Here is a 54,656-nt window from a genome sequence, read left to right as displayed (position 1 = left end):
TGGAGCCGGAGTAACGACCGACGCCACCGCCGTGGCAGGCCATAGCGGCCTTGGCCATCTGGTTGACGGACCGGCTGGAAAGCCGGAGGTCAGCCGCCTCGCCGCGCAGGTGGCGGGAGTTCTTGGCTACGCCGGACGACTTGGATCGCAGCATCGCGTTGGTTTTCGGCGAACGATAGCCGGAAATGAGCATGTAGGGCTCGGAACAGTCGAGAAGCCGATGCGCCGCCGTACAGATGTCGATGGTGCGGGCGTCGATGTTCTTGACGTCGTTCGTGCGCCAATCGCGCATGAAGTAGTTGATTTCCTTGATTGCATCGGCGAGGTACTGGCCTTCAATCCAGTAGATCATGTCGATGCGTTCCCCGGTCCTGCCGGAGTACATGCGGAGGCGTCTGATGTCGCCCGCGCCGCGCAGGAAGCCTGCTGCGTTGGAGTAGGTGGGCGCAGCTGCGAGTGTCGTTGCTGCGAAGGCGCCGAGAATACCCCGGCGCGTGAAGCTGCCCGTTGTCGAATCTGCCATGATGAGCGCCTGTCCCTGGTCGCTGTTACCTGTGTACGCACACCTCGTTGGGTGTGCACTGCCATCTATCCCCAGATGTCGGAACCTGTATGGCACGAATCGCATAGTGGAGAAAGTGCGATTTATGACGAATTTTATCCTTCAAGAGGGAAGTGGCAAAATCTCGCGCAGTGCTGGGAAGGTGTGGCGCAAATGCGCGGATCGGGCGCCCGGAACACATCGGAGCCCGTCTGCCACGTTTGTGAGTTTACAGGGTTATGACATTGTTAGACAAGTTTAAATCAAGGGCGGACAGAAGATATGAGGGTCAAGGAATGAAAGTTGCGAAGGTCGGGCTGCGTGCCCTTTTGCTGGCCGGTGTGATGGCTGCCGCCTTGCCCGCGGTCGGCACGGCAGAGGAATTGTCCTTCAAGGTGACGGCCTACAAGCAGGCCGTTGCAGAACACGTCGGGCAGAATGAAAGCATCGCCGCCTTCTACCGTGCCCGCGGGTTCGAGCCGATCTGGACCGGCCCCTCCGAGGAGGATCGCGCCCGTCGCGTGGCGCTGCTGGAAGCCTTCGCCATGGCTGACGTGCACGGCTTGCCGACCCGTCTTTATAATGAGCACACCCTGCGCGCCCAGCTGGCCGCCGCCACATCCGGCCGCGACCGTGGCCTCCTGGAGGTGGAACTGTCGAAGCTGTTCATCAGCTTCGCCAACGATCTGCAGACCGGGGTGCTGGACGATCCGGGCGCCGTGGTGTCCGACATCAAGCGCGAGGTCCCGCGTCGCGCGCCCGAGGAACTGCTGTCGCGTCTGACGACAGAACGTCCCGATGCCGTGTTCCGCAGCCTCGTGCCGCCGACCGCCGAATACTCGCGCCTGATGCGCGCCAAGCTGATGCTTGAACAGCGCATCCGTCACGGCGGCTGGGGGCCCATCGTGCAGGCGTCGAGCCTCGAGCCGGGGCAGAGCGGGCCCGACGTGGTCGCCCTGCGCAACCGTCTTGTCGCGATGAACTATCTCAAGCCGTCGCTGACCACCCGCTACGACGAGAACATGACCGCCGCCGTGCGCGCGGTGCAGGAGGATCACGGGCTCGAGGTCGACGGCGTGGCCGGTGCATCGACCATGAAGGCGATCAACGCCGCGCCCGAAGAGCGGCTGAAGTCGATCATGGTCGCCATGGAGCGTGAGCGCTGGCTGAACTTCCCCGAGGGGCGGGGCAAGCGGCACGTCCTCGTGAACCTCGTGGATTTCCATGCCCAGATCATCGACGACGACAAGGTGACGTTCGAGACGCGCTCGGTCATCGGGCAGAACCAGTCGACCCATCGGACGCCGGAATTCTCCGACATGATGGAGCACATGGTCATCAACCCGTTCTGGTACGTGCCGCGGTCGATCATCGTGAACGAATACCTGCCGCTGCTGCGCTCCAACCCGGGCGCGGCGGGCCATCTGGAGATCATCGACGGCCGTGGCCGCGTGGTCAGCCGTGGCCAGAGCTTTGCGCAGTATTCCAGCCGCAGCTTCCCCTATTCGATGCGCCAGCGTCCGGGGCCGCGCAACGCGCTGGGGACGGTGAAGTTCATGTTCCCGAACAAGTATAACATCTACCTGCACGACACCCCGTCGCAGAGCCTGTTTTCCCGCGAGGTGCGGACCTTCTCGCACGGCTGCGTCCGTCTGAACGATCCGCATGACTTCGCCTACGTGCTGCTGTCCCGGCAGGAGCAGGATCCGGTGAACTTCTTCCAGTCGATCCTGCGGTCGGGCCAGAACACCAAGGTGCCGCTGGCGGAGCCGATCCCGGTGCATCTGGTCTATCGCACGGCCTTCACCCAGGCGAAGGGCAACGTGAACTTCCGCGACGACGTCTATGGCCGCGACGAGATCCTGTGGCGTGCGCTGCAGAACGAAGGCGTGTCGCTGATGACCCACTGGGACAGCTGAGCGACGCATACTCTATAGTGACGATGGAAGGCGCGCCCGGTGAGGCGCGCCTTTTGCATTCGCAGGTGCGGCGGGCGGGCAGGGGCGAAGCAGGGTTGAACCCCGGTGCGCCCAGCCTCTACATCTGCGACGGCGGCGCAGGCCGCGAAACGGCAGGAGCGGGCATGGCCTATACCATCCAGGAGATAGCAGCAGCGGTCGGCATGACGGCGCATGGCGACGTGTCGCTGAAGGTGGACAGCGTGGCAGAGCCGCAGTCCGCCGGGCCGGACGACATCGCGCTGGCCATGCGGCCCGAATACGCCGCGCGGATCGGCGAGGGGCGCGCGCGGGTGGCCGTGCTCTGGGACGGGGCGGACTGGCAGGGCCTTGGGCTGAAGGCGGCGCTGACCTCTCCGCGGCCGCGGTTCACGCTGTCGGGGCTGGCCGGCATGATGGACCCGGGGCAGGGCTACGGGATGGGGGTGCACCCGTTGGCGGTGATCGATCCCTCGGCCGAGATCGGCGAGGGCACGTCGGTCGGGCCGTTCTGCGTGGTCGGTGCGCGCGCACGGATCGGGGCGGGCAGCACGCTCGGCCCGCAATGTTATATCGGCGAGGACGTGACGGTGGGCGAAGGCGCCCTGCTGCACACCGGCGTCCGGCTGATGGCCCGCGTGACCGTGGGCGACAGGCTGATCGCCCACCCGGGCGTGGTGATCGGCGGCGACGGCTTCTCCTTCGTCACGCCGGAGCCGTCCGGGGTCGAGAAGGCGCGTGCCAGCCTTGGCGGCGAGGGCACCGACAGCGCGCAATCCTGGGCGCGGATCGCCTCGCTCGGCGCGGTGACGGTGGGCGACGACGTGGAGATCGGGTGCAACAGCTGCATCGACCGGGGATCGGTGCGCGACACGCAGGTGGGATCGGGCGTGAAGATCGACAACCTCGTGCAGATCGGCCACAACGTGCGCGTGGGCCGCGACAGCATGATCTGCGCGGGCGCTGCCATCGCGGGATCGACGGTGCTGGGCACGAACGTGGTGGTCGGCGGCTGCGCGGGGATTTCCGACAACCTGAAGATCGGCGACCGGGTGATCCTGGGCGGCGGGACGATGGTTCTGTCGAACGTGCCGGAGGGCCGCGTGATGCTTGGCTACCCGGCGATGAAGATGGACAGCCACGTCGAAAGCTACAAGGGCCTGAGGCGCCTGCCGCGGCTGTTCCGGGATGTCGCGGACCTCAAGAAAGCGGTTTCAAAGTTGACGGGGAATGACTAAGTCTCCGCCAACCTGAGGAAGTGGGACCAGGACTATGGACGTCAAGGACAAGGTGATCGCGATCATCGCGGAACAGGCGATGCTGGAGCCTTCGGACATCACGCTGGACAGCACGCCGGAAGGCATCGGAATCGACAGCCTCGGGCTTGTCGAAGCGATCTTCGCCATCGAGGAGACCTTCGACATCTCCATCCCGTTCAACGCCAATGAACCGGAAGCGTCGGACTTCGACATTTCTTCTGTCGGCAGCATCGTCGCCGGAATCGAGCGGCTGGTGGCCGAGAAGACGGCGTGAAACGGGTCGTCATTACCGGGGCGGGGACGGTCAACGCGCTGGGTCAGGACGTGGCCGCGACATACGAGGCCATGCGCGAGGGCCGGTGCGGCATCGGCCCGCTGGAGTTCCGCGACGTCGAGAGGCTGGCGATCCGCATCGGCGGGCAGGTGAAGGGGTTCGAGGCTGAGGCCGTCTTCAACCGCCAGCAGCTCTCGCTTTACGACCGGTTCACCCAGTTCACCCTGCTCGCCGCGCGCGAGGCGGTGCGGCAGTCGGGGCTGGAGTTCTCCGGCGAGATGGCGGATCGCTCCGGCGTGGTGCTGGGCAATTCCGGCGGCGGGCTGCTGACCCAGGACGAGAATTACCGCGCGGTCTACGAGGAGGGGAAGAACCGGGTTCATCCCTTCGTCGTGCCGAAGCTGATGAACAACGCCGCCGCCAGCCACGTGTCGATGGAGTTCAACCTGCGCGGTCCGAGCTTCACCGTCTCGACGGCCTGCGCGTCGTCGAACCACGCGATGGGGCAGGCGTTTCAGATGATCCGCTCCGGCATGTGCCACGCGATGATCACTGGTGGGTCGGAATCCATGCTGTGCTTTGGCGGTGTGAAGGCCTGGGAAGGGCTGCGGGTCATGTCGAAGGACGCCTGCCGCCCGTTCAGCGCCAACCGCTCGGGCATGGTGCAGGGCGAGGGCGCGGGCGTCTTCGTTTTCGAAGAATACGAGCATGCGCGGGCGCGCGGTGCGGAAATCCTGGGCGAGGTGCTGGGTTTCGCGATGACCTCAGACGCGGCGGATATCGTGATGCCGTCGAAACAGGGCGCGGCCCGGGCCATTTCCGGTGCGCTGCGCGACGCGCGGGTCGACCGGACCCGGGTGGGCTACATCAATGCCCATGGCACCGGCACCGCGGCCAACGACAAGACGGAATGCGCGGCGGTTGCCGATGTCTTCGGCACCCACGCGGACGACCTGATGATCTCTTCGACCAAGTCGATGCACGGCCACCTGATCGGCGGCACCGGCGCGGTGGAACTGCTGGCCTGCCTCATGGCGCTGAACGACAGCGTGATCGCGCCGACCATCGGCTACGAGGAACCGGACCCGGAGTGCGCGCTCGACGTGGTGCCGAACGAAGCGCGCGAGGCCGAGGTGGACGTGGTCCTGTCGAACGCCTTCGCCTTCGGCGGCCTGAACGCCGTGCTGGTGCTGGGCCGGGCGTGACCTTTTACCGGATTGGGCGCGCTGCCGCGCGCGCAGGTCGTCTCGTCGGCGGCCTTCGGCCTTCTCCTCGGTGATGTGCCTCCGGCGGAGGTATTTTCGCCAGGATGAAGGGGGCCGAGGAACGTATGTGTCGAGCCCCGCGTTTTCCCTTCAATCGAAACGAATTTGAAGGAGGACGACATGACCCTCGACACATTGCAGGACGTCTACGTCGATCAGCTGCAGGACCTCTACAGCGCCTGTGAACAGGCCCAGAAGGTGATGGACGATCTGACCGCGAAGGCGGAGAACGAAGAGCTGCGCGCCGCGCTGGAGCACGGCAAGAGCGGCATTTCCGACGGGCGCGCCCAACTGGCCGGCCTGATCAAGGCGCATGGTGCGGATCCCAAGGGAGAGCACTGCAAGGGCATGCAGGGGCTGGTGGCCGAGGCCCGTGCCCATGCGATCGATGCCGATTTCGGTGACGGTGCGGTGCGCGATGCGATGATCATCACGCAGTACCAGCGCATGACCCATTACGCCATCGCGGGATACGGCTGCTGCGCGGCCTTTGCCAACCGTCTGGAACATCTCGACGACGCCAAGACGCTGGGCGGGATGCTGGATGCGGCTTACTCCGGTGACCGTCACTTCTCCGGCATCGCCATGGGCGACGTGAACCGCGCCGCCGCGGAGTGACACGGGGCCCGTGTTCTCGGCGGCAGTGATCCGGGCCGGTTGATCCGGCGCGGCGCTGTTGCCGGAATGCGGAGAATTCGTTGAAAATATGCGAAAGGCCGGACGCCGTGGCAGCTGGCCTTTTTTGCGTTTCGGGGCCTTTTATCTTGGGGACCCGAGGCACGGGTGGACTGCTGAAAGCGGCGGAAGAGGCTGGATACCCTGTGTTGTTCCGCGATGGTCGTGGCTGCGCATCGTAGTTAAGGACCGGCCGGCTGCCCGTGTGGGAACAGGCCGGTCCTCCTTGATCTGCGGGTGTGTTCAATACCCGCGCCAGATCCAGCCGCCGCCGAAGATGCGGCTGTCGTCGGGCGCGTAGAAAACGCAGGCCTGCCCGGGGCTTACGCCCTCTTCCGCGACGACCAGTTCAACCTCTGCCGTGGTGTCGGACAGGGGGCGGATGACCGCATCCCGCGGGGGACGGGTGGAGCGGACCTTCACGTCGAGATGCCATTCCGCCTGCGAGGTGAAGGGCGCGTCGCCCAGCCAGTTGATCTCGCGCACGGGAATGGTCCGGGTGGCGAGCAGCTCTTTCGGGCCGACGACAACCTGCCGCGTCTCCACGTCCAGCCGGACCACGTAGAGCGGTTCGCTCAGGCCACCGATGCCGAGGCCGCGCCGCTGGCCGATCGTGTAGTGGATGACCCCCCGGTGGTCGCCCAGAACACGGCCGTCGACATGCACGATCTGGCCGGGCTCCGCCGCGCCGGGGCGCAGTTTCTCGATGACTTTCGCATAGTTGCCGTCCGGAACGAAGCAGATGTCCTGGCTGTCGGGCTTGTCCGCGACGGCGAGGCCGTACTTCGCGGCGAGTTCGCGGGTCGCGGCCTTCGACGGCAGGTGGCCCAGCGGGAATCGCAGGAAATCGAGCTGCTCCGGCGTGGTGGAGAAGAGGAAGTAGCTCTGGTCCCGACTGGCGTCGGCGGCGGAATGCAGCTCCGGCCCGCGCACGCCGGTCTTGCGCTGGATGTAGTGGCCGGTGGCCATGCAGTCGGCTTCGAGGTCCTTGGCGGTTTCCAGCAGATCCTTGAACTTCACCCGTTCGTTGCAGCGGATGCAGGGCACGGGCGTGGCGCCGCCGAGGTAGCTGTCGGCGAATTCCTCGATCACCGCTTCCTGGAAGATGTTTTCATAATCAAGGACATAGTGCGGGAACCCCATGTCCTCGGCCACGCGGCGCGCGTCGTGGATATCGATCCCGGCGCAGCAGGCGCCCTTCTTGGCGAGTGCCGCACCATGGTCATAAAGCTGAAGGGTGACACCGACCACGTCGTAGCCTTCCTCCTTCAGCTTCGCGGCCACGACGGAACTGTCGACGCCGCCGGACATGGCAACGACGACTCGCGTCTCGGACGGCGGTTTGGGCAGCCCCAGGCTGTTGAGGGGGGCGTCTTTGGGCATTGGACGATCTCCGGTGAATGGCCGGAATATAGGAAAAATCGAAATACTCTCAAGGGATGGTTTCAGGCGTCGTTAAGTCCTGTGGGGCTTTAGTCCCCGCACCCTGGTTCGGAGGTAACGGGATGTATCTCAAGAAGATCGATGGCCCGCGCGCCGTGAAACTGCCCGATGGCTCGACCATGACACGTGCCGACCTGCCGCCTGCATCGACGCGCCGCTGGGTGGCGTCGCGCAAGGCTGCCGTGGTAAAAGCTGTCCAGTACGGGCTTCTGACACAGGACCAGGCGAAGGACCGATATGCGCTGAGCGACGAGGAACTGCTTGAATGGGTGAAGGCCGCCACCCAGTTCGGAGAGGACGCGCTGAAGGTGACACGCGTCCAAAAGTATCGTTAGTGGAAAGTACGAATTGTTCTTGGGCCCGGGTATGGTAACAAGGCGTTAACCTTTTTGGCTCAGGTTATCCGCAGCCCAAGTACACCCTGGAGACTGCACATGCGCATTTTGTTGGTGGAAGACGACCCGACCACTTCGAAAAGTATCGAGTTGATGCTCAGTCACGCGAACCTGAATGTCTATTCCACCGACATGGGCGAGGAAGGCATCGATCTGGCAAAGCTCTACGATTACGACCTGATCCTTCTCGATCTGAACCTGCCAGACATGAATGGCCACGAGGTGCTGCGCCAGTTGCGCGTGGCCCGCATTGATACGCCGATCCTGATCCTGACCGGCGAGGACGACACGCAGTCGAAGATCAAGGGATTCGGTTTCGGGGCCGACGACTACATGACGAAACCCTTCCACCGGGATGAACTGGTGGCCCGCATCCATGCGATCATTCGCCGCTCCAAAGGGCATTCGCAGTCGGTGATCCGGACAGGCAAGGTGTCGGTCAACCTCGATGCCAAGACGGTGGAGGTCGCCGGAAAACCCGTTCACCTGACCGGCAAGGAATACCAGATGCTGGAACTTCTCTCGCTGCGGAAGGGCACGACCCTGACGAAGGAGATGTTCCTCAACCACCTCTACGGCGGCATGGACGAGCCGGAGTTGAAGATCATCGACGTCTTCATTTGCAAGCTGCGCAAGAAGCTGTCGGAAGCCACCGGCGACGACAACTATATCGAGACCGTCTGGGGCCGTGGCTATGTTCTGCGCGATCCCGATCCGTCCCAGGACGAACCGAAGGCCATCGCCGCAAACGGCTGAGCGGCTGGACCTCGGGTCTGACCGGCCCTATCACTCCATGGACGACAGGGCGTCCGAGGAACTGGGCATGAGCGATACAGAGGTCGGTCAGTTGACCGAAGATCAGGCGCGCGAAGAGCTTCGCGCGCTTGCCGACATTCTGGGACAGGCGAACCGCGCGTATCATGCCGAGGATGCGCCTGAGTTGTCGGACGCCGAATACGACCGCCTGAAACGCCGCAACGCGGAGATCGAGGCGCGCTTTCCCGAACTCAAGCTGGCCGATAGCCCGTCGGAGCAGGTGGGCGCGGCTCCTGCGGACGGGTTTTCCAAGGTCCGTCACGAGGTCAGGATGCTGTCGCTGGCCAACGCCTTCGACGACGAGGATATCCGCGATTTCGACGACAGCATCCGGCGTTATCTTGGGTTGGGCGCGGACGCCTCGCTGGCCTTCACCGCGGAACCGAAGATCGACGGTCTGTCGCTGGCCTTGCGCTACGAGAAGGGCAAGCTGGTGCGCGCGGCGACCCGGGGCGACGGCTCCGAAGGGGAGAACGTCACCGCCAACGCCCGGACCATCGACGATATCCCCACCGACCTGACCGGCGCGCCTGAGGTGCTGGAGGTGCGGGGCGAAGTCTACATGAGCCACGCGGATTTCGAGGCGCTGAACGAACGGCAGGCCGCGCGCGGGGGCAAGACATTTGCCAACCCGCGCAACGCCGCTGCGGGGTCTTTGCGCCAGCTGGATTCGAAGATCACCGCCGAACGGCCCCTGAAGTTCTTTGCCTATGCCTGGGGTGTCCTGTCCGATCCGCTGGCGGACACGCAGAAGGGCGCCATCGATCGGCTCAAGGCCCTGGGTTTCCAGACCAATCCGCTGACAGCGCTCTGCGACGGGCCGGAGGAGATGCTGGACCACTACCGCAAGGTCGAGGCGCAGCGCGCAACGCTTGGCTATGACATCGACGGCGTGGTCTACAAGGTGAACGATCTGGCCCTGCAGGAACGGTTGGGCTTCCGGTCCACCACACCCCGTTGGGCCATCGCCCACAAGTTCCCGGCGGAACTGGCATGGACGCGGCTCGAAGCCATAGACATCCAGGTCGGGCGCACCGGCGCGCTGTCGCCCGTCGCCCGCCTGACGCCCGTCACGGTGGGCGGTGTGGTGGTGTCGAACGCGACGCTGCACAACGAGGATTACATCGCCGGACGCGACAGTTCAGGCAACGAGATTCGCGGCGGCAAGGACATCCGCATCGGCGACTGGGTCCAGGTCTATCGCGCAGGCGATGTCATCCCGAAGGTCGCCGACGTTGACCTGACGCAACGGCCAGACGATGCGCAACCCTATGTTTTCCCGACGGAATGCCCGGAGTGTGGGTCCGACGCGATCCGCGAGGAGGGCGATGCGGTGCGGCGGTGTTCCGGCGGGCTGATCTGTCCGGCGCAGGCCGTGGAGAAGCTGAAGCACTTCGTCGGCCGGTCGGCCTTTGACATCGAGGGGCTGGGCGCCAAGCAGGTCGAACAGTTCTACGCCGATGGCTGGATCAAGGAGCCGGCAGACATCTTCACCCTGCGTGAACGCTACGGTTCGGGCATCCAGCAGTTGAAGAACCGCGAGGGCTGGGGTGAGAAATCCGCGCTCAACCTGTTCAGCGCCATCGACGAGCGGCGGCGCATCCCCCTTGGGCGGCTGATCTTTGGCCTGGGCATCCGGCACGTGGGCGAAAGCGCGTCGAATCTTCTGGCACGGCATTACGGGACGTGGGCGGCCTTCGAGGCCGCGATGAAGGACGCCGCCCCGATGGAGGGTGAGGCCTGGGATGACCTCCTGTCGATCGACGGGGTTGGTACGGTTCTGGCGCAATCACTGGTCTCCGCGATGAACCAGGAGGCGGAGCGCGCGTCGATGGATCGGCTTGTCGCGCATCTGGAGGTCGAGGAAGCGGCGCGGCCCGACACCGAAGGTTCGCCCGTCGCGGGCAAGACCGTGGTGTTCACCGGCACGCTGGAACGCATGACCCGGGCGGAGGCGAAGGCGCGGGCGGAGGCGATGGGCGCCAAGGTCTCAGGCAGCGTCTCCAAGAAGACCGACATCGTGGTGGTCGGGCCCGGCGCGGGCTCCAAGGAAAAGAAGGCGCGCGAGCTGGGTCTGACCGTGCTGGACGAAGACGCCTGGCTGGAGCTGATCGGCGGATGAGCGGGCGGCCGGAACCGCTCTGGCCGCTGTTCGCCGACCTGAAGGGCCTCGACGGGATCGGGCCGAAGACGGCGCAGACGCTGGCGGGTGCCGGGATCGAGGCGCCGCGCGACCTGCTGTACACCTTGCCCTACAGCGTGACGGACCGCCGGGTGCGCGACACCGTGCAGGGGGCGGACCTGCCGGCGACCCTGACGGTGGAGGTGCTGATCGGGCGCCACTGGCCGCCCCGCACCCGCGGCGGCGCCTACCGGATCGAGGTCGACGATGCCAAGGTCCGGTTCCAGCTGGTGTTTTTCCGCGGCAACTCCGAATACCAGCAGAAGCTCTTTCCGACAGGTCAGCGCAGGCTGGTGTCGGGGCGGGTCGAGCTGTTCGATGGCGTGCCGCAGATGGTTCACCCGGATCACGTCCTGCCGGTCGACGAGGCAGAAACTCTTCCCGCCTTCGAACCGGTCTATCACCTGACCGGCAACGTCACGCAGAAGCTGATGGTGCGGGCGATTGCCGACGGGCTGACCCGCGTGCCCGACCTCGAGGAATGGATCGACGCGGCGCAACTGGCGAAAGAGGGCTGGCCCGGCTGGGCCGAGGCGCTGGCCCGGGTCCATGCGCCGGAAGGGCCGGAGGATCTGTCGCCGACTGCGCCTGCGCGGGCGCGGCTCGCCTATGACGAGTTGATGGCGCACCAGTTGACGCTGGCCCTGGCCCGCGCGGCGCGGCGCAAGCGGCGCGGGATCGAGACGAAGGGCGACGGGCGGTTGCGGGCCCGGGTGCTGGCCGCTTTGCCCTACGAACCGACCGGCGCGCAGAGGCGGGCCATCGGCGAGATCCTGTCCGACATGGCGCGGCCCGAACGCATGAACCGGCTGCTGCAGGGCGACGTGGGCGCCGGCAAGACGCTGGTGGCGCTGATGGCCTTGCTCAACGCGGTCGAGGCGGGCGGGCAGGGCGTGATGATGGCCCCGACCGAGATCCTCGCCCGCCAGCACCTCGAAAGCCTGCGACCGCTGGCAGAGAGCGCGGGCGTCGTGCTGGAGATCCTGACCGGGCGCGACAAGGGCGCGGAACGCACCGCAAAGCTGGAGGCCCTGGCGCGCGGCGACATCCAGATCCTTGTGGGCACGCATGCGGTGTTCCAGCCGGACGTGGTCTTTGCCGATCTGCGGCTGGCCATCGTGGACGAACAGCACCGCTTCGGCGTCCGTCAACGGCTGGAGCTGGGCAAGAAAGGCGTGGGCGCCGACGTGCTGGTGATGACCGCGACGCCGATTCCGCGCTCGCTGGCTTTGTCGCAGTACGGCGACATGGACGTGTCGATCCTGGACGAGAAGCCGCCGGGCCGGACGCCGGTGAAGACGGCGCTACTGTCGACAGAGAAGATGTCGGAGGTGGTCGATCATCTGCGCAAGGCGGTGGCGGAGGGGCGGCAGGCCTACTGGGTCTGCCCGCTGGTCGAGGAAAGCGAAAGCTCCGACCTGATCGCAGCGGAGGCGCGGTTCCAGCGTCTCCGGGCGGCCTTGGGTGAGGGCGTTGTCGGGCTGGTGCACGGGCAGATGCCCCCGGCCGAGAAGGACGCGGCCATGGCGCGCTTCGTTTCGGGCGAGACCAGCGTGCTGGTGGCCACGACGGTGATCGAGGTCGGGGTCAACGTGCCGAACGCCTCGATCATGGTGATCGAACGGGCCGAGATCTTCGGGATCGCTCAGCTCCATCAGTTGCGGGGCCGGGTTGGGCGCGGCACCGCGGCCTCCACCTGCCTGCTGATGTACCAACCGCCCCTGTCGGAAACCGGGATGAAGCGGCTGACGACCCTGCGCGAGACCGAGGACGGCTTCCGCATCGCGGAGGTCGATTTGGAGATGCGCGGGGCGGGCGACCTGATCGGCACGGCGCAGTCGGGTCTGCCGAAGTTCAGGGTCGCGGACCTCGAACGGCAGGCGGCGCTGATGGAGGTGGCGCAGTCGGATGCGCGGCGCCTGCTGGCGGACGATCCGACGCTGGAAAGCCCGCGCGGACGCGCGGCCCGGTCGCTGCTCTGGCTGATGCGGCAGGACGAAGCGATACGTCTGATCGAGGTCGGCTGACGGCTGTTCCGACCCGCGTTCTCGTTAATTCACATTTTGTTCTCATTTGGTTCTTTACTCATGGTTAAGAATGTGAGAACAAAGGGTCAACAACTGAACACGGAGTGACCCAATGCTGGACATCGTCAAGACCGCGCTCAACCGTCAGGATGGAACGCTTTGGCAGGACACCCTGGGTGCGATCAGCCTTGCGGTGATCCTTCTGGGTGCACTTCACCTTCCGTCCCTGATCTGAGTTTCTGCCCGCGTGTACCGGCCCGGCTTGCCGCGTCTCTGTCCCGACGCGCACTGCCTGTCCCCTTCGGTTTCCTGCCTGTAACCGAATTTGCCTGACCGGTTCCGACACGCTCCTGACCGCCGCCTCCCGTCCCGGAGTGCGGCGGTTTTTTTTATGTCACGAAAGCGGGGGTGCGATGGGCGGCCAGGGGCGCGCGGACAGGTCTTCAGGCGGTGCGCGCGGCTTCGGCCTGATGGGCGGCTTCGCTGGCCGCGTCGAGCGTCAGCATGATCGACGCATGGCGGTTCTTGTAGGCGGCGGCGGGGCGCAGCACCTCGAGCCCGTCGAAGGGCGCGGGCGGCGTCGGGCCGTCCTGTTTCAGCATCTCGCGCAGGGCATCGCGCGCCGTGTCGATCTCTTCGGCGGTGCGCCCGATGATGGCGCCGCCTACTACAGATGCCGCGGCCTGACCGAGCGCACAGGCCTTCACATCCTGCGCGAAAGCCGCGACGCGCCCGTCCTCCATCGTCAGATCGACGGTCACGGTCGATCCGCAGAGCGGAGAGCGCTTCTTAACCGTCGCCCCCGGCGCGTCGAGACGTCCCAGATGTGGGATGTCGGCCGCCAGTTCGAGGATGCGTCCGGAGTACAGTTTGATCAGATCGGTTTCCGCAGTCATGCCTTTGGCTTTCGCTTGCCTTGGGTTCCCAATACATAGGGGTCCGAGCGTGGCAAGCAAAAGGTTTTTCATCCATGTCCTTCGATCCTGCGACCTTGGTCTATGACGCAAACGGCCTGATCCCCTGCATCGCCCAGCAGGAGGACACCGGCGAGGTACTGATGATGGCGTGGATGAACGCCGACGCCGTCGCCCGCACGCTGGAGACCGGGCGTGTCACCTATTGGTCGCGCTCGCGCCAGGCCTTCTGGGTGAAGGGGGAAACCTCCGGTCACACGCAGGCGCTGGTCGATCTGCGGGTGGATTGCGACCGGGACTGCCTGCTTGCGGTGGTCCGGCAAGAGGGGCCCGCCTGCCACACGAACCGCCGCTCGTGCTTTTTCACCTCCGTCACGGGCGAGGCAGAGACGGAGCTGATGGCACCGATGATCTAGAGCCCGACGAGGGCGCGGATGTCCTCCGGCGTCTTTCCGTCGTCGCGGTAGGTGGCGATGGCGCGGGCATCGTCGCGCTTGGCCAGCCGCTTGCCCGCCTCGTCACGGATCAGGCGGTGGTGATGGTAGACGGGCGTCGGCAGGTCCATCAGGGACTGCAGCAGCAGGTGGATCTGTGTCGCGTCGGCAAGGTCTTCGCCGCGCACGACGTGGGTGATGTCCTGCGCGGCGTCGTCAAGCACGACAGACAAATGGTACGATCCGGGAAAATCTTTTCGGGACAGTACGATATCGCCCACATTTGAGATCAAGTGTTCGGCAGATACATGTTTCGGCCCGGGATTCACGCCGGTTTCGAGGTAGCCGAACACCGGGCGCCCCGCCAGCGCACGCGCCATGTCGAGGCGCAGCGCCACGCCTTCGGGCATCGGGCCGGTGGGGGGCGCGGAGGGGCGGCAGGTTCCGGGATAGACGGGGCCGTCCGGTCCGATCTTTGGCTCCGCACCTTCCTGCGGAGCGCTGGCGGCCTCGGCAATGTCGCGGCGGGTACACGTGCAGGGATAGAGCACCCCGTTGTCCCACAGGGCCTTGAGCGCTGTCATGTAGGTCGGCAGCCGGTCGGTCTGCCGCATGGGTGGTTCATCCCACGTGATCCCCAGCCAGGTCAGATCGGCGTAGATCCGGTCTTCCCATTCGGGGCGCGACCGGGTGGTGTCGATGTCCTCGATGCGCAGAAGAAACGTTCCGTCTTCGGCCCGCGCCTTGTCATGGGCGAGCAATGCGGAAAATGCGTGGCCGAGGTGAAGGGGGCCGGTCGGGCTGGGTGCAAAGCGCGTTCTGAATTTCACGTTTTTTCAGGTGCTTAAATGGTTGGGTTCAAGTTGACTTGCGGCAGGTCATGTTGGCTGTCGGAGACTGAAGGGCCGTGTTCCGCTTGTGCCCGGATCGTCGGGGACCCCAACAAGAAAAACGCGCACCCACGGTCAAAGGGTGCGCGTGCAACAACGGTCGCGTCAAGGCCTGTCAGTCGTCGCGACGTCCATAGCGGCGCGCGCGGCGCTCTTCGCCGGCCTGGTAGATCAGGATCCACGCGAGGACGATGAACATCGGATGCGTCAGGCCGCCGGAGAAGATGATGGCGGGCACCCAGATGATGAAGACGACGATAGACAGGATGATCCGCCCCAAGAGCAGGATCGACAGCGGGGGCAGGAAGAGGGCGAGGACGTAGTTCATGCGGGCTCCTTCTGAGTGGCGAGCCAGCGGCTCCATTCTTCCTTGGCGCGGTCGGTGTAGCCCTTGTAGCGCTCACGCCGTCCCTTGCGGCCTCCGCGCAGCCCGTCGAGGGGACGGAACAGGCCGAAGTTGACGTTCATCGGCTGGAAGGTCTTGGCCTCTGCGCCGCCGGTGATGTGGTGCACCAGCGCTCCATGGGCGGTGTCCTGAGGGACGACGGGCAGCGGCTGGCCGAGGATCTCGGCGGCGGCCATGCGACCGGCCAGAAGTCCCATCGCGGCGGATTCCACGTAGCCCTCGACCCCGGTGACCTGGCCGGCAAATCGGATGTTCGGCTTCGACCGGAGGCGCATCTGCGCGTCGAGCAGGGTCGGCGCGTTCAGGAAGGTGTTGCGGTGGATCCCTCCAAGGCGGGCGAAACTTGCATTCTCAAGTCCGGGGATCATTTTGAAAACAGAGGCTTGCGCGCCATACTTCATCTTCGTCTGGAAGCCGACGATGTTGTAGAGCGTCCCCAGCGCATTGTCGCGCCGAAGCTGAACCACCGCGTATGCCTTTTCCTCCGGCTTGTGCGGGTTGGTCAGGCCGACGGGCTTCATCGGGCCGTGGCGCAGGGTTTCGCGTCCGCGCTCGGCCATGACCTCGATAGGCAGGCAGCCGTCGAAGTAAGTGGCCGTCTCGCCGTCGTGGAATTCCGTCTTGTCGGCGGCGAGGAGCGCGTCGATGAAGGCCTCGTACTGCGGTTTGGTCATCGGGCAGTTGATGTAGGCCTTCTGCTCTTCCTCCGTCTCACCCTTGTCGTAGCGCGACTGGCGCCAGGCCACGTCCATGTCGATGCTCTCGGCATAGACAATGGGGGCGAGGGCGTCGAAGAAGGCGAGCCGGTCGGCGCCGGTCTCTGCCTGAATCGCGGCGCCGAGGTTTTCCGAGGTCAGCGGGCCGGTGGCAAAGATCCATTGGCCCTCGGACGGCAGCTCCGACACCTCCTCGTGGCTGATCGCGATATTGGGGTGGTCGGTCAGCGCCTTGGTGATGGCTTCGGAAAACGGGTCGCGGTCGACGGCCAGTGCACCGCCCGCGGGCAGCCTGTGCCGGTGCGCCGTCGTGATGATCAGCCCTTCGGCGGTGCGCATCTCCCAGTGCAGGAGGCCCACGGCGTTCTGTTCGTCATCGTCTGAGCGGAAGGAGTTGGAACAGACCATTTCTCCCATGTTGCCAGTGCGATGCGCGAAAGTCTTCACGTGCGGACGCATCTCGTGGAGGACCACGGAAACGCCCATGTTCGCCGCTTGCCAGGCCGCTTCCGACCCGGCCATGCCGCCGCCAACGATGTGGAGTGTATCTGTCTTTGCCATGCGCGGGAGGTAGGCGAAGTTTCGGGGATTTCCAAGTGTGCTTTATGGAATTCCGCCGGGTTACTTCGCCCAGTCCGGCGCGCGTTTCTCGAGGAAGGCGCTGATCCCCTCGTCGGTGTCGCGCCACAGCATGTTCTCCACCATGACCTCGCCGGTATAGGCATAGGCCTCGTCCAGCGGCATGCTCATCTGGTCGTAGAAGGCGGATTTGCCGATCTTGACCGCGGCGGAGAGTTTCGAGGCGACGGTTTCCGCCAGCGTCCGTGTCGCATCGGCCAGCTCGGCCTCGGGCACGGCGGCGTTGATGAGGCCTGTGGCCTCGGCCTCTTCGGTGGTCATGAAGCGGCCTGTGGTCAGCATCTCGAACGCCTTCTTGCGGGGGATGTTGCGCGAGAGGGCGACCATGGGGGTAGAGCAGAACAGTCCGATGTTCACGCCGTTGACGCCGAAGCGCGTGCCGCGCGCGGCCACCGCCATGTCGCAGGAGGCGACCATCTGGCATCCCGCAGCGGTGGCGATCCCGTGGACCTGTGCGATGACGGGCTGGGGCAGGCGGGTCAGCCCGGCCATCACGGAGGCGCAGCGCCGGAACAGGTCTGCGAAGTAGGCGCGCCCGTCGTCATCCGCCTGCCGGGCCGCCTGCATCTGCTTGAGATCGTGACCCGCGCAGAACGCCCGCCCTTCGCCAGACAGGATCACGACGCGCGTGTCGCGGTCCTCTGCCAGCGCGTCGATCTGGTCCTGAAGGGCAGCCAGCATCTCGTCCGACAGGGCGTTGAGGTTCTGTGGCGTGTTCAGGCGCAGGTGGGCGATGTGGCCGGTGTCGTGGCGTTCCAGAATGGGCATCTTGTCCTCCCTTTTGCGGCAAGGTTAGCTGTCGCGACAGATGGAGGAAAGCGAATGCCTGTGATGACTGCGGACGAGATGACGGAATTTCTGGATGAGGTGTTTCCGCAGGTCAGGGGCATGTTCGGCATCGACGAGCTTGGCGACAGCCGGATCGTCATGCGCCTGGTGAACGACGAACGGCACCTGCGTCCCGGTGGAACGGTGTCCGGTCCCGCGATGTTCAGCCTTGCGGATGTGGCGGCCTATGTTGCGGTTCTGGCCAACGTGGGGCGGCAGGCGCTGGCGGTGACGACGCATTGCTCCATTGATTTCATGCGCAAGCCCGCGTCGGGTGTGGACTTGCTGGCCGAGGCGCGCGTGCTGAAGATGGGCAAGGTGCTGGCGGTGATCGACGTGCTCTTGTTCAGCGAGGGCAGCGACAAACCCGTGGCTCACGCCAGCCTCACATATTCGATTCCGCCGCGTCCCGCGGGTTGACTGACCTGTGGCGCGCAGGCCACGGGTGCGCGTCTGGGTCGTTTTGTGGGAACGCGGTGCGTGTTTTCGCGTTTACCTCTCACAAGCGACGCCGCAAACCGTCGCATTGCTGAAAGGAGACACGACATGAATATCGGAGGACTTATCCGCCGCGCCGTGGGCGCCTTCGCACGGTCGCGCACTCACGGGCATTACCGTGGCCACAGCACCTACGGTCACCACCAGAGCGCCGAAGCGCAGGCCGCCCGCGGGTTGGCCCGCATGGCGAAGAAGAAGCTCTGAACCTGACCGCTTTCGAGCGAAAAGGGCGCGTCCTGCCGGGCGCGCCCTTTTGCTGTGTGGGATGGGACGTGGACCATGCGGTGCACGCCACGCGCATCAGGGGAAGAGCTTCCGGATATAGCCGGGCAGGGCGAAGGCCGCCTTGTGGACCTCGGCCGTGTAATACTGCGGGCGGATGCCGCTGGCGCAGAAGCGTGTCTGAAGGGTGTTCACGTCGGTGTGACGCGCGCCGCTGTCGGTGCCCCAGCCGAAGGCCATCGGACCGCCCGCGTAGCTGGGCACGGTTGCGAGGTAGCAGGTGGCATCGGCAAACAGTGCCTGGAAGGCGCGCATCGTCCGGGTCAGCTCATCCCCCTGCATGAAGGGCACGCCATTCTGTGTGACGATGATGCCGCCGTCTTTCAGCGCCTTGCGGGCGTTGGCGTAGAAATTGTTGGAATAGAGCGCTTCGCCGGGGCCGATCGGATCCGTCGAATCCACGATGATGACGTCATACCCGCCCTTCGTGGTCTTCATGAAATCCGACCCGTCGGCGATCACCAAATCCAGCCGCGGATCGTCGAAGGCGCCGTCGCTGATCGTCGGCAGGTAGCGTTTGGAGAACTCCACCACGCCCGCGTCGATCTCAACCATGGTGATGTGCTTGACCGTCTTGTGGCGCAGTGCTTCTCGGGCCATGCCGCCGTCGCCGCCACCCACGATGCAGATCCGGGTCGCCGCGCCATGGGCGAAGATCGGCACATGGGTCAACATCTCGTGGTAGATGAAGTTGTCCTTCTCGGTGACCTGAACCACGTCGTCGAGGGTCAGAACCCGGCCAAAGGTCTCGTTCTGGATCACCCGCAGGCGCTGATGGTCGGTCTGGCTGTCGTACAGAACATCGTCCACCCGCATCGCCTGGGCGTAATCGCCGTGAAGCTGTTCGCGCATCCAGCGCGGTGTGTCGTCCATGGTCTCCTCCTGCCCATGCGACCACGATTAGCGTAACCGCATGATTCCACAATGACGCTGACGCCGGAAGGTTCCCTTGGGTCAACAAATGTGAATGTCCCGAGGGCCCGGCGGGGCCGGCCTTCGGGACAGGATCGGCGCGCCGAGAGGGGTGGCGCGCAGCGGGTTTAGCCGGGGCAATCCCGTTCGTTCAGGCGGCGATCCCGGCCTCTGCCACCACACCTTCGCCGCGCTTGAGTTCACGGACCCGGACGTCGGCGGTGTCAAACGCCTTTGCCAGCACGTCGACGGCCAGCCACGGCTGCGCGTCGCCGCACATGAAGACGTCGAAGGCACCATAGCCGATTTCCGGCCAAGTGTGGACCGAGATGTGGCTTTCCGCCAGCACCGCCACGCCGCTCACGCCCTGCGGGCTGAACTTGTGCGTGTGGATGTGCAGCAGCGTCGCGCCGCAGGTGTCCACGCAATCGCGGAATGCCTGCTGGATTCGCGCCTCGTCATCGAGGCCTGTGCCATTCACCACCTCGATGATGAGGTGCGTGCCGGCAAAGACGGCGCCGTCGCGGCGGATGAAATGGTCGTCGCGCTGTTCGTCGAACACGTCGCGCGCGGTGGGTGCGGGACAAGTCCCGGTGGTGTCTTCCTCGTGGGCGCCAGTCTCCAGACCGTACCCCAGTTGGAAGAGGGTGATGTCCTTCATGACATTCGCCTCCTCAAGCCAGCAGTGCGTTCCAGTCGGTTCCTTAGCGCCCCCCTGAACTGCAGGGTTGGGATCGGTTCCGAAAGTCCGGCTCACGTAAGGGGTGAGGGCGCGACGATCAAGTATTAATTCTGCGGGTGCGAGAGATTATGCCGGCGGGCGGGAGTGATGCCCGCCGGCGGCCCCGGAGCGAGGGTTCCGGGGCTTTGTCTGGCAGGGTTACTGCCAGAACCTGCGGTTGGCCTCGTGCCGCGCGGTCAGCGCGTCGATTCCCACGTCCTTCAGCATATGGGCGTCGAGGTCGGCGAGCGCCTGTCGCGTGCGCCGCTTTTCAGCCCATTTCGCCGAGGCGACCGCAACACGCAGCGCCATGCTTGCCACCAGCGGGAGCGGGCGGCTCGTCTCGAGGTAGGTCAGTGCTTCACGCGTGACGATCTGTGCCATGGGAAATCCTTTCAATTGTATTGACACAAAGTACATGTATTCGGTATCTTGATTGATACAATGTGTTCTGGAGAGGGTCGAGCCAATTATTGTGATGGATACAATTTCGAAACTCTATGAGTCGCAGCAGGCGGGGCCCAAGTATCGCGCCGTCGCTGACGCCCTGAAGCAGGCGATTGCGCAGGGCGATCTCGCAGTCGGAGACCGCTTGCCCCCGGTGCGCGAACTCGCCTGGCATCTGAAGATCACCCCCGGCACGGTCGCCCGCGCCTACACCATCCTGACCGACGACGGCCTGGTGGTGGCAGAGGTCGGGCGCGGCACCTACGTGGCCGACCGAAAGCGGCCGCCTACACCGGGGCCGCTGCTGAGTTTCGACGAGACGACGCTAGACAATATCAACCTGTACTTCTCGCGCCCGCCGGACGTGGGGCAGGTGGCCCTGATCAGCGACGGCATGCGGCGACTGGCCGACACGCCGCGCCGTTCACTGATGGACTACCCCTCCGCCGAGGCCTACGCGCCCGCCCGCAGGGCCGTGCTGCGCTGGCTGTCCGATGCGGTGCTGGGGCCGGCGGACGAAGACCAGGTCGTCCTGTCGCACGGCGGTCAGTCCGGCGTGTCACTTGTCTTGCAGTCCGTGCTGAAGAGGCCGTCGCCGGTCGTGCTGGTGGAGGAGGTCTTCTACCCCGGTTTCCGCCGCGCGGCGCAGCTGGCACGGGCGGAAATTGTGCCGGTGCCGATGGATGCGCACGGATTGATCCCCGCTGCGCTCGATGAATTGTGCCAGAAACACGAGGCGCAGGTGCTTTGTACCAGTGCCGAGGTGCACAATCCCACCGGATTGTTCACTCCGCCCGAGCGCAGGGACGAGATTGCGAAGGTCGCCGCCCGGCACGGGCTGAACGTGCTGGAGGACGACTGCTACCGTCTGGGACCGTCGCGGGCGCCAACCTACCGCGCGCTGCTGCCGGATCTCGGCTGGTACGTGAACTCCCTGTCGAAGACGCTGGCGCCCAGTCTCAGGATCGGTTTCGTGGTGGCCCCGGCGGCGCAGGCGCGCCGCTTGCGGCAGATGGCGGAGCACGGCTTCTTCGGGCTGTCCGAACCGCTGGCCATGCTGGTGGAGGACCTGCTTCAGCGGGAGGAAACCTACGAGGTCACGACCCGCGCCCGGGAGGAGATTGCCCGTTACGTGCGTGCCGCGGTCAACATCCTCGGGCGATACGATCTGACATGGAACGAACAGGTGCCGTTCCTCTGGCTGAGATTGCCGCAGGGCTGGCGCGCGGGCTCCTTCGCGCAGGCGGCCGAGGCGCAGGGCGTGCGCATCCGCGCGGCAGAGGAATTCGTGACCCGCGACGGACGAGTGCCCCACGCCGTGCGGATCGGTGTGAACGCGCAGCTGTCACTGAAGACCTTCGAAACGGCAATCGCGCGGCTGCGGGACATGCTGGACAACCCGCCGGAACGGATGACGGTATGACTTGGGCCGGGGAACTGCCGGCCCGCATGCTGGGTGCAACGCTTGACCTGCGCCCGCTGGTCGAAGCCGATCGCGAACCGTTGTTCCAGGCGGCCTCCGATCCCGGGATCTGGGCGGGTCATCCAGCCAGCGACCGGCATGAACGCGCGGCCTTCACCACGTACTTCGACCATCTGCTGACCTCTGGCGGCTCCGTCACCGTACGCAGGCGCCACGGCGGGCAGGTCATCGGCTGTTCGCGTTTCTACGAACCGCCGGAAACACCCGGAGGGATCGCCATCGGATCGACCTTCCTTGTTCGCGCGGCGTGGGGCGGGGCGGTGAACCGCGAACTGAAAGCGCTGATGCTCGGATGGGCCTTTGAAAGGCACGACCACGTGTGGCTGCATATCGACCCGGAAAACCTGCGATCCCAGCGCGCGACAGCCAAACTGGGCGCGAGTCTGGTGACCACGGCAGAGCTTGTTATGGCGGGCAGGCGGGGCCAAAGGCAATGCTGGCGGCTCGATCGGGACGATTTTGTGGGGTAAAATGATACCATAATTTCAAGCCATTGATTTATATAATGAAATTTGGATAAAGCGCGCTTGACGCGACCTAGGGGCGGCTTTATGAACCGTCCATCGAATTTCGGGCCGGGGGGGACCTCGGCCCTTCTCTATCGAAACGGACGACACACATGAAAACCTTCTCTGCAACTCCGGCAGACATCGACAAGAAGTGGATCGTGATCGACGCCGAAGGCATCGTTCTCGGCCGCCTCGCTGCGATCGTCGCCACACGGCTGCGCGGCAAGCACAAGCCGTCCTTCACCCCCCACATGGACATGGGTGACAACGTCATCATCGTGAACGCCGACAAGGTCCAGCTGACCGGCAAGAAGCGCGAAGAGAACTTCTACTGGCACACCGGCCACCCGGGCGGCATCAAGTCCCGCACGAAGGCGCAGATCCTCGAGGGAGCACACCCCGAGCGCGTGGTGCTCCAGGCCGTCAAGCGCATGCTTCCGGGCAACCGCCTGTCGCGCCAGCTGCTGACCAACCTGCGCATCTACGCAGGCGCGGAGCACCCGCACGATGCCCAGAACCCCGAAGTTCTGGACGTCAAGACCAAGAACTCCAAGAACACCCGGGTGTAATCATGGCTGAACAGATCAACTCTCTTGATGACCTCGCCAAGGCCGTGACCGACGATATCGGTGCAGTCCAGGGCGTCGAAGAAGCCCCGCGTGAGCCGGTTCGCGACGAACTCGGCCGCTCCTATGCCACCGGCAAGCGGAAGGACGCCGTCGCACGTGTCTGGATCAAGCCGGGCTCCGGCAAGGTCGTGGTGAACGGCAAGGACCAGGACAAGTACTTTGCGCGTCCGGTGCTCCAGCTCATCCTGCGCCAGCCGTTCCAGGTTGCCGGCGTCGAAGGCGAATTCGACGTGATGGCGACCGTGAAGGGCGGCGGCCTGACCGGGCAGGCCGGTGCGGTCAAGCACGGCATCTCCAAGGCTCTGCAGCTTTACAACCCGGAACTGCGTTCCGCGCTGAAGGCCGCCGGCTTCCTGACCCGCGACAGCCGCGTCGTGGAACGGAAGAAGTTCGGCAAGCGCAAGGCGCGCCGCTCGTTCCAGTTCTCGAAGCGCTAAGTTTTTTCCGGGTGCGTCGCGCACCCTGCGGACAATGCGAAGGGCGGCCCGATGGGTCGCCCTTTTTGCTGCTTTCCGCCTCGCACAGGGTGGGGTAAGCCTCCGCGCATGCTGAAGGTCACGCTAGAAGACGCCGGGGATCTCGCCCGCATCGTGCACGGAACGGTCGATCCGTCCCGGCTCACCATGTTTTCCACGATGAAGAACGAGATGACGTTCCTGCCCGCGTGGCTGGCGCATCATCGGTCCATCGGGTTCGAGCAATTCCTGATCTGGGATGATGCCTCCGACGACGGGTCGTTCGACTACCTGTCGGGGCAGGACGACGTGGTGATCATGCGGTCGGACCTGGGGTTCGGCGATGCCGTTCTGTACCGCGATCCGGACGGGGTAGAGAAGGCGGACCGCGCCGGAACCTATTTCAAGATCGCTCTGCCGCACCTGTTCTTCGACGGGGCTTATGTCGGCTATGTCGACGCGGACGAATTCCTGCTGTTGCCACCGGGCGTGACCTCCATTGCAGAGGTCGTGGCGCGGCTCGAACAGGAGGGCGCACCGTCGGCCGTGGCATCGGTGGTCGAGTTCTTTCCGGCGTCCGTCTCTGGCCTGAGTGGGTCTGTTCCGCAAAGCCTCGACGGTCTGCTGAAAGCCTATCCGTATTTCGAGGCGGAGAAATTGGTCGATCTGGTGCCGGACGCCCAGCCAAAGCTGGTGGGAAAGGCCAAGACAACGCGTCTTTTCAACACCTTTTCTGTCGAGCCCAAAGTTGTTCGAAGCGGCTGGCAGAGGATCTGGATGTCGTCAAAGGCGAAAAAGGCACAACGGTTTCAGAAGTCGGCGCGGCACAAGACGCCCCTGGTGCGGCGCGACGCGCAGACCCGGCTGACCGGCTCGCACTACGCCAACCTGCCGCCGTCACCGGATGTTCTGCTGTGCGTCGCGCATTTCGTCTTCACCGCTCAGTTCGCCGAAAAGATCGCCCGCGCGACCGAGTGGGGCGCACATGCCAACGGGGCCGCGAAGTACCGTTATTACGCGGAACTTCTGGACAAGATGGCTGGGGTGGAAAACGGGTTCCTGGGGGAGAACTCCGTCGCCTACGAGGGGCCGGAGCAACTGGTCGCCGCGGGGCTCATGCGCTGGTGAGCGCGTATTTCGCAGAGGGCCACAGCGTTGCAATCTGCGGGAAGAGGAGGGCGACGGCCTCGTAGACAGGGCGATAATGGGTGGCGATCTCGGCCACGATGTCCTCGGACAGGCCGCTGCCCTTGGCCCGTGCATTGACCGCCTGTCCTCCCGCGTCCGCATCCACGGGCACCTCGGCGAATTGGGCCAAGGCGGCGATTCCCTTTGGTGTGAACAACTCCTCGAACAGGCACAGATGGCTGTCCTGCGGTGCGAACACCTGCGCGATGGCGGTCATCGTCCGGTCGTAGCGTGTGCGTGCCTCCGCCTCTGCGCCGGCGTGGAAGGCGCGCAGCGGTTCGGTGTTGTCCTCGGAGGACGGCAGGCGATCCTTGGCCATTTCCATTCGCATGTGCGACCGGATGCGGTCCACCGGATCGCGCATCGAGAACAGTACCTTGACCGCAATTCCACGCTGTTCGAATCCCTGCTTGATCCTTGCGAGCGTCTCGGGCGGGAGGGCGGCGTAGGACGGGCTGATGTCGCCGGTCCGCACGATGCCTTGGCGATCCAGAAGCCCGGCAAAGTAATCGAAATAGGCCTCCGGGTCTGATTGCAATCGCCAGCGCAGGTGCTGGGCGGGCTCTGAGGCGCCGATACTCGTCTTGGCCGTGGCCCTCAGCCGCTCAACGGTGGAAGGGGGCGCAACCTTGTACCGGGCAAACACGCCGCCGAGGGTATGCTCCCAAACCTGATATTCCCCCAAACGCCCGAAATCCGACCCGGATTGCCGCGCCAGATAGGCTTGTATCCAGGTGGAGCCGCATTTCTGGCCGCCGAGGCCGAGGTAGAAGGTGGGGGTCATGGTGTCGTCCGGCTTGGTCAGTTGGCTAGGGCGGTTCGGTTCGAAACGGGTTTCGGCTCAGTTGTCGGGCGGGAGGAGGCCAAGGCCACGGAGATACACGCCGATGCCGCTTTCCAGCAGGTCTTCGGGCGGAAAGGGTGACTGTGTGCCCGGCGAATTCCGGGCGAACAGTTCCACCACGCCATGGGACAAGGCCCAGATATGGGCAGAGAACATCTGCGGCGGCGGCCGCTTCTCCGGCGGGATATGTTGCGACAACTCGTCGGCGGCCCGTTCCAGAACTCCGCGGGCGCGGGCGGAGACCTGCGCCAGTTCCGGCGAGTGGTTCACCGAGATGCCGCTTTCGAACATGGCGATGTAGTGACCGGGGTAGCGCCGGGCGAAGGCGAGGTAGGCGCGGCCCGTCGCCTCGAACGCTGCCAGCGCCGAAGGCTGCCCCTTGTCGTAGGCGTATTGCATGACGTCGGCGAAGATCTCGTACCCCTGGCGCGCGGCTTCGGCGATCAGGTCTTCGCGGCCCGCGAAATGGCGGTAGACCGCCGCGGGCGTGACGCCCGCCTGCTTGGCCGCTTCGGACAGGGTAAAGCCCGTGGGGCCCTTTTCCTCGATCAGTTGCAGGGCCGCTTCGACCAGCGCCTGCCGCAGGTTGCCGTGATGGTAGCCGCGTTTGCCCATGTTCGGGGGACACCTCCGTTTCTCAGGGACTTAGCCTGCGCGCCCGGGCAGGGAAAGGGCTCAGGCGTCCCAGATGTCCGGTCCGCCGCAAATCGCCGGGTCAGGATGGCCAAGTGCCTGCTGGTCCTTCCGTGAATAGTCGAGACGCGTCAGCACGTGCCGGATCGCGGACAGTCGCGCGCGTTTCTTGTCGTCCGACCGGATGATGGTCCAAGGCGCGGCGGCGGTGTGCGAGCGGTGCAGCGTCTCCTGGATCGCGGCGGAATAGGCCTCCCAGCGGCTCAGCCCCTCGACGTCGATCCAGCTCAGTTTCCACTGTTTCAGCGGATCGGATTCGCGTTTCAGGAACCGGCGGAGCTGTTCGGCCCGGCCCACGTTGAGCCAGAGCTTGAAGAGGTGGATGCCCTCATCGACCAGCATCTTTTCGAAGTCCGGGACCTGAGAGAAGAAGTGCTCCCTCTGCTGTGCCGTGCAGAAACCAAAGACATGCTCCACGACGCCGCGGTTGTACCAAGAGCGGTCGAAGAACACGATCTCGCCGGCGGCGGGAAGGTGATCCACGTAGCGCTGGAAATACCATTGGGTCGCCTCCCGGTCGGTCGGCTTGGGAAGCGCCACGACACGGGCACCGCGCGGGTTCAGGTTCATGCGGAAGCGGGCGATGGTGCCACCCTTTCCGGCGGCGTCGCGGCCCTCGAAGACCATGGCGATCCGGTGGCCTTCCTGCTTGGCCCACGCCTGCATCTTGACCAGTTCGATCTGCAACGCCTCGAGCTCTTTGTCATAGTCCTTGCCGGACATCTGTTCGGTGTAGGGGTAGCCCGCGTCGAGAATGTCGTTCTTGTCGGCTGAGGCGATCGCCGCCCGCACGTCCTTTGGAGCATCGTTTTCGGCGTATCGTGTGATGGCACCGTCAAAAGGCAGGTCTTGGGGCATGATTTCCGTCCGTTGGGTTGTCGTGAGTATGGCTTTGTGTGCGGATGATGGCAAACTGCTGCCGAGCGGCGGAACAATCGAGCCGGACGAACCGTTTGCCTTTCGAAGAATACTGGAAAGGCATCTCATGATATCGCAAGTCCCCAAACCGGTCGCCGGGCTGGTTCTTCTCGCGCTTGTGGCAGCCTGTGCGCGTCCGCTTCCCCCGGTCTCGGACGTGTCCGAGGCGCAACCGCAACCGGTGCCCAACGTGGCCATGACCGAAAACGGCTACCTGGCGGAGGTGGAGGTGCTGCCTCCCGAGCCGCCGCGCAAGCGTCCGCTGCAGCCCGAGACACGGTCCATGTACATGTCGACACAGGACAACGGTATGACCATTCCCGCGGTGCCGGAGAAATACCTCAGCGAGGAAAAGAAGCGCCAGCTGGTCGACTACTATGCGCCGTATCCGGCCGGCACGATCATCGTCGATCCGGGCGCCACGAAGCTGTATCACCTGCAGGGTAACGATCAGGCCATGCAGTACACCGTTGCGGTCGGTGCCGCGGGACGCGCGTTCAATGGCGAGGCGAAAGTGGCCTACCAGCGCGACTGGCCGCGGTGGACCCCGACGCAGAACATGATCAAGCGCGAACCGGAGGTCTACAACCAGTTCAAGGACGGCATGGAGGGCGGGCTGGACAATCCGCTGGGCGCCCGGGCCCTGTACCTGTACCGGAACGGCAAGGACACGCTCTACCGCATTCACGGCACGCGCAGCCCTGCCTCCATCGGGCACGCGGTGTCCTCGGGCTGTATCCGGCTGTTCAACCAGGACATCATCCACCTTGCGGAGCAGGTGAAGAACGGCGCGCGGGTGATCGTGCTGAACGAGAGCGAAACGGGCAAGTACCTGCGCGCTCCGTCCGACGTGGTGCAACTGGCCGAGGATGTGCTCGACGCGGGCTGAGGTCAGTCGTCGCCGCCATACCGGGCGCGCTCGTGGGCGCGCCGGATCGCCTCCACCACCGCGCCTTCGCGGACGTGGTGGGGCATGTGGCCCACGCCCTCCAGCACGGTCAGCCGCGCGTGGGGCAGACGGTCTGCCAGCGGTTCGGAGTGTATGCCAATCCCCACCGTGTCGTCCGCCGTGCCGTGCACCAGCTCCACCGGCATGACCGACAGCTTGTCATAGCGCGGCTCCAGTTCCGTGATCTGGTCGAGCAGACCCGCGCGGTGCAGCGCGTTGGCCTTCAGCGCCGTGCGCCGGATCGTCAGCGGCGCGCCGATGTGGCGGTCATAGCCCGGTGGCATGTCCTGCGGATCGAAGACGGTTTCCACCACTCCCTGCACGTAGCTCGACGGGACCCACGCCGCCTCGAACGGGATGGCGAGGGCGCCGAGGATCGGGTGCGAATTCACCTTGTAGAGCCGTGACATGCCGCCGTCCCATGGGTAGGACGGGCTGGCGGTCAGCACGAGGGCCGAGACGGTCTCGGGGAATTCCACGGCCCAGGCCAGCGCGACGGAGCCGCCGTAGCTCTGGCCCATGAGGACGGGCTTCTCCAACCCCAGCGCCCGGGTGGCGGCAGAGAGCAGCGCGGCCTGTTCCACGATGGTTTCGCCGCCGTCGTGCAGCCGGTCGGTATACCCCATGCCGGGCCGGTCGAAGGCGGTGACCCGGAAGCCCTGCGCCAGCCGGTCGACCAGCGAAAAGGTCATGTCGCGCAGGTTTCCGGACATGCCGTGGATCAGGACCACGTCCGGGCCTTCGCCCTTGGTCACGTAGTGGACGCGCGTCGTGCCGACCTCGACGAACTGGCCGGAGGGGGGGAAGGCGGCCTCTGCCGCGCGCTCGCGCAGACCAGCGCGCAGGTGGCTCAGCCCCCAGGCCGCGGCCCCGAACGCCAGAACGTATGCAGCCCACATCAGCGGTTTCACCTGTCCTCCGTCGTGTCGTTCATGACCCGATGGAGGATAGCTCGTAAGGTGTCGACTGGTAGATCTGGTTGATCCAGTTGCCGTAAAGAAGATGAGCGTGGCTGCGCCAGCGGTTCTGCGGCGTCAGCGCCGGATCGTCGCCCGGATAGTAATTCGCGGGCACGTTGATCGGCTTCCCGGCGGCGATGTCGCGGTCGTACTCTTCCTTCAGGGTGCCGGAATCGTATTCCAGGTGGTTGAAGATGTAGAGCGCGCGGTGCGCCGGGTCCTCGACGAGGCAGGGGCCGGTCGTCTCGCTGTCGATCAGGATCGGCAGGCCCGCGGCGGTGATCTCGGCGCGGTTCATCTCGGTCCAGCGGGAGACGGGGATGACCATGTCGTCAGAGAAGCCGTTCAGGTAAGGCGAGGTCGGCGCGCGGTTGATGTGCCGCACGGCGCCGAAGGCCTTGGCGTCCAGCATGTGCTTGGGCACGCCATGGAAATGGTAGACCATCGCCATCCCGCCCCAGCACACGCCGAAGGTGGAATGCACATGGGTCTGCGTCCAGTCGAAGACCTGCGTCAGTTCCTCCCAGTACGTGACCTCCTCGAAGGGCAGGTGCTCGATCGGGGCGCCGGTGATGATGAGACCGTCCAGCTTTTCGCCGGAGTCGGCCACCTCGGCGAAGGGGCGGTAGAAGGCCTCCATGTGCTCGGCGGCGGTGTTCTTGGTCTGGTGCTCGGTCATGCGGATCAGCTGGAAGTCGATCTGCAACGGCGTCGCCCCGATCAGGCGGGCGAACTGGTTCTCCGTCTGGATCTTCTTCGGCATCAGGTTCAGCAGCCCGATCCGCAGCGGACGGATGTCCTGCCGCGCGGCCTGTTCCTCGGACATGACCATGACGCCCTCGCGCGTGAGCACGTCGAAGGCGGGAAGGTCCGAGGGCAGGCGGATGGGCATGGGTCTGGTTCCTGAGGGTGATTGCGAGGGGCAGACATAGGCCAAGCCTTGCCGCCGAACAAGGGTTGCGCCGACTCGGGGGCTGTGGCCGTAATTCTCAGGACCATTTTTCTGGAGGGCATTTGAATGAAGTCTGTTGCAGCGGCGTTTTCCGTGGCGTTGGCCGTCCTGTCCGGCGGTGCGGTGGCGCAGACGAATTCCTGCATGGGCAACTGCCTGGCGAGCGAGGGGGACACCCCTGGCTATCACGCCTGCATCCGGCGCCTGTGCAATGCCAACCATGTCCAGCCCTCGACCCACATCCCGACGTGGAACGGCGGGGCGATCCAGGACGGCGCGATCCTCTGGGCGGGGATCGACACGCAGAACGGTCAGTCGGGGCTGTATTACTTCTGTCAGCAGGGCGGTATCAGCGATCTGCTGATCCCCGGCACGCCACCGGGCCAGCAGACCTTCTACCTGACGGTGGACGGCCAGACCTTCGAAAAGACGTTCCGCACGATCAGCAACGGAGTCACGGCGACGGTCGTGCCCGAAGAGCCGCTGATCCGCGCGATGCGCGGCGGCAAGGGCGTGGTGATCGAAAGCCAGCGCGGCGGCATGGTCATGGGTCTTCCGCTCATCAATGCCGAGGAGGCGCTGGAGGGCGCGCTGGTCGGGTGCGGCTTCATGGAGCCGGACGAGCGCCCGCTGGGGGCGGGGGAGCGTCAGGACTGACAGGGCGCGCCGCCCACGTGTCAGCGCAAAAAAAAACCGCCGCAGGATGTGCGGCGGTTTGTGTTTGCAGAACCCGGGACTGACTCAGAACGGGATCTCGTCGTCCAGATCGCGGGACGGCGCGCGGGAGGGGCCGGAACCGCCACCGGCGCTGCCACTGCCGCCGCGGTCGTCGTAACCGCGGTCGTCGTAGCCGCCGCCACCGTAGCTGTCGCCACCGCCGCCGAACGAGCCGCCGCCACCACCACCGCTGCCGCCATCGCTGCGGCCGTCGAGCAGGGTCAGCTCGCCACGGTAGGGGCGCAGCACGACCTCGGTCGAATAGCGGTCCTGACCAGACTGGTCCTGCCACTTGCGCGTTTCAAGCTGGCCCTCGATGTAGACCTTCGAACCCTTGCGCAGGTATTGCTCGGCGATCCGGGCCAGCGGCTCGGAGAAGATCGCGACCGAATGCCATTCCGTGCGTTCGCGGCGCTCGCCCGTATTGCGGTCCTTCCAGTTCTCTGACGTGGCGATCCGCAGGTTGCAGACCTTGCCCCCGTTCTGGAAGGTACGCACTTCCGGGTCGCGCCCGAGATTGCCCACGAGGATCACCTTGTTGACGGAACCGGCCATGTTTCTCCCTCTCGAAACCTAGAATCGCATCGGCGAATGTCTGCCGTTTCTACACGCGGTGCAAAGGGGGGGCAAACAGAGCGGACCACAGGGGTTCCGATTGAGCGATTTTTGGGTATAGTCCCGCGCAAAGACCAACAGAACAACACGGCGGCAACGAACAAGGGACGGACCATGGCGGGGGCACGCTTGGCAGTCGGCCTGAGCATTTTCCTGGCGATCACAGCCGGAAGTGCAGGGGCCGAGATCATTTCGACCAAGAACCGCGCGAACCTTTTCTCCTCGCAGACGGGAGTTTTGGACAGTCGCGCAGCGCAACAATACAAGAGCTCGGTGCGGCTTCAGCCGCCAAAGGTGGTGACGCCTACCAAGTGGGGTGTCGAAGGTGCCGAGAACGGCACCGTCCCGAAGTACCGGGGCCGCTACAACGGCGAATACGCCGTGCTCGCAAGGGTTGCGGCGCAGAAACACGGCGTTCCCGAGGACCTCTTCCTCCGGCTCGTGATGCAGGAATCGCGGTTCAACCCGAAGGCCCTGTCGCACAAGGGTGCCATCGGACTGGCGCAGCTGATGCCCGCCACGGCCAAGGCGCTTGGCGTCGACCCGCACAACCCGGCGGAAAACCTCGACGGTGGCGCGCGCTACCTCAAGATCCAGTACCGCAAGTTCGGATCGTGGCGACTGGCGCTCGCGGCCTACAACGCGGGTCCCGGGGCGGTCGAAAAGCACAAGGGCGTGCCGCCCTACCGCGAGACGAAGAACTACGTGAAGGTGATCTGGGGCAGCTGACCCCGGACCTTCCGTGCGTCGAAACCGTCGCGCCTTAATCCCGGATTATTGCTTTGGTGGCACCCTGCCGCGCTAAGAGCGGTGGCAAGGGATATGAGGGCTATGGGCCGCGCGGAGATCGGCAGGCGGACGGGCAAGGCCGTGCAGGGCGCGCGGCTGTTCGTCGTGGCCGCCGTGATCTTGCTGATGGTGCTCATGCCCGGCGTGGCCAGGGCAGAGGCATGCAAGCTGCCCGCGGAACTTCTGTCGCTGGCCCGGACACTCGCTGCCCTCCCGCAGAAGCAGCGAACGATCGACCAGCTTGTGGCGGAACGCATTGCCTCACAGATGGACGGGCTGTCGGAATTCTCGATTCTCAATGACCTGCAGCGCAATCGACTTGGCGGGCTCAGCGGCATCGCGCTGGAGCTGATGGCAGAGGGGGAGCGGCTTTCTTACACCTCGGCGCCTTACGACCCCCGACACCTGCGCGCGATGCTGGCGGAGTTCGAACATCAGTCGACACTGGCCTGCAACAGTGCCGGCCAGCACAGCCAGGCCGACGCGCCTGAAACCTTTCAGGAGGCGGTCACCGAAGGCCGGATCGACTGGGAAGAGGTCGAGAAGATGCTGGAGGAGAACAAGGTCGTCAGCGGCGGTGCCGTGCTCGCCCTCATGGTGGTCTTCATTGCGCTGCTGTTCGGGATGGACCTTGCCGTCCGCTGGGCCTTTGCGCTCGTCTACAACCGGCGCGCCTGCCGAGTCGGTGCCACCCTGATCTTCGGCGAGGAGGAGGCGCACGGCCTGATCCTGACACTCGGACGGGGCGGTTTCCGCTTCCATCCCGATGACATGGACGCGCTCAGGGACGCGGGCGCCGAAGGCGGTGTGCCGTTCCAGTTGCGTGTCGGAACGCACGACCCGTTCGAAGGCCGGATGAGCATGGTCCGCGATCTTGTCGTCGATTGCCGGTTCGACACGCCCCTGACCCTGCGCCAGCAGGCCGAGGTTCTCGCGCTCTCGTCAATCTCTCCGTATTACGTCCGCACATCCCACGACGGCGGGGAAGAGCGCACCCTGTCACTTGCGCGGCAGGAGCAAGGGCCGCCTGTGCCTGCGCCGAACGCGAAGCCTTAGGCGACACGAGACCCTTGCCAGAGGGGAGAGGCCGGAGGTGTTGCAACCCCACCCGCAGCTATCCGAAGACCAAAGCCATAAGGCCGCGCTAAAACCATGTGCCCCGCACCCACCGGCGAAGCCAATCCGACCGGCGCGCACCCTTTCGCCTCCGTCGCGCGACCGACCGCCTATTCCGCCGCGACGGTGATCACCGGCTCCATGCCCGCCAGGTCCGCGTCAGGCAGATGGCATTTCACCTGGTGCCCTTCGGCAAGTATCCTGACCGGCGGCACCTCGCGTTCGCAAAGGTCCCCGGCCACCTTCGACTTCCACCTGCATCGTGTCTGGAACGGGCATCCGGGCGGCGGGTTCATCGCGGAAGGCACGTCGCCTTCGAGGACGATGTGTTTCTTCTTGACCGAGGTGTCGGCGATGGGCACGGCCGACAGCAGCGCCTCCGTGTAGGGATGGTAGGGCGGGGCAAAGACCTGGTCGGTCGTGCCCAGTTCCACCACGTGCCCGAGGTACATCACCATGACCCGGTCGCTGAGATACCGCACGATCGAGAGGTCGTGCGATATGAACAGCAGGGTCGTCTTCTGAGCGCGCTGGATCTCCATCAGCAGGTCGGTCACGGCGGCCTGCACCGACACGTCGAGCGCCGAGACAGGTTCGTCCGCCACCACGATCCGCGCACCGCCTGCAAAGGCCCGCGCAATGCCGACCCGCTGCTTCTGCCCGCCCGACAATTGCCGCGGCATCCTGTCGGCGAAGGCACGGGGCAGCTTCACGAGGTCCAGAAGGCGCAGCATTTCCTCGCGCCGCTCGGCATCCGACGTGCCGTGGTTGAAGATCTCCAGCGCCCGGATGATCTGCCGTCCCACGGTCATCGACGGGTTCAGCGTGTCAAAGGGGTTCTGGAAGACCATCTGCACGTCGGCAATGGTCTGGGTGTCGCGCGCCTCGATGGGCGTCGATTCGATGTTGCGGTTGTCCAGCAGGATCTGGCCGGAGGTCGCGGTTTCCAGTCCCATCAGCACCTTGGCAAAGGTCGACTTGCCGCAACCGGATTCGCCCACGATGGCCAGCGTCTCCGCTTCGCGGGCCTCGAAGGTCAGCGTCTCGTTCGCCTTCACCACCTTCCGGCCGGTCCCGCCGCCGAACAGCTTGTTGGCAGCGACCTCGTAGTACTTCTTCAGGTCGTCCATCTTCAGGATGGTGCGCCCCGGTTCCGCCTTTGCCCTGGTCACCACGTTGGCGGGCGGCGCATGCCAGTCGATCTCGCGGAACCTCAAGCAGCGCGTGCGGTGGCGTTCGTCTCCGGGCACCGGCTCCATCGGAACCCGGTTGACCGCATCGCAGCGCCCCGCCTCGAGATAGTCGCAGCGGGGCCCGAAGTTGCAGCCCGGCGGACGCTCGTGGGGCAGGGGGAAATTGCCGGGAATGGCCACCAGCGGGCGGGTCGTCTTGTCGGCGCCGGGCAGCGGAATCGACCTGAAAAGCGCCTGCGTGTAGGGATGCTGCATCTGGTCGAAGACATCCTCGATGGACCCGGTCTCCACCGCCTCGCCGGAATACATCACGCAGATCCGGTCGCAGGTCTCCAGCACCAGCCCGAGGTTGTGCGAGATGAACAGCATCGAGGTGCCGTATTTCTTGCCCAGCTCCTTCACCAGTTCGACGACCGCCGCCTCAACCGTCACGTCCAGCGCGGTGGTCGGTTCGTCGAGGATCAGGAGCGATGGCTCCGCCATCAAGGCCATGGCGATCACGATCCGCTGCTGCTGTCCGCCGGACAACTGATGCGGATAGCTGTCGAGAATCCGCTTAGCATCGGGCAGCTTCACGTCGGTGACCACCTGCAACGCGCGGGCACGGGCTTCCTTCTCGGAGGCGCCCTTGTGGATCATCGGCACTTCCATCAACTGCCGGCCGATCTTCATCGCCGGGTTCAGAGAGGCCATGGGCTCCTGGTAGATCATCGCGATCTCCGACCCGCGGATGTCGCGCAGCTCCTCCTGGCTCATGGCGTTCAGGTCGCGCCCCTTGAACCGGATGGCGCCGCCGACGATCCTGCCGTTCCGGCCAAGGTCCTGCATGACCCCCAGCGCCACCGTCGACTTGCCGCATCCCGACTCGCCGACAAGCCCCACCGCCTCGCCGGGCATCACCTTGACCGAGAAATCCATCACGGCAGGGATCTCCCTCAACCGCGTGAAGAAGGAAATCGAAAGATCCTCGATATCGAGGATCGGCCCGTCGTAGCTCTCAGTCATCTTGTCCCTCTCCGGACCATGTCCTTCATCTTGGCGGAAAATACCTCGGGGGTCCGGGGGCTGGCCCCCGGTCCGACAGGTTTCAGTCGCGCAACGATTCCTCCCGCAGCCCGTCGGCCAGCAGGTTCAGCCCCAGCACCAGCGACAGGAGCGCCAGCGCCGGCGGCATGGCCGGGTGCAGGTAGACCGCCAGCAGGCGCCGCCCCTCGTTGATCGTGGTTCCCCAGTCCGGGCTTTCGGGCGGCAGGCCCAGCCCGAAGAATCCCAGCGTCCCCAGAAGGATCGTCGTGTAGCCGATGCGCAGGCAGAAATCGACGATCAGCGGCCCGCGGGCGTTGGGCAGGATCTCCCACAGCATGATATACCATGGCCGTTCGCCGCGTGTCTGGGCGGCGGCGACATAATCGCGGGTCTTGATGTCCATCGTCAGGCCTCGCACGATGCGGAACACGGTGGGCGAGTTCACGAAGACAACCGAGACGAAGACCACGAGGATACCGCCCGGCACGTCGAACAGGTCGAGCGGCCAGAAGTCGATCTTCGATAGCGGCGCGTTGATCAGCGACAGGTAGACCAGCGTCAGGGGCACCAGAACGATGGCCAGGTAGACCCAGTTCCTCGCCGGTTGCGTACGGCAGCGCGCGTGGATCAGCACGCCGAAGAACACCAGCGGGAAGACGAACAGCACGACCGCCATGTACTGCGGCAGGCCCGTCGCCACGATCTCGGGCGTGACCAGCAGGTAGAACAGCAGGATCACCGGGAAGGCGAGGATAAGGTTGGCGAGGAAGGACAGGAACGTGTCCAGCCTGCCGCCGTAATACCCCGCGGGCAGGCCCAGCGTGATACCGACCATGAAGGCAAACAGCGTCGCCAGCGGCGCGATGGCCATGACGATGGTGGAGCCCGCCACGACCCGGCTGAACACGTCGCGGGCCAGATTGTCGCCGCCCAGCAGGTAATAGGGATACTCGCCTTCCTCTCCCAGCGGCGTGCCGGGCACCTTGTTCTTCAGAAGCGCGTTCTGGCCGAGCGGGTCATGCGTGGCGATCATGTCGAAGAGGCCGGTGAAGATCGCGGTATAGACCCAGAACATCACGAGGCCGAAACCGATCATTCCGATGGTCGAGTCGAAGAGTTTCCCGTAAAGCCCCAGCCTGCGTTTGTAGACGACCGACAGGCCGAAGGTCGCGGTCAGGGCGATCCACACGGGCAGGAGCCGCCGCGCCATGCCGCCGAGGATGCCCGCGGCGGTGTCCATGACGATGCCGCCGATCAGGTAGGCCAGCGCCAGCGCGACAAGCAGCACACCCAGCCAGTTGACCGCCGCCCGCGACAGCCCCCAGACGCCACCGGTGGCGACGATGGTGCCGTCCGGGTTGGCCTGTATGCCGGTGTCGGGCTCGAAGATGGACAACAGGATGCGCAGCACCACGGCCACCAGGAACAGCGGCACGAGGATCACGAGGATCGGATTGAGGACGGTGCCGAGGCTTCCGGTCCATGTCAGCGGGTCCATGGGCCTCTCCTTCAGGTGACGCTGATGCGCGGGTTGAGGTAGACGTAGCCGATGTCGGAGATGAGCTGCGTCACGAGCACCACGATCACCGACACGACCGACACGCCCAAGAGCAGCTCGATGTCGTTGTTCGACGCGGCCTGTACCAGCGTCCAGCCGAAGCCCTTGTAGTTGAACAGCGACTCGACGATCACCACGCCGTTCAGGAGCCACGGAAACTGCAGCATGATGACGGTGAACGGCGCGATCAGCGCGTTCCTCAGCGCGTGTTTCAGGACGATGTTGCCGAACGACACGCCCTTCAGGCGGGCGGTGCGGATGTACTGGGCGCTCATGACCTCGGCCATGGACGCGCGCGTCATCCGGGCGATGTAGCCCATGCCGTAAAGCGCGATGGTCAAGACCGGCAGGAAGAAGTTGTCGAAAGTCGGCGCCTCCATGGCCGAGGTCGCCGATCCCTTGAACCACTTCAATCCGACAGCGGAGGACGTGAAGACCGCGATGAAGATCACGCCCGACACGTATTCGGGCGTCGCCGTGGTCGCGATGGAGAAGGTCGACAGCGACCGGTCCAGCGGAGAGCCTTCGCGCATCCCCGCCAGCACGCCGACGATCAGCGCGGCGGGCACCATCAGCAGCATGACCCACAGCATCAGCCGGCCGGTCAGCGCCAGCCGCGTGCCGATCACGTCACCCACCGGTTCCTTGAAGACGGTGGAGCGGCCCCACTTGCCCTGCAGGATGCCGCAGAACCGCGGAGCTTCCTCCAGCGCCGTGCCGGGTGCCTGGCAGCGGGCGTTGACCTCGCCGGACGGGGTCTCGATCACGTAGCCCGGCGCCACGCCCAGCCACTCCGCGTAGTTCCGCAGAAGGCGCGGGTCGAAGCCGGTGTTGAGCTGCGCGCTGGCCTCCTCCTGCGTCATCTGGCCGGAGCGGTAGGCGGCCAGCACCTCCGGGTCCACCGGCGAGCGGTAGCCGTTGCTCGACAGGAACGTCGCCACCTCGACGTCGGTCATCCGGAAGTTGCCCTCGGACTTCGCCAGCTTTTCGAGGTTCGGGTAGAGGTTCGTCAGGAAGAAGACGATGAATGTCAGGCAGAGCGCGGTCAGGATCATCGTGCCGACACGTCTGAGGATGAACAGGCCCAAGGGCGCCTCCGTGAGGTCTGTCCGGAACCGCGCGCATGGCCCGACCGGAACGAAAAGACCGCCCTCCCGGGGGAGGACGGCCGATCGGATGTCGCGTCAGGCGGCGAGACCCAGCTTGTAGACGTGGATCTCGAACGAGGGGTGCATCTCGGCGCCCACGACGCCCGGCTTGAAGTGCCGGTAGAGCGACCGCCAGTAGGGCTGGATGATGACGTGATCGTTGCGCAGGATGGTCTCCACGTCCTTCATCACCGCGCTGCGCGCCTCCGCGTCGGAGATCGACATGGCCTCGGTGAGCTTGGCGTCGAACTCCGGGTTGGAATACCCCGCCTCGTTCCACGCCTCGCCGGTGCGGTAGGCCAGCGCCAGCACCTGCACGCCCAGCGGTCGGTGGTTCCACTCGGTGATCGAGAACGGGTATTTCGCCCAGTCGTTCCAGAAGGTCGAGCCCGGCAGGACGGTGCGGCGCACGTTGATGCCCGCGTCGCGCATCTGCGCCGCCGCCGCGTCGGCGGTGTTCTTGGTGAACCCGTCGTCGAGCGAGATCAGTTCATGCTCGAAGTCCGCCATGCCGGATTCCTCCAGCAGCGCGGCAACCTCGTCGGGGGCGTATTCGGCGGGACCGATGTCGGCGTATTCCGGATGTACCGGCGCGACGTGGTGGTCGGCGGCCACGGTGCCCCGGCCGGCATAGCCCAGTTCCAGGCAGATCGAGTTGTCGACCGCCTTGACCAGCGCCTCGCGCAGCTTGGCATTGTCGTAGACCGGGGCGTCGCCCACCGGGGTCTGCTGGTTGAAGCGCATGACCACGGTCGCGCCGGTGACCACCTCGGACTTCTCCCAGCCGATGGCGTCGGCGATCTCGATGAACTCGTTCACGTTCTGATAGAGCATGTCGACTTCTTCGGACTCGACCGCCGCGATCCACGAGGCCGGATCGGTGCCGTAGTCGATGAACTCGATCCGGTCGAGGTATGCGCCGCCGATGTCCTCGGCATCCGCGCCCCACCACGTGTGATCGGTGTTCTTGACCAGCACGGCCTTCACGCCGACCTCAAGGCTTTCGGGCAGGTAGGGGCCGGTGCCGATCGGGTTGGTCAGCATGGTGTCGGGGTCATGGCTTTCATGCACGACCGCCGCCGGATAGTCCGCCATGCCGACGACGATGGCGATGTCGGGCGCGGGCAGCTTGACCGTCACGGTCATGTCGTCGGTGGCGGTGACCGCACCTTCGATCATCTTTGAGGTGGCGGGGTCGATCAGCGAGGCCATGCGGCCGGCCATCGAATTGCCCTCCACCGTCTTGTCGCACCAGTATTCGAACATCCGCACCACGTCCGCCGAGGTGAACGCGTCGCCGTTGTTCCAGGTCACGCCGGGCCGGACGTGCAGCGTGTATTCCGTGGCGTCGTCGTTGGTTTCCCAGCTTTCCAGCAGCAGGCCACGCACGGTGCCGTCGCGGTTGTACTCCACCATGTACTCCAGCCACCCGCGCGAGAAGTTGGCCATCTGCGTCCAGTCGTAGGTGCGCGGATCCTTCAGCGCGCGGACCTCCTGCTGGATGCGCAGCGTGCCGCCGGACTGGGCGTGGGCCGCCGCCTGCGCCGGGCTGCCGAGGCCGCCGAGCGCATAGGCCGTCGCCGCGGAGACGCCGAGCGCGGTGGCGCGCGTCAGGAATTCGCGGCGGTCAAGTTTCCCGGCCTTGAATTCGCGCGCGTACATCTGTGCAGCCGGGTGGACCCGCTGCAGGGTGTCCTTCGATGTCATCATCATCTCCCTGTGACATGTTCTGGTTATTTTGCGGGGTCGGCTTCCTGGACGCCGTCGTCCTGTCCCGAGCCATCCGGTGCCCCCCCTTTGTTTGTGCCCCATAGCGCACCATTGCCTTTCAGGCGTCAACGCTTGTCATCGGCGTTCTGGTGTCGAAAAGCGACATGGCTCATATTCAAAAGCGACACGGAAAGCGTTGCAAGCCCCGCGTCCGGGGCAGAGATGGAAAAAGTGCCCGCGTTATCAATGGCGCGCGGCAAGCATCTTCCGCGCGTCGGTGCGCAGTTGCGACGGCGACTTGCCCGTGTGCGTCTGGATGAACCGCGTGAAGTAGGCGGCCGAAGAAAACCCCAGCGACTTCGCAACATCCTGGACCGGCGGGCGCGGGCTTTCGAGGGCGACCCGGGCAGCATGCAGCTTGCGTTCGGTCAGCAGGTCAGCCGCCGTCTTGCCGCAGCACTGGCGGCAGATGCGGCTGAGGTGCGTGGGCGTCACGTCCAGCGCATCGGCATAGGCGGCCATCGGCTGCGCAGTACGGAAATCGCGGGTCAGGGCCTGCGCGTACCTGCGGGCCAGCCGCTGTGCCGCAGTGTCCTTGGGCGTCTCGGCGGCGCCCTTCTCGATCTGGCGGTGCAGCCAGATACCGAGCAGACGCACCCGCGCTTCAAGGCTGTCCTGCATCAGCGCCCGTTTCTGGGTCAGCTCGCGGTGCATGGCGTCGATCTCGCCGGTCAGCTCGGCCTGGGCAAAGCTGTCGCGGATCCGTAGCAGCATTGGGGTCTCCGGCTCTTTCGGGGCAAGCCCGGTGGGCGCATGCACGAACAGCGCCTGCGTGCCCGGCTGGAGGTCGATGGCGAACAATGTGCCCGCCGGCAGCCACAGTGCCTGGTGCATCGACACGCCGCGCAGCACACCCGCCACCATCACCCGGCCCTGGCCCTTGGTGATCCACAACAGCGTGCTGTCCTCGCGGTCGTGGGCAAGCTGGTAGCGCCACGGCGCGCCCTGCAGCTCCAGCATGAAGGACCCGCACCGCACCGGGCCGCGCGTCCGCTCGGGGGCGGGCGGCATCGGGTTCTTCAGGAAACCGGGGCGGTTCATGCGTTCAGGTCCTCCGGGGTGACATGCGGCCAGTCGGACATACGCGATTTGAACCACGTGCGCTGCCGCTTGGCAAACTGCCGTGTGAGGATCGTCGCCCGCTCGATCGCATCGTCGAGTGTCATCTGCCCCCGAAGGTGGGCGATCAGCTCGGCCGCACCGATGGCCTTGGCAGAGGGCAGGGCAGGCGACCAAGTGTCGAGGTTCTCGCGCGCTTCCTCCAGCGCGCCATCCCGGACCATCTGCCGGAAACGGCGCTCGATCCGCGGGGTCAGCCAGTCCTTCGGCGCGTCGAAGAGGAAGGGCTGCGCCCGCGTGACCGGCAGGAGAGGCGCCGGGGTCTCTGCCTGCCACGCGGTGATTCCCTTTCCGGTGGCGCGCAGCACCTCCCACGCCCGCTGGACGCGCATGGGGTTCCTGAGGTCGATGACAGCGGCGGTGGGCGCGTCCAACTGGTCGACAAGCGCCGAGAGACCACGTGTCATTCGCATGTCGTCGCCCTCTGCCCGGACAGCGGCGGGCACGTCGGGGATCCGGGCCAAGCCCTCGGTCAGCGCGGTGAAGTAGAGCCCCGTGCCGCCGGTGATGATCGGCCTCTCGCCCTTCAGCAGCGGCGCCAGATCGCGCAGCCAGTCGCCCACGGAATAGGCCCGCGTGCCGGGAACGTGACCATATAGCAGGTGCGACGCGCGGGCTTCCTCCTCGGCGGAGGGGCGTGCGGTCAGCACGCGCCAGTCGGCAAACACCTGAATGGCGTCGGCATTGACGATGACACCGCCCTGCCTTGAAGCGATCTCGAGCGCCAGCGCAGACTTGCCGGATGCAGTCGGTCCCGCGATCAGCACCGGCACGTCCGGATCGAGGGCATCGAGGCGCTCGGCCAGTTTATTGGTCATGGGCATCGGCTTCGGGGTCCTCGTCGCGCCTGTTCCTGCGCTGCGGCATTGCAGTGGGCGGGCTTTTCCGCCAGAAGGTGCCCGACATTACCCCCCGGCAAATACGGAGCGCAACATGAGCGAGAGCGAGAGCGACAAGCCCGCCACAACCTACAAACGCGTCATGCTTAAGATCTCGGGGGAGGCGCTGATGGGCGATCAGGGCTACGGCCTCCATCCGCCCACCGTCGAGCGCGTCGCGCGCGAGATCAAGGCCGTGCACGACATGGGTGTCGAGATCTGCATGGTGATCGGCGGCGGCAACATCTTCCGCGGTCTCGCCGGTTCGGCGCAGGGGATGGAGCGGACCACGGCGGACTACATGGGCATGCTGGCGACGGTGATGAACGCGCTGGCCATGCAGTCGGCTCTGGAAGGACTGGGCGCCTACTGCCGGGTGATCTCGGCCATCCGGATGGACGAGGTCGCCGAACCCTATATCCGCCGCCGCGCGGTGCGGCACCTCGAGAAGAAACGGATCTGCATCTTTGCCGCCGGCACGGGCAACCCGTATTTCACCACCGATACCGCTGCGGCCCTGCGCGCGTCCGAGATGGCCTGCGAGGCGATCCTGATGGGCAAGAACGTCGACGGCATCTACGACTGCGATCCGAAGAACAATCCCGATGCGAAGCGCTACGACGAGGTCACCTACGACGACGTGCTGCGCAACAACCTGAAGGTCATGGATGCCTCGGCCATCGCGCTGACCCGCGACAACAAGATGCCGCTCCTGGTGTTCTCCCTCAACGAGCCGGGCGGCTTCCGGGGAATCATGGCGGGCGAAGGCACCTACACGCGCGTCATTCCCTGATCCCGGAGGTCAGACTGCGCCTGCCCCGAGGGGCGGGCGACCTCGGTCGCCGCGTCCCAGCCGGTGGGCGTGGCGGCCTTTCCCCGCTGCGCCCGTTGCGCCCGGGGCGGTTTGCCGAAGTGGTTCCCGTAGCTCCGCGTGAAGGCCGAAGGGGAGGCGAAACCGGTCGCCGCCGCAATCTCGGCCACCGTGAGCGTTGTTTCGTCGACCAGCTGCGCGGCACGCCTCAGGCGCAGGTCCAGGTAGACCTCTGCCGGCGTCCTGCCCAGGGCCTTGCGGCAGCGCAGGCGCAGGCGTTTCAGGCTCATGTCCAGTTCGGCGGCGATGCGCGGCAGCGGCAGGGGCGCGTCCAAGTGCGCCGCCATCAGGGCCGTCATGCGGGTCATCAACGGATCGCCTTGGCCCGCGCGCGCCGCCAGCGCCTGTGCCCGGCTGGTTTCAGCGATATGGCCGTGGCCTAACGCCGCTCCGGTGCGGGCCGCCAGGGCCGGGCCGTGGCTGCGGGCGATCCAGTCGAGCATCGCCTCCGCTGTCGCCAGACCGCCCGAAGACGTCAGCCGTTGCCGGTCGAACGCATGTGTCCGTTCCGACAGGGCGATGTGCGGATAGGTCCGGTCGGGATCCGGCGGCAGCACAGCCTCCCGTCCGTCGAGCAGCCCCAACCGCGCGAGTATCAGCGCGCCCTGGTCCAGACCGGCCAGTGTCGCGCCCGCCGCCTCCGCCCTCGCAAGGAAGCCGCGCAGGCCCATGGGCAGGTGATCGAGCGGGTGGGGCCCGGCACAAAGCACCACGAGGTCGAAACCCTGCGCCCCCTCCCAATCCTGTGCCTCTGCCGCGATGCGCATTCCGTCCGATGCGGCGACGTCCGCGCCGGTCACGGTACGGATGCGGCAGGAAAACAGCGGCTGTCCGGCGATGCGGTTGGCAAGCTCCAGCACCTCGCGGATCAGGACGAACCCCAGAATGGGGAACTGCGGGAAGAGGATCAGGCAGACATGCATGGCGGTTCCGGCAGCGGTTCCCAAAAGGCACGAGGCAGGGCGTTTCCTGCACGGTTTCGGTCGGTGCGGGGCGGACGGCGCCGCAAATCCATGTCTTGCACGCGGGGCGTTAAGGAAGGATGAGGACACCCGGAGACAGGTCGCAGCCACGCGGACCCGGCAAGAGACATTGATCTGCGCGCGGTGACGTAATAAGCCTGCGCACCGACAAAGGCTCAGCGAAGCGAGGCAAGACGCTCATGTCCGACGAATTCGAACTCGACACCGATGATCTCACCCGGCGCATGGAAGGGGCCATGGGCTCGCTGAGGACGGAATTCGCCTCGCTCCGCACCGGGCGCGCCTCCGGTTCGATGCTTGAGCCGATCATGGTCGACGCCTATGGCGCAATGACCCCGATCAACCAGGTCGGCACCGTGAACGTGCCGGAGCCGCGCATGGTCACGATCAACGTCTGGGACAAGTCGCTGGTCGGCAAGGTCGAGAAGGCGATCCGCGAGTCGGGGCTTGGCATCAACCCGCAGCTGAACGGCACGATCATCATGCTGCCGATCCCGGAACTCAACGAGGAGCGCCGCCGCGAACTGAGCAAGGTCGCCGGCCAGTATGCCGAGCACGCCCGCGTCGCTATCCGCAACGTCCGCCGCGACGGCATGGACCAGATCAAGAAGCACAAGGACGACATGTCCGAGGACGACGCCAAGCTCTGGGAAAGCGAAGTGCAGGAGCTGACCGACAGCTACATCAAGAAGGTCGACGCCGCGCTTGAGAACAAGCAGGAAGAGATCATGCAGGTCTGATCCCTGCGTGACTGATTGGGACGACAGGGGCGGGCGACCGCCCCTTTTTTCATGTCGCGCTTGCCCAAACCGTGTGCGCTGAGGGCGCCGGTCGCATGGCCGAAGTTGCGTTGAACGGGCCGGGCGGTACTGCCGTGCAACGTGCGCAGCACCTGCTGAAACCCTGCACGACTATCTCTTTGGCAAGGGCCGGGGGATCGGCTATGAAACCCGCAGACGTGGCCGATGCCTAAGAAGGAGCCTTGAATGAGCCGTGACGAAAGCCAGTCCCATGGTCCGCGACACGTGGCGATCATCATGGACGGCAACGGCCGCTGGGCGACCATGCGTGGCAGACCGCGCCTGTTCGGCCACCACGCCGGCGCCCGCCGCGTCCGCGAGATCGTCGAGGCCTGTCCGGCGGCCGGCGTCGACTACCTGACGATCTTCGCCTTCTCGACGGAGAACTGGCGCCGCACGCAGGTCGAGGTGGCCGGGCTCATGAGCCTCTTCCGGCGTTACATCATGAAAGAGATGCAGGCCTTCGTGAAGGAGAACGTCCGCGTCCGCTTCATCGGCGACCGGCCGCGGCTGGACGCGAAACTGCGCGGCCTGATGGACGAGGCGGAGGCGATCACCGGCCATTGCACTGGCACCAACCTGACGATCGCGCTGAACTACGGTGGCCGGGACGAGGTTGCGCGCGCCGTCAAGCGGCTGGCGGAGGACGTCGCCGCGGGTAGACTGCGGTCCGAGGATGTGACGGAAGAGACCCTGCCGCGCTACCTCGACACCCGCGTTCTGCCGGATCCGGACCTCGTGATCCGCACCAGCGGCGAGGCGCGAATTTCCAACTTCCTGCTCTGGCAATCGGCCTATGCCGAGTACGAATTCGTCGACACCCTGTGGCCCGATTTCACGCCCGAGGAATTTGCCCGTCTGTGTGGCGCCTACGGTCGGCGCGACCGCCGGTACGGGGCCGTGAAGGCATGAGTGCACACCGCTGGGACGACCTGAAAGTGCGGCTGGCCTCTGCCGTCGTGATGATCGCCGTTGGCGTGATCGCCGTCTGGGCCGGGGGCTGGGTGTTCCACGTCCTGATCGCGGTGGCCTCGGGGGTGATGGTCTGGGAACTTGTCTGCCTGCTCGATACCGGGCGGACGAAATCGCAGTACATCCTCGGCGCCGCGACCTTCCTGGTGGCGCTGGCCGCCAACGTGATTCCACCGTCCTTTGCCCTGCCGCTGCTGATGGCGCCGGCCATGCTGGGCTTCACCCGGATGGAGCAGGGGGGCACCCGGTACGCCGTCTTCGCGACGCTGATCCTGTTCGCGGGCTACGGGATGATGGACCTGCGGGACGAGCTGGGCCTTGTCTGGATGCTCTGGCTGATCACCGTGGTCGTGGTCACGGACGTCTTCGGCTACTTCGCGGGACGCGCCATCGGCGGGCCGAAGTTCTGGCCGAAGGTGTCACCGAAGAAGACATGGTCCGGGACGGTCGCGGGCTGGATCGCCGCCGCGGCGGTGGGCGCCTTCTTTGCGTGGTTCGCCGGGGCGGGCATCGGGCTGATGGGGATTTCCATCGCGCTCAGCATGGCCAGCCAGATCGGCGACATTGCGGAAAGCGCGCTGAAACGGAAGGCGGGGGTGAAGGATTCCTCTTCGCTGATCCCGGGACACGGCGGGCTTCTGGACCGGTTCGACGGGATGCTGGGGGCAGCGGTCTTCCTTGTGTTCGCCGACCAGTTGGTGGCATTCCCGCCCGGCATTGGCTGACCGGGCAGGCGGAGGAGGTTTCATGCGGCGTGTATCCGTGTTCGGGGCCACGGGGTCCATCGGACAGAATACGCTCGACCTGATCGGTCGTGATCCGTCTTCCTATCGGGTGGTCGCGCTGACCGGCGGCCGCAACGTCGCGCAACTGGCCGCCGATGCCGTGCGCCTGCGGGCCGAGGTCGCGGTGGTTGCGGACGAGGCGCTGCTTCCGGACCTGCGCGCGGCTTTGGCAGGCTCCGGGGTCGAGGCCGGGGCAGGGCGCCACGCTCTGCTGGAGGCCGCCGACAGGCCCGCCGACTGGGTGATGTCCGCCATCGTGGGGGCCGCCGGGCTGGAACCGGGCCTGCGCGCGCTGAGGCAGGGGGCCACGCTGGCATTGGCCAACAAGGAAAGCATGGTCTGCGCCGGGCGCCTGATGCTGCGCGAGGCCGCGGCACACGGCGGACGCCTGCTGCCGGTGGATTCAGAGCATTCGGCGGTCTTCCAGGCCCTCATCGGAGAGGACATGGCCGCGGTCGAGCGTGTCATCATCACGGCCTCGGGCGGCGCCTTCCGCGACTGGCCGCTGGACCGGCTGGACGAGGCCACGCCCGAGCAGGCCGCGACCCATCCCAACTGGGCGATGGGGCAGCGGATCACCATCGACAGCGCGTCGATGTTCAACAAGGCGCTGGAACTGATCGAGACGCGGGAGTTCTTCGGCCTCGACCCGGCGATGATCGAAACCGTCGTGCATCCCGAGAGCATGATCCACGCGCTGGTGGGTTTCAACGACGGTGCGCTTATGGCCCACGTCGGTCCGCCCGACATGCGCCATGCCATCGGTTTTGCCCTGCACTGGCCCGAACGACGGTCGCTTCCGGTCGAACGTCTCGATCTTGTGAAGCTCGGTCAGATGACCTTCCGTACCGCCTGCGAGACCCGCTGGCCCGCGCTGCGGCTGGCGCGCGAGGTCATGGACGCAGGCGGCCTTTCGGGCGCTGTTTTCAACGCCGCAAAGGAAGTTGCGCTCGACGCCTTCATTGACGGACGCATAAGGTTCACGCGCATGGCGGGCGTGGTCGAGGATGTGCTCACCCGTGTTTCGTCGCAGCCGGGCCTTATTGATGACGACTTTGACCTTGATATGGTGGTCGAAGCCGACCATCTCGCACGGGTAGCGGCGGGTGATATCATTGACAGCAGTACCTAGAAAGGGCGCGTTTTGGACCTGACGACACTGACCTCGACATTCGGCGGCTTTCTCTGGACGGCCCTGTTCTTCATCGTGGCCCTGTCGGTCATCATCGCGATCCATGAATACGGCCATTACATCGTCGGCAAGAAATCCGGGATCTTCCCTGAAGTGTTCAGCCTCGGCTTCGGCCCGGTGCTGTGGTCCAGGACGGACCGCGACGGGACGAAGTGGCAGCTGGCCGCGATCCCCTTCGGCGGCTACGTGAAGTTCCGCGGCGACGGCAACGCCTCTGGCGCCATCGCCGAAGAGGGCGCCATGGACGGCCTCGACGATGCGGAGAAACGCTCCACCATGATCGGCGCGCCGCTTTGGGCGCGGGCGGCGACGGTGGCGGCCGGGCCGTTCTTCAACTTCGCCCTGTCGATCCTGATCTTCACCTGCATCTTCCTGTTCCGCGGCGAGATCACCGAACCGCTGACAGTGGGCGAGCTGCGCCCGCTGCCGGTCCAGCAGGAACTGATGGAAGGCGACGTCTTGGTCGCCATCGAAGGGCAGGCGCCCCCGGGATCGGACGAGGCGCTGGCCTACGAGGCCTTCATGAAGGCGCTGCCGCATGAACCGACGCTGGACTACACGGTGGTCCGCGACGGCACGGAAATCGACGTCTCAGGCCCCTACGTCTACCCGCCGCTCGCCACGCAGATCGCGCCGCGGTCTGCCGCGGGCGACGCCGGGATGGAACCGGGCGACGTCATCATCGCCGTCGACGGGGAGGAAATTTTCGCCTTCGACCAGCTGAAGGAAAAGGTCGAAGGCTCCGAAGGCGCGACGCTGGCCCTGACCGTCTGGCGCGACGGCGAGACGCTGGACCTCGACCTGACGCCCAAGCGGGTGGACGAACCGCAGGCGGAGGGCGGCTTCAAGACGTACTACCGCATCGGCATCGTCGGCGGCGTGGCGTTCGAGCCCGCCACCCAGACGCCGGGCTTCGGCACCGCCGTGGCCGGCAGCGTGACCCAGGTCTGGGAGATCATGCGCGGCTCCGTCTCCGGCCTGTGGCACATGGCGTCGGGTGCGATCAGCACCTGCAACCTGTCCGGTCCCATCGGCATCGCCGAGACGGCGGGCGACATGGCAAGTCAGGGCACGACGAACTTCATCTGGCTGATCGCCGTCCTGTCGACCGCCATCGGCCTTCTGAACCTGTTCCCGATCCCGGTGCTGGATGGCGGCCACCTCGTGTTCTACGCCTACGAGGCCGTCTCCGGCCGTCCGCCGAGCGACAAGGCGCTGAAGGTGCTGATGTCCATCGGCCTGACGCTGGTGCTGGGCCTGATGGTCTTCGGTCTGACGAACGACCTGTTCTGCCCCTGATCGCAGGCGCCCGACCCGTAAAATGAAAGCGAAAGATCCCCGGCGAGGGGATCTTTCTGTTTACGGACCGGCAAAAATTTCTTCGGCGGCTGCCCAAATCCCGCCCGATTCCTAAGGCATAAGGCTTCGGTGAACACATCCGATCCAACTCTGATCGACCCAAGGACCGATTCCATGCAGCACATCCACGACGGCTACCGCAGCATGAGCCTGCTCGTGAGCATCAACTTCGACAGATTGCTGTACATCTTCACGATCGTCGCAGCCCTCTTCTTCGGAGCTTACCTCGGGACCTTCATGTACTGAAAGGCCGCTATGGCATGCCTGTCGCGGCGTGCCGGCGACACCTTCAGGAAATCCGCGTCATGGTTTTGACAAGCCAGGGCAATCCAGCTAGTGACAATCCGTGGGATGTCGAAGTGGATTGCGAGAATGGCAAAGGTCATTTCCGCGCAAGGCGCGCAAAATGATAAGAAAATTCAACGCCTGAGCGAGGTCGTTCAAGCCGTCTGCCTGTCTATGGCACTCGGGCTCGGCGCCGGGACGGTCGCGGTCATTCCGCAGGCCGCCTACGCGCAGAGTTACGCCTTCAGCAGCGTTGACATTCAGGGCAACCAGCGCGTCGAGGCAGGGACCATCCTGTCCTACGCCGGGATTGCGCGGGGCCAGCAGGTTTCCGCCGGTCAGCTCAACGACGCCTACCAGCGTATCCTCGGCTCCGGCCTGTTCGAAAGCGTCGACCTGATCCCGCAGGGCAACACCCTCGTGATCCGCGTGGTCGAGTTCCCGACGGTCAACCGCATCGCCTTCGAAGGCAACCGCCGGATCAAGGACGAGGACCTTGCGCCGATCATCCAGAGCCAGACGCGCCGGGTCTTCAACCCCCGCGTGGCGGAGCAGGACGCGCAAGCGATTTCCGAGGCTTACGTGGTGCAGGGACGGATCGCCGCCCGTGTGTCGCCCAAGGTCATCCGCCGCAGCGAGAACCGCGTCGACCTCGTGTTCGAGATCTTCGAAGGCGGCGTGTCCGAGGTCGAGCGCATCGGCTTTGTCGGCAACCAGGTCTATTCCGACCGTCGTCTGCGCCGCGTCGTCGAGACGAAGCAGGCCGGTCTCCTGCGCGCCCTCATCCGCAAGGACACCTTCATCGAGGACCGCGTGGAATTCGACCAGCAACTGCTGCGCGATTTCTACATGGCGCGCGGCTACGTCGACTTCCGCATCACAGGCACCAACGCCGAGCTGGCGCGGGAGCGTGACGGCTTCTTCGTGACCTTCAACGTCGAGGAAGGCCAGCAGTTCAGGGTCGGTGCCGTCACCGTCAACTCCGATCTGCCGGACGTCGACACCGAACTCTTTCAGCGGGCAGTGAAGCTGCGCTCGGGCGTGGTCTATTCGCCGATGCGCGTCGAGAGCGAGATCGCCCGGCTGGAACGGCTTGCTATCCGCGAAGGTCTGAACTTCGTCCGCGTCGATCCGCAGATCAGCCGCAACGATCGCGACCTGACGCTGGACGTGTCCTTCAACCTCGTGCGCGGCGACCGCATCTTCGTCGAGCGTATCGACATCGAAGGCAACACCACCACGATGGACCGTGTTGTGCGCCGCCAGTTCGACACCGTCGAGGGCGACCCGTTCAACCCGCGCGCCATCCGGGAAAGCGCCGAACGCATCCGCGCGCTCGGCTTCTTCTCGAACGTGGACGTGGACGCGCGCGAAGGCTCCACCCCGCAGCAGGTCATCATCGACGTCGACGTCGAGGAACAGCCGACCGGCTCGCTGTCCTTCGGTGCGAACTACTCGTCGACCAACGGTTTTGGCGCGGCGATCTCCTTCTCGGAGCGCAACTTCCTCGGCCGCGGCCAAACGCTCGGGTTCACGATCAACACGGCTTCTTCGTCCAAGAGCTACGGCTTCAACTTCGTCGAACCGGCGGTGTTCGGCCAGGACCTCGCATTCGGGCTCAACCTCAACTACTCGGAGACCGACAAGCTTGGCGGCGACTACGACACCACGTCGGGCATCTTCCAGCCGTCGCTGTCCTTCCCGGTCTCTGACAACGGCCGTCTTTCCTTGCGCTACACCGCGAAGCTGACCGACGTCAGCAGTTCCGGCGCGATCGAAGGCGGTGTGATTGACACCGAATCCGAGGAGGGCCAGCGCATCGACAGCTCGCTCGGCTACACCTACAGCTGGGACACGCGGCGCGCGGGCCTCGATCCGAAGAACACCTACCTGTTTGAATTCAGCCAGGACTTCGGCGGCGTCGGTGGCGACACCACCTTCGTCAAGACCGGCGTGAAGGCGATTGCCCAGACCAAGGTCATGTCCGAGGAAGTCACCCTCCGGGCCAGCATCGAAGGCGGTGCGCTTAACTATTCCAGCGGCGAAAGCCGCGTGACCGACCGGTTCCTGCTCAGCCCGAACCTGATGCGCGGTTTCGATTACGGCGGCATCGGCCCGCGGGAACTGGACGCGCAGGGCAACAGCGACGCACTGGGCGGCAACTTCTACGCGGTGGCCAAGTTCGAGGCGGAATTCCCCATCGGTCTGCCGGAGGAATACGGCATCTCGGGCGGCCTGTTCTACGACATCGGCTCGGTCTGGGGTGTGAACGACGAGAACAGCAACGTCGCGGGTGGCAGCATCGTTTCGGCGGACTTCGACCCCCGGCACGTGGTCGGCTTCTCGATCTTCTGGGACTCCGCGCTTGGTCCGCTCCGGCTCGACTTCTCCGAACCGATCAAGAAGGCGAAGTACGACGAAGAGAAGAACTTCAACCTGACCATCTCCACCGAATTCTGATCCCGTGGTCCGGCTCGTTCACTGGCTGCTCGTCCTGACGCTCTGCGTCGGGGCGGCGTCCGCGGGCCGGGCGCAGGACGGGGTGGAAAGCCCGGTGCTGGTGATCGACTTCGAACGCGCCTTTGCCGAGAGCGCCTTCGGTCGGCGGCTGAACGAAGAGGTGGAGCGCGAGGGCAATGCCATCGTCGCCGAGAACCGCCGGATCGAGGCGGAACTGACCGCCGAAGAACTGCGCCTGACGGAACAGCGCGCCACCATGGCGCCCGAGCAGTTCCGCGCCCTGGCCGATGCCTTCGACCAGAAAGTGCAGCGCCTGCGGGCCGAGCAGGACGCCAAGGCGGAGGCGCTGGGGTCGCGTGGCGAGGAGAGCCGGATAGAATTCCTGCAGGCCGCGCGCCCGGTTCTCGAAGGGCTGATGCGCGAGACCGGCGCTGCCGTGATCCTCGAACGGCGCTCGGTTCTGGTGGCGGTGGATTCCGTCGACATCACCGACCGGGCGATTGCGCGGATCGACGCGCAGGTGGACCCGGAGCCTGCCGACCCCCCCGAGGCGCCCGACCAGTCCCAGCCCCAGTCTCCGGAGCCGCAGGACGATGCCGTCCCGTCAGACGGCACGGCCCCCGCCCAGCCCTGACACAGCCGCCCGAGGCCCGCGCTTGCCCAGAAGGGCGCGGCTTGCTAGGGACGCTGGCAAGAGATCAACGTGAAGGCCAGACCAGATGAGCGACCTGAAATCCGCAGACATCCAGCTGATCCAGCGGATCATCCCCCACCGCTACCCGTTCCTGCTGGTGGACCGCGTGGTCGACATCGACGGCACGCAAAGCGCCACCGGCATCAAGAACGTGACGATGAACGAACCGCATTTCCAGGGCCACTTCCCCGGTCTGCCGATCATGCCCGGCGTGACCATCGTGGAGGCCATGGCCCAGACGGCGGCGGTCATGGTGGGCACCACGCTCGACATGGCCGACAAGGAGATGAAGGTCTATTTCATGTCCATCGACAAGTGCAAGTTCCGCCGCAAGGTGGTGCCCGGCGACCAGCTCCGGATGAAGCTGACCACCCTGCGCGGCAAGCCCGGTGGCAAGGTCTGGAAGTTCGGCGGCGTCGCCGAGGTCGATGGCGAAATGGCCGCCGAGGCTGAATTCACTGCCATGATGGACCTCCCGTCGTGAGCGCCTCCATCCATCCGTCGGCCGTGGTCGAAGAGGGCGCCCGCATCGGCGAAGGCGTCGTCATCGGTCCGTTCTGCCACATCGGGCCCGAGGTCGTCCTGCACGACCGGGTCGAACTGAAGAGCCACGTGGTCGTCACCGGTGCAACGGAGATCGGCGAGGAGACGGCGGTCTTCTCCTTCGCGGTGATCGGCGAGATCCCGCAGGACCTGAAGTTCAAGGGCGAGAAGACGCGCTTGGTGATCGGCAAGCGCAACCGCATCCGCGAGCATGTCACCATGAACACCGGCACCGAGGGCGGTGGCGGCGTGACCCGCGTCGGGGATGACGGGCTGTTCATGGCGGGCTGCCACGTGGCGCATGACGTCCAGGTGGGCGATCGGGTCATCATCGTCAACAATGCCGCGCTTGCGGGGCACTGTGTCATCGAGGACGACGTCATCATCGGTGGCCTGTCGGGCGTGCACCAGTGGGTGCGCATCGGCCGGGGCGCCATCATAGGCGCCGTGACCATGGTGACGAACGACGTGATCCCCTACGGCCTTGTGCAGGCGCCGCGGGGCAAGCTGGACGGGCTGAACCTCGTCGGTCTGAAACGCCGCGGGGTGAAGCGCGACGACATCACCGCGCTACGCGCCGCGTTCCAGATGCTGGCACAGGGCGAGGGCGCCTTCCAGGATCGCGCAAGGCGGCTCGGCGATGAGACGTCCAGCCAGTATGTCAAGGAAATCGTTGCGTTTATCCTGGGCGACAGCGACCGGTCGTTCCTGACCCCGGGGTGACGCCATGCTGGCGCTGATCGCCGGAAAAGGCGCCTTGCCCGGGGCGGTGGCCGCGGCGCACGGCGGGCCGGTGCGCGTCTGTGCATTAGAGCACTGCCCGCCCGACCTGCCCGTAGACCGGACCTTCCGACTGGAGACGCTGGGAAGCCTGCTGCGCTGGATGCGGCGGCAGGGCGTGACGGAGGTCTGCCTCTGCGGATCGGTTACACGCCCGCCTGTGTCGCTGGCGCGGGTGGACCTGCGGACGTGGCCGCTTGTGCCGCGCGTGCTGCGTGCGTTGCGGCGCGGCGACGATGGGGCTTTGCGCATCTTCATCGCGATCTTCGAGGCGTCGGGCTTCCGCGTCGTGGCCGCGCATGAGGCGGCGCCGGCGCTGTTGCCGCCTGTCGGCGCGTGGGGGCAAATCCCTGAGGGCGCTGCCGAACTGGCCCGACTGGGCGACGCCGTGAGCGAACGGCAGGCGGCGGAAGACCTGGGCCAGGCCTGCGTGCTGCGAGACGGAATTGTCCTTCAACGCGAAGGGGTTGAGGGGACGGACGCGATGCTTCAGGCGCTGACGGATGCAGAGGGCGGCGTGCTCTATAAGGCGCCGAAGCCCGGGCAGGACCGGCGGGCCGATCTGCCGGTGATCGGGCCGGAGACGGTGCGGCGGGCGGCGGCGGCGGGGCTGTCGGGGATCGTGATCGAGGCGCAGGGGGTCATGGTGCTGGAGCAGCCGCTTGTCAGGGCGCTGATCGAGGAGACGGGCCTGTTTCTCTGGGTTCGGGAAAGGGGCGCCTGATGCGGGTTTTCGTTACGGCCGGGGAGGCCTCCGGCGACAAGCTGGGCGCGGCTTTCATGAAGGGTTTCAGGCAGTTGTGCCCCGAAGTGGAGTTCCGCGGCATCGGCGGGCCATTGATGGAGGCCGAAGGGCTGGAGAGCCTTTTCCCGATGGACGAGATCTCGATCATGGGGATCTCGGAAATCCTGAAGGAATACAG

At 65.5% G+C, this 54,656-nt stretch carries 58 protein-coding genes (2 of these 58 cut by a window edge); 35 read left to right on the top strand and 23 right to left on the bottom strand.

Annotated features, from left to right (window positions below; all coding sequences use genetic code 11):
- Positions 1-523, bottom strand: the 5' portion of a protein-coding gene (locus tag ACU0DV_RS21660; RefSeq protein WP_198521765.1) for a YcbK family protein. It extends 47 nt beyond the left edge of the window; 523 of the gene's 570 nt are visible here — the first part of the coding sequence; the start codon lies at positions 521-523; its stop codon lies beyond the left edge, outside the window.
- A 314-nt stretch (positions 524-837) separates the two neighbouring features.
- Between ACU0DV_RS21660 and ACU0DV_RS21655 the strand changes: the two genes are divergently transcribed.
- From ACU0DV_RS21655 to ACU0DV_RS21635, 5 genes are all read left to right on the top strand, one after another.
- Complete coding sequence (locus ACU0DV_RS21655) at positions 838-2,460, top strand: L,D-transpeptidase family protein (protein WP_283980232.1); 1,623 nt, start codon at positions 838-840, stop codon at positions 2,458-2,460.
- 164 nt (positions 2,461-2,624) lie between these two features.
- On the top strand, positions 2,625-3,716 hold the full coding sequence (gene lpxD / locus ACU0DV_RS21650) for a UDP-3-O-(3-hydroxymyristoyl)glucosamine N-acyltransferase (RefSeq protein WP_446241809.1): 1,092 nt from the start codon (positions 2,625-2,627) through the stop codon (positions 3,714-3,716).
- Between the two features lie 34 nt (positions 3,717-3,750).
- Positions 3,751-4,011 carry an acyl carrier protein gene (locus ACU0DV_RS21645; RefSeq protein WP_100930350.1) on the top strand — a complete coding sequence of 87 codons (261 nt, stop codon included), beginning with the start codon at positions 3,751-3,753 and terminating at the stop codon, positions 4,009-4,011.
- Positions 4,008-5,216 (top strand): beta-ketoacyl-[acyl-carrier-protein] synthase family protein, encoded by a 1,209-nt coding sequence (locus ACU0DV_RS21640; RefSeq protein WP_446241810.1) that lies wholly within the window; start codon positions 4,008-4,010, stop codon positions 5,214-5,216. Before ACU0DV_RS21645 ends, ACU0DV_RS21640 begins: the two co-directional genes overlap by 4 nt.
- Before the next feature lie 180 nt (positions 5,217-5,396).
- The gene (locus ACU0DV_RS21635) at positions 5,397-5,894 is read left to right on the top strand and encodes a YciE/YciF ferroxidase family protein (protein WP_446241811.1); all 498 of its coding nucleotides are present in this window, start codon (positions 5,397-5,399) and stop codon (positions 5,892-5,894) included.
- A gap of 300 nt (positions 5,895-6,194) precedes the next feature.
- Here ACU0DV_RS21635 and mnmA read toward each other — a convergent pair whose 3' ends face one another.
- Positions 6,195-7,334, bottom strand: a complete 1,140-nt coding sequence (gene mnmA / locus ACU0DV_RS21630) for a tRNA 2-thiouridine(34) synthase MnmA (protein WP_446241812.1) — start codon at positions 7,332-7,334, stop codon at positions 6,195-6,197.
- Positions 7,335-7,456: 122 nt separating this feature from the next.
- On the opposite strand from mnmA, the gene sciP reads away from it, so the two are divergent.
- The 5 genes from sciP to ACU0DV_RS21605 all read left to right on the top strand — a co-directional run bounded on the left by sciP (position 7,457) and on the right by ACU0DV_RS21605 (position 13,049).
- A complete protein-coding gene (gene sciP, locus ACU0DV_RS21625) occupies positions 7,457-7,729 on the top strand; it encodes a CtrA inhibitor SciP (RefSeq protein ID WP_005857698.1) in 273 nt (90 codons plus the stop codon).
- Positions 7,730-7,828: 99 nt separating this feature from the next.
- The gene (gene ctrA, locus ACU0DV_RS21620) at positions 7,829-8,545 is read left to right on the top strand and encodes a response regulator transcription factor CtrA (RefSeq protein ID WP_100930354.1); all 717 of its coding nucleotides are present in this window, start codon (positions 7,829-7,831) and stop codon (positions 8,543-8,545) included.
- Positions 8,546-8,612: 67 nt separating this feature from the next.
- The gene (ligA, locus tag ACU0DV_RS21615) at positions 8,613-10,727 is read left to right on the top strand and encodes an NAD-dependent DNA ligase LigA (protein ID WP_446241813.1); all 2,115 of its coding nucleotides are present in this window, start codon (positions 8,613-8,615) and stop codon (positions 10,725-10,727) included.
- Positions 10,724-12,814 (top strand): ATP-dependent DNA helicase RecG, encoded by a 2,091-nt coding sequence (gene recG, locus ACU0DV_RS21610; RefSeq protein ID WP_446241814.1) that lies wholly within the window; start codon positions 10,724-10,726, stop codon positions 12,812-12,814. Before ligA ends, recG begins: the two co-directional genes overlap by 4 nt.
- Positions 12,815-12,926: 112 nt before the next feature.
- Entirely contained in the window at positions 12,927-13,049 is a 123-nt protein-coding gene (locus ACU0DV_RS21605; RefSeq protein ID WP_256388380.1) for a hypothetical protein, read from the top strand.
- Positions 13,050-13,257: 208 nt separating this feature from the next.
- Here ACU0DV_RS21605 and ACU0DV_RS21600 read toward each other — a convergent pair whose 3' ends face one another.
- On the bottom strand, positions 13,258-13,710 hold the full coding sequence (locus ACU0DV_RS21600; RefSeq protein WP_370313906.1) for an iron-sulfur cluster assembly scaffold protein: 453 nt from the start codon (positions 13,708-13,710) through the stop codon (positions 13,258-13,260).
- A gap of 74 nt (positions 13,711-13,784) precedes the next feature.
- Here ACU0DV_RS21600 and hisI point away from each other — a divergent pair, with 74 nt between their 5' ends.
- Positions 13,785-14,144, top strand: a complete 360-nt coding sequence (gene hisI / locus ACU0DV_RS21595) for a phosphoribosyl-AMP cyclohydrolase (RefSeq protein WP_100930358.1) — start codon at positions 13,785-13,787, stop codon at positions 14,142-14,144.
- Here the strand turns inward: hisI and gluQRS are convergent.
- The 4 genes from gluQRS to ACU0DV_RS21575 all read right to left on the bottom strand — a co-directional run bounded on the left by gluQRS (position 14,141) and on the right by ACU0DV_RS21575 (position 17,581).
- Positions 14,141-14,992, bottom strand: a complete 852-nt coding sequence (gene gluQRS / locus ACU0DV_RS21590; RefSeq protein ID WP_446241815.1) for a tRNA glutamyl-Q(34) synthetase GluQRS — start codon at positions 14,990-14,992, stop codon at positions 14,141-14,143. The two genes, hisI and gluQRS, sit on opposite strands and share 4 nt — an antisense overlap.
- Positions 14,993-15,167: 175 nt before the next feature.
- Positions 15,168-15,380, bottom strand: coding sequence for a hypothetical protein (locus ACU0DV_RS21585; protein ID WP_100930360.1), 213 nt, complete (start codon positions 15,378-15,380; stop codon positions 15,168-15,170).
- The gene (gene trmFO / locus ACU0DV_RS21580) at positions 15,377-16,735 is read right to left on the bottom strand and encodes a methylenetetrahydrofolate--tRNA-(uracil(54)-C(5))-methyltransferase (FADH(2)-oxidizing) TrmFO (protein ID WP_446241816.1); all 1,359 of its coding nucleotides are present in this window, start codon (positions 16,733-16,735) and stop codon (positions 15,377-15,379) included. The genes ACU0DV_RS21585 and trmFO overlap by 4 nt, the downstream gene beginning before the upstream one ends.
- A 60-nt stretch (positions 16,736-16,795) precedes the next feature.
- Positions 16,796-17,581, bottom strand: coding sequence for an enoyl-CoA hydratase (locus ACU0DV_RS21575; protein WP_446241817.1), 786 nt, complete (start codon positions 17,579-17,581; stop codon positions 16,796-16,798).
- 54 nt (positions 17,582-17,635) lie between these two features.
- On the opposite strand from ACU0DV_RS21575, the gene ACU0DV_RS21570 reads away from it, so the two are divergent.
- On the top strand, positions 17,636-18,061 hold the full coding sequence (locus tag ACU0DV_RS21570; RefSeq protein WP_100930363.1) for a PaaI family thioesterase: 426 nt from the start codon (positions 17,636-17,638) through the stop codon (positions 18,059-18,061).
- Between the two features lie 126 nt (positions 18,062-18,187).
- Positions 18,188-18,343 carry a hypothetical protein gene (locus tag ACU0DV_RS21565; RefSeq protein ID WP_157815055.1) on the top strand — a complete coding sequence of 52 codons (156 nt, stop codon included), beginning with the start codon at positions 18,188-18,190 and terminating at the stop codon, positions 18,341-18,343.
- Positions 18,344-18,439: 96 nt separating this feature from the next.
- Here the strand turns inward: ACU0DV_RS21565 and speE are convergent, their stop codons facing one another.
- From speE to ACU0DV_RS21550, 3 genes are all read right to left on the bottom strand, one after another.
- Positions 18,440-19,294 (bottom strand): polyamine aminopropyltransferase, encoded by an 855-nt coding sequence (gene speE / locus ACU0DV_RS21560; RefSeq protein WP_283980221.1) that lies wholly within the window; start codon positions 19,292-19,294, stop codon positions 18,440-18,442.
- Between the two features lie 190 nt (positions 19,295-19,484).
- Positions 19,485-19,994, bottom strand: a complete 510-nt coding sequence (gene speD, locus ACU0DV_RS21555; protein WP_100930365.1) for an adenosylmethionine decarboxylase — start codon at positions 19,992-19,994, stop codon at positions 19,485-19,487.
- A gap of 219 nt (positions 19,995-20,213) precedes the next feature.
- Complete coding sequence (locus ACU0DV_RS21550; RefSeq protein ID WP_283980219.1) at positions 20,214-20,438, bottom strand: DUF1127 domain-containing protein; 225 nt, start codon at positions 20,436-20,438, stop codon at positions 20,214-20,216.
- A gap of 94 nt (positions 20,439-20,532) precedes the next feature.
- Between ACU0DV_RS21550 and ACU0DV_RS21545 the strand changes: the two genes are divergently transcribed.
- From ACU0DV_RS21545 to ACU0DV_RS21525, 5 genes are all read left to right on the top strand, one after another.
- On the top strand, positions 20,533-21,924 hold the full coding sequence (locus tag ACU0DV_RS21545) for an aminotransferase-like domain-containing protein (RefSeq protein WP_446241864.1): 1,392 nt from the start codon (positions 20,533-20,535) through the stop codon (positions 21,922-21,924).
- 26 nt (positions 21,925-21,950) lie between these two features.
- Positions 21,951-22,454, top strand: a complete 504-nt coding sequence (locus ACU0DV_RS21540; RefSeq protein ID WP_446241818.1) for a GNAT family N-acetyltransferase — start codon at positions 21,951-21,953, stop codon at positions 22,452-22,454.
- A 149-nt stretch (positions 22,455-22,603) separates the two neighbouring features.
- Positions 22,604-23,062 carry a 50S ribosomal protein L13 gene (rplM, locus tag ACU0DV_RS21535; protein WP_100930369.1) on the top strand — a complete coding sequence of 153 codons (459 nt, stop codon included), beginning with the start codon at positions 22,604-22,606 and terminating at the stop codon, positions 23,060-23,062.
- 2 nt (positions 23,063-23,064) lie between these two features.
- Positions 23,065-23,559, top strand: a complete 495-nt coding sequence (gene rpsI, locus ACU0DV_RS21530; protein ID WP_100930370.1) for a 30S ribosomal protein S9 — start codon at positions 23,065-23,067, stop codon at positions 23,557-23,559.
- A 108-nt stretch (positions 23,560-23,667) separates the two neighbouring features.
- The gene (locus ACU0DV_RS21525) at positions 23,668-24,705 is read left to right on the top strand and encodes a glycosyltransferase family 2 protein (protein ID WP_446241819.1); all 1,038 of its coding nucleotides are present in this window, start codon (positions 23,668-23,670) and stop codon (positions 24,703-24,705) included.
- Here ACU0DV_RS21525 and ACU0DV_RS21520 read toward each other — a convergent pair.
- From ACU0DV_RS21520 to ppk2, 3 genes are read right to left on the bottom strand one after another with little or no spacing between them, the layout of a single operon-like run.
- Positions 24,692-25,549: a hypothetical protein gene (locus tag ACU0DV_RS21520; RefSeq protein WP_446241820.1), complete on the bottom strand. Its 858-nt coding sequence runs from the start codon at positions 25,547-25,549 to the stop codon at positions 24,692-24,694. The two genes, ACU0DV_RS21525 and ACU0DV_RS21520, sit on opposite strands and share 14 nt — an antisense overlap.
- Before the next feature lie 57 nt (positions 25,550-25,606).
- Entirely contained in the window at positions 25,607-26,224 is a 618-nt protein-coding gene (locus tag ACU0DV_RS21515) for a TetR/AcrR family transcriptional regulator (RefSeq protein WP_100930373.1), read from the bottom strand.
- 60 nt (positions 26,225-26,284) lie between these two features.
- Positions 26,285-27,160, bottom strand: coding sequence for a polyphosphate kinase 2 (gene ppk2, locus ACU0DV_RS21510; RefSeq protein WP_446241821.1), 876 nt, complete (start codon positions 27,158-27,160; stop codon positions 26,285-26,287).
- 127 nt (positions 27,161-27,287) lie between these two features.
- Here ppk2 and ACU0DV_RS21505 point away from each other — a divergent pair, with 127 nt between their 5' ends.
- Complete coding sequence (locus ACU0DV_RS21505) at positions 27,288-28,109, top strand: L,D-transpeptidase (protein WP_446241822.1); 822 nt, start codon at positions 27,288-27,290, stop codon at positions 28,107-28,109.
- A 2-nt stretch (positions 28,110-28,111) separates the two neighbouring features.
- Here ACU0DV_RS21505 and ACU0DV_RS21500 read toward each other — a convergent pair whose 3' ends face one another.
- Both ACU0DV_RS21500 and ACU0DV_RS21495 read right to left on the bottom strand, forming a co-directional pair.
- Complete coding sequence (locus ACU0DV_RS21500) at positions 28,112-29,080, bottom strand: alpha/beta fold hydrolase (protein WP_446241823.1); 969 nt, start codon at positions 29,078-29,080, stop codon at positions 28,112-28,114.
- Between the two features lie 19 nt (positions 29,081-29,099).
- A complete protein-coding gene (locus ACU0DV_RS21495; protein ID WP_100930376.1) occupies positions 29,100-30,020 on the bottom strand; it encodes a homoserine O-succinyltransferase in 921 nt (306 codons plus the stop codon).
- 126 nt (positions 30,021-30,146) lie between these two features.
- On the opposite strand from ACU0DV_RS21495, the gene ACU0DV_RS21490 reads away from it, so the two are divergent.
- The gene (locus ACU0DV_RS21490; protein ID WP_370313917.1) at positions 30,147-30,737 is read left to right on the top strand and encodes a hypothetical protein; all 591 of its coding nucleotides are present in this window, start codon (positions 30,147-30,149) and stop codon (positions 30,735-30,737) included.
- Positions 30,738-30,821: 84 nt separating this feature from the next.
- Here ACU0DV_RS21490 and ssb read toward each other — a convergent pair whose 3' ends face one another.
- A complete protein-coding gene (gene ssb, locus ACU0DV_RS21485; protein WP_446241824.1) occupies positions 30,822-31,352 on the bottom strand; it encodes a single-stranded DNA-binding protein in 531 nt (176 codons plus the stop codon).
- 174 nt (positions 31,353-31,526) lie between these two features.
- Here ssb and ACU0DV_RS21480 point away from each other — a divergent pair, with 174 nt between their 5' ends.
- A complete protein-coding gene (locus ACU0DV_RS21480) occupies positions 31,527-32,141 on the top strand; it encodes a lytic transglycosylase domain-containing protein (protein ID WP_283980211.1) in 615 nt (204 codons plus the stop codon).
- Between the two features lie 102 nt (positions 32,142-32,243).
- The gene (locus ACU0DV_RS21475; protein ID WP_446241825.1) at positions 32,244-33,257 is read left to right on the top strand and encodes a hypothetical protein; all 1,014 of its coding nucleotides are present in this window, start codon (positions 32,244-32,246) and stop codon (positions 33,255-33,257) included.
- Positions 33,258-33,427: 170 nt separating this feature from the next.
- Here the strand turns inward: ACU0DV_RS21475 and ACU0DV_RS21470 are convergent, their stop codons facing one another.
- The 6 genes from ACU0DV_RS21470 to miaA form a co-directional block, all read right to left on the bottom strand.
- The gene (locus ACU0DV_RS21470; RefSeq protein WP_446241826.1) at positions 33,428-35,515 is read right to left on the bottom strand and encodes a dipeptide ABC transporter ATP-binding protein; all 2,088 of its coding nucleotides are present in this window, start codon (positions 35,513-35,515) and stop codon (positions 33,428-33,430) included.
- 82 nt (positions 35,516-35,597) lie between these two features.
- A complete protein-coding gene (locus ACU0DV_RS21465) occupies positions 35,598-37,034 on the bottom strand; it encodes an ABC transporter permease (RefSeq protein ID WP_446241827.1) in 1,437 nt (478 codons plus the stop codon).
- An 11-nt stretch (positions 37,035-37,045) separates the two neighbouring features.
- The gene (locus ACU0DV_RS21460) at positions 37,046-38,182 is read right to left on the bottom strand and encodes an ABC transporter permease (protein ID WP_283983499.1); all 1,137 of its coding nucleotides are present in this window, start codon (positions 38,180-38,182) and stop codon (positions 37,046-37,048) included.
- Positions 38,183-38,278: 96 nt separating this feature from the next.
- Positions 38,279-39,949, bottom strand: a complete 1,671-nt coding sequence (locus tag ACU0DV_RS21455; protein WP_370313924.1) for an ABC transporter substrate-binding protein — start codon at positions 39,947-39,949, stop codon at positions 38,279-38,281.
- Positions 39,950-40,195: 246 nt separating this feature from the next.
- Complete coding sequence (locus ACU0DV_RS21450; RefSeq protein ID WP_283983468.1) at positions 40,196-41,053, bottom strand: helix-turn-helix domain-containing protein; 858 nt, start codon at positions 41,051-41,053, stop codon at positions 40,196-40,198.
- Positions 41,050-41,955 (bottom strand): tRNA (adenosine(37)-N6)-dimethylallyltransferase MiaA, encoded by a 906-nt coding sequence (miaA, locus tag ACU0DV_RS21445; RefSeq protein ID WP_446241828.1) that lies wholly within the window; start codon positions 41,953-41,955, stop codon positions 41,050-41,052. Before miaA ends, ACU0DV_RS21450 begins: the two co-directional genes overlap by 4 nt.
- A 109-nt stretch (positions 41,956-42,064) precedes the next feature.
- On the opposite strand from miaA, the gene pyrH reads away from it, so the two are divergent.
- Positions 42,065-42,802: a UMP kinase gene (gene pyrH / locus ACU0DV_RS21440; protein ID WP_100930384.1), complete on the top strand. Its 738-nt coding sequence runs from the start codon at positions 42,065-42,067 to the stop codon at positions 42,800-42,802.
- On the opposite strand, the gene ACU0DV_RS21435 is transcribed toward pyrH, so the two are convergent.
- A complete protein-coding gene (locus ACU0DV_RS21435) occupies positions 42,781-43,803 on the bottom strand; it encodes a GlxA family transcriptional regulator (RefSeq protein WP_446241829.1) in 1,023 nt (340 codons plus the stop codon). The genes pyrH and ACU0DV_RS21435 overlap by 22 nt on opposite strands.
- 239 nt (positions 43,804-44,042) lie before the next feature.
- Here ACU0DV_RS21435 and frr point away from each other — a divergent pair, with 239 nt between their 5' ends.
- The 12 genes from frr to lpxB all read left to right on the top strand — a co-directional run.
- Positions 44,043-44,603 carry a ribosome recycling factor gene (frr, locus tag ACU0DV_RS21430; RefSeq protein ID WP_100930386.1) on the top strand — a complete coding sequence of 187 codons (561 nt, stop codon included), beginning with the start codon at positions 44,043-44,045 and terminating at the stop codon, positions 44,601-44,603.
- 246 nt (positions 44,604-44,849) lie between these two features.
- A complete protein-coding gene (uppS, locus tag ACU0DV_RS21425) occupies positions 44,850-45,575 on the top strand; it encodes a polyprenyl diphosphate synthase (RefSeq protein WP_100930387.1) in 726 nt (241 codons plus the stop codon).
- On the top strand, positions 45,572-46,360 hold the full coding sequence (locus tag ACU0DV_RS21420; protein ID WP_283983465.1) for a phosphatidate cytidylyltransferase: 789 nt from the start codon (positions 45,572-45,574) through the stop codon (positions 46,358-46,360). Before uppS ends, ACU0DV_RS21420 begins: the two co-directional genes overlap by 4 nt.
- A gap of 22 nt (positions 46,361-46,382) precedes the next feature.
- Positions 46,383-47,552 carry a 1-deoxy-D-xylulose-5-phosphate reductoisomerase gene (gene dxr, locus ACU0DV_RS21415; protein ID WP_446241830.1) on the top strand — a complete coding sequence of 390 codons (1,170 nt, stop codon included), beginning with the start codon at positions 46,383-46,385 and terminating at the stop codon, positions 47,550-47,552.
- A 12-nt stretch (positions 47,553-47,564) separates the two neighbouring features.
- Positions 47,565-48,911: an RIP metalloprotease RseP gene (gene rseP, locus ACU0DV_RS21410; RefSeq protein WP_446241831.1), complete on the top strand. Its 1,347-nt coding sequence runs from the start codon at positions 47,565-47,567 to the stop codon at positions 48,909-48,911.
- A 174-nt stretch (positions 48,912-49,085) separates the two neighbouring features.
- Positions 49,086-49,217 carry a hypothetical protein gene (locus tag ACU0DV_RS21405; RefSeq protein WP_256388381.1) on the top strand — a complete coding sequence of 44 codons (132 nt, stop codon included), beginning with the start codon at positions 49,086-49,088 and terminating at the stop codon, positions 49,215-49,217.
- Between the two features lie 213 nt (positions 49,218-49,430).
- Positions 49,431-51,716, top strand: coding sequence for an outer membrane protein assembly factor BamA (gene bamA, locus ACU0DV_RS21400; protein WP_283983498.1), 2,286 nt, complete (start codon positions 49,431-49,433; stop codon positions 51,714-51,716).
- A 4-nt stretch (positions 51,717-51,720) separates the two neighbouring features.
- Positions 51,721-52,350: an OmpH family outer membrane protein gene (locus ACU0DV_RS21395; protein WP_446241833.1), complete on the top strand. Its 630-nt coding sequence runs from the start codon at positions 51,721-51,723 to the stop codon at positions 52,348-52,350.
- An 85-nt stretch (positions 52,351-52,435) separates the two neighbouring features.
- The gene (gene fabZ, locus ACU0DV_RS21390; protein ID WP_100930392.1) at positions 52,436-52,894 is read left to right on the top strand and encodes a 3-hydroxyacyl-ACP dehydratase FabZ; all 459 of its coding nucleotides are present in this window, start codon (positions 52,436-52,438) and stop codon (positions 52,892-52,894) included.
- A complete protein-coding gene (lpxA, locus tag ACU0DV_RS21385; RefSeq protein WP_283983462.1) occupies positions 52,891-53,676 on the top strand; it encodes an acyl-ACP--UDP-N-acetylglucosamine O-acyltransferase in 786 nt (261 codons plus the stop codon). Before fabZ ends, lpxA begins: the two co-directional genes overlap by 4 nt.
- A 4-nt stretch (positions 53,677-53,680) precedes the next feature.
- The gene (locus tag ACU0DV_RS21380; protein WP_446241834.1) at positions 53,681-54,457 is read left to right on the top strand and encodes an LpxI family protein; all 777 of its coding nucleotides are present in this window, start codon (positions 53,681-53,683) and stop codon (positions 54,455-54,457) included.
- A protein-coding gene (gene lpxB / locus ACU0DV_RS21375) for a lipid-A-disaccharide synthase (protein WP_446241835.1) crosses the window boundary here: on the top strand, positions 54,457-54,656 show its 5' end (the start). The gene runs 925 nt beyond the window's last position; the window shows 200 of its 1,125 coding nt (coding positions 1-200); it begins with the start codon at positions 54,457-54,459; its stop codon lies beyond the right edge, outside the window. The genes ACU0DV_RS21380 and lpxB overlap by 1 nt, the downstream gene beginning before the upstream one ends.

It is taken from the genome of Sagittula sp. (assembly GCF_052825245.1).
This window is presented reverse-complemented; position numbering and strand designations above follow the sequence as displayed.

What these genes read in the sequence shown, in the direction of transcription:
- ACU0DV_RS21655 (WP_283980232.1), top strand. Translation starts at nt 838, where the DNA reads ATGAAAGTTGCGAAGGTCGGGCTGCGTGCCCTTTTGCTGGCCGGTGTG.
- lpxD (WP_446241809.1), top strand. Translation starts at nt 2,625, where the DNA reads ATGGCCTATACCATCCAGGAGATAGCAGCAGCGGTCGGCATGACGGCG.
- ACU0DV_RS21645 (WP_100930350.1), top strand. Translation starts at nt 3,751, where the DNA reads ATGGACGTCAAGGACAAGGTGATCGCGATCATCGCGGAACAGGCGATG.
- ACU0DV_RS21635 (WP_446241811.1), top strand. Translation starts at nt 5,397, where the DNA reads ATGACCCTCGACACATTGCAGGACGTCTACGTCGATCAGCTGCAGGAC.
- mnmA (WP_446241812.1), bottom strand. Translation starts at nt 7,334, where the DNA reads ATGCCCAAAGACGCCCCCCTCAACAGCCTGGGGCTGCCCAAACCGCCG.
- sciP (WP_005857698.1), top strand. Translation starts at nt 7,457, where the DNA reads ATGTATCTCAAGAAGATCGATGGCCCGCGCGCCGTGAAACTGCCCGAT.
- ctrA (WP_100930354.1), top strand. Translation starts at nt 7,829, where the DNA reads ATGCGCATTTTGTTGGTGGAAGACGACCCGACCACTTCGAAAAGTATC.
- ligA (WP_446241813.1), top strand. Translation starts at nt 8,613, where the DNA reads ATGAGCGATACAGAGGTCGGTCAGTTGACCGAAGATCAGGCGCGCGAA.
- recG (WP_446241814.1), top strand. Translation starts at nt 10,724, where the DNA reads ATGAGCGGGCGGCCGGAACCGCTCTGGCCGCTGTTCGCCGACCTGAAG.
- ACU0DV_RS21605 (WP_256388380.1), top strand. Translation starts at nt 12,927, where the DNA reads ATGCTGGACATCGTCAAGACCGCGCTCAACCGTCAGGATGGAACGCTT.
- ACU0DV_RS21600 (WP_370313906.1), bottom strand. Translation starts at nt 13,710, where the DNA reads ATGACTGCGGAAACCGATCTGATCAAACTGTACTCCGGACGCATCCTC.
- hisI (WP_100930358.1), top strand. Translation starts at nt 13,785, where the DNA reads ATGTCCTTCGATCCTGCGACCTTGGTCTATGACGCAAACGGCCTGATC.
- ACU0DV_RS21585 (WP_100930360.1), bottom strand. Translation starts at nt 15,380, where the DNA reads ATGAACTACGTCCTCGCCCTCTTCCTGCCCCCGCTGTCGATCCTGCTC.
- trmFO (WP_446241816.1), bottom strand. Translation starts at nt 16,735, where the DNA reads ATGGCAAAGACAGATACACTCCACATCGTTGGCGGCGGCATGGCCGGG.
- ACU0DV_RS21575 (WP_446241817.1), bottom strand. Translation starts at nt 17,581, where the DNA reads ATGCCCATTCTGGAACGCCACGACACCGGCCACATCGCCCACCTGCGC.
- ACU0DV_RS21570 (WP_100930363.1), top strand. Translation starts at nt 17,636, where the DNA reads ATGCCTGTGATGACTGCGGACGAGATGACGGAATTTCTGGATGAGGTG.
- ACU0DV_RS21565 (WP_157815055.1), top strand. Translation starts at nt 18,188, where the DNA reads ATGAATATCGGAGGACTTATCCGCCGCGCCGTGGGCGCCTTCGCACGG.
- speE (WP_283980221.1), bottom strand. Translation starts at nt 19,294, where the DNA reads ATGGACGACACACCGCGCTGGATGCGCGAACAGCTTCACGGCGATTAC.
- speD (WP_100930365.1), bottom strand. Translation starts at nt 19,994, where the DNA reads ATGAAGGACATCACCCTCTTCCAACTGGGGTACGGTCTGGAGACTGGC.
- ACU0DV_RS21550 (WP_283980219.1), bottom strand. Translation starts at nt 20,438, where the DNA reads ATGGCACAGATCGTCACGCGTGAAGCACTGACCTACCTCGAGACGAGC.
- ACU0DV_RS21545 (WP_446241864.1), top strand. Translation starts at nt 20,533, where the DNA reads ATGGATACAATTTCGAAACTCTATGAGTCGCAGCAGGCGGGGCCCAAG.
- ACU0DV_RS21540 (WP_446241818.1), top strand. Translation starts at nt 21,951, where the DNA reads ATGCTGGGTGCAACGCTTGACCTGCGCCCGCTGGTCGAAGCCGATCGC.
- rplM (WP_100930369.1), top strand. Translation starts at nt 22,604, where the DNA reads ATGAAAACCTTCTCTGCAACTCCGGCAGACATCGACAAGAAGTGGATC.
- rpsI (WP_100930370.1), top strand. Translation starts at nt 23,065, where the DNA reads ATGGCTGAACAGATCAACTCTCTTGATGACCTCGCCAAGGCCGTGACC.
- ACU0DV_RS21525 (WP_446241819.1), top strand. Translation starts at nt 23,668, where the DNA reads ATGCTGAAGGTCACGCTAGAAGACGCCGGGGATCTCGCCCGCATCGTG.
- ACU0DV_RS21520 (WP_446241820.1), bottom strand. Translation starts at nt 25,549, where the DNA reads ATGACCCCCACCTTCTACCTCGGCCTCGGCGGCCAGAAATGCGGCTCC.
- ACU0DV_RS21515 (WP_100930373.1), bottom strand. Translation starts at nt 26,224, where the DNA reads ATGGGCAAACGCGGCTACCATCACGGCAACCTGCGGCAGGCGCTGGTC.
- ppk2 (WP_446241821.1), bottom strand. Translation starts at nt 27,160, where the DNA reads ATGCCCCAAGACCTGCCTTTTGACGGTGCCATCACACGATACGCCGAA.
- ACU0DV_RS21505 (WP_446241822.1), top strand. Translation starts at nt 27,288, where the DNA reads ATGATATCGCAAGTCCCCAAACCGGTCGCCGGGCTGGTTCTTCTCGCG.
- ACU0DV_RS21495 (WP_100930376.1), bottom strand. Translation starts at nt 30,020, where the DNA reads ATGCCCATCCGCCTGCCCTCGGACCTTCCCGCCTTCGACGTGCTCACG.
- ACU0DV_RS21490 (WP_370313917.1), top strand. Translation starts at nt 30,147, where the DNA reads ATGAAGTCTGTTGCAGCGGCGTTTTCCGTGGCGTTGGCCGTCCTGTCC.
- ssb (WP_446241824.1), bottom strand. Translation starts at nt 31,352, where the DNA reads ATGGCCGGTTCCGTCAACAAGGTGATCCTCGTGGGCAATCTCGGGCGC.
- ACU0DV_RS21480 (WP_283980211.1), top strand. Translation starts at nt 31,527, where the DNA reads ATGGCGGGGGCACGCTTGGCAGTCGGCCTGAGCATTTTCCTGGCGATC.
- ACU0DV_RS21475 (WP_446241825.1), top strand. Translation starts at nt 32,244, where the DNA reads ATGGGCCGCGCGGAGATCGGCAGGCGGACGGGCAAGGCCGTGCAGGGC.
- ACU0DV_RS21470 (WP_446241826.1), bottom strand. Translation starts at nt 35,515, where the DNA reads ATGACTGAGAGCTACGACGGGCCGATCCTCGATATCGAGGATCTTTCG.
- ACU0DV_RS21465 (WP_446241827.1), bottom strand. Translation starts at nt 37,034, where the DNA reads ATGGACCCGCTGACATGGACCGGAAGCCTCGGCACCGTCCTCAATCCG.
- ACU0DV_RS21455 (WP_370313924.1), bottom strand. Translation starts at nt 39,949, where the DNA reads ATGACATCGAAGGACACCCTGCAGCGGGTCCACCCGGCTGCACAGATG.
- ACU0DV_RS21450 (WP_283983468.1), bottom strand. Translation starts at nt 41,053, where the DNA reads ATGAACCGCCCCGGTTTCCTGAAGAACCCGATGCCGCCCGCCCCCGAG.
- miaA (WP_446241828.1), bottom strand. Translation starts at nt 41,955, where the DNA reads ATGCCCATGACCAATAAACTGGCCGAGCGCCTCGATGCCCTCGATCCG.
- pyrH (WP_100930384.1), top strand. Translation starts at nt 42,065, where the DNA reads ATGAGCGAGAGCGAGAGCGACAAGCCCGCCACAACCTACAAACGCGTC.
- ACU0DV_RS21435 (WP_446241829.1), bottom strand. Translation starts at nt 43,803, where the DNA reads ATGCATGTCTGCCTGATCCTCTTCCCGCAGTTCCCCATTCTGGGGTTC.
- frr (WP_100930386.1), top strand. Translation starts at nt 44,043, where the DNA reads ATGTCCGACGAATTCGAACTCGACACCGATGATCTCACCCGGCGCATG.
- uppS (WP_100930387.1), top strand. Translation starts at nt 44,850, where the DNA reads ATGAGCCGTGACGAAAGCCAGTCCCATGGTCCGCGACACGTGGCGATC.
- ACU0DV_RS21420 (WP_283983465.1), top strand. Translation starts at nt 45,572, where the DNA reads ATGAGTGCACACCGCTGGGACGACCTGAAAGTGCGGCTGGCCTCTGCC.
- dxr (WP_446241830.1), top strand. Translation starts at nt 46,383, where the DNA reads ATGCGGCGTGTATCCGTGTTCGGGGCCACGGGGTCCATCGGACAGAAT.
- ACU0DV_RS21405 (WP_256388381.1), top strand. Translation starts at nt 49,086, where the DNA reads ATGCAGCACATCCACGACGGCTACCGCAGCATGAGCCTGCTCGTGAGC.
- bamA (WP_283983498.1), top strand. Translation starts at nt 49,431, where the DNA reads ATGGCACTCGGGCTCGGCGCCGGGACGGTCGCGGTCATTCCGCAGGCC.
- fabZ (WP_100930392.1), top strand. Translation starts at nt 52,436, where the DNA reads ATGAGCGACCTGAAATCCGCAGACATCCAGCTGATCCAGCGGATCATC.
- ACU0DV_RS21380 (WP_446241834.1), top strand. Translation starts at nt 53,681, where the DNA reads ATGCTGGCGCTGATCGCCGGAAAAGGCGCCTTGCCCGGGGCGGTGGCC.